Origin of the sequence: Streptomyces crystallinus, from assembly GCF_039521265.1 — a bacterium.
GTDB lineage: Bacteria > Actinomycetota > Actinomycetes > Streptomycetales > Streptomycetaceae > Streptomyces > Streptomyces crystallinus.
Genome location: NZ_BAAACA010000063.1, coordinates 1 through 56026 on the forward strand (window position 1 = coordinate 1; position 56026 = coordinate 56026).

At 72.0% G+C, this 56026-nt stretch carries 54 protein-coding genes (1 of these 54 cut by a window edge); 32 read left to right on the forward strand and 22 right to left on the reverse strand.

The genetic code is table 11. The features are described from left to right. Positions 1-53: 53 nt before the first annotated feature. The 6 genes from ABD236_RS35125 to ABD236_RS32310 all read right to left on the reverse strand — a co-directional run bounded on the left by ABD236_RS35125 (position 54) and on the right by ABD236_RS32310 (position 5082). Positions 54-128: a 50S ribosomal protein bL37 gene (locus ABD236_RS35125; protein WP_371657075.1), complete on the reverse strand. Its 75-nt coding sequence runs from the start codon at positions 126-128 to the stop codon at positions 54-56. Between the two features lie 157 nt (positions 129-285). Beyond that, the gene (locus ABD236_RS32290) at positions 286-960 is read right to left on the reverse strand and encodes a potassium-transporting ATPase subunit C (protein ID WP_344080286.1); all 675 of its coding nucleotides are present in this window, start codon (positions 958-960) and stop codon (positions 286-288) included. 6 nt (positions 961-966) lie between these two features. Continuing rightward, positions 967-3105 carry a potassium-transporting ATPase subunit KdpB gene (gene kdpB, locus ABD236_RS32295; protein WP_344080289.1) on the reverse strand — a complete coding sequence of 713 codons (2139 nt, stop codon included), beginning with the start codon at positions 3103-3105 and terminating at the stop codon, positions 967-969. Beyond that, entirely contained in the window at positions 3102-4766 is a 1665-nt protein-coding gene (gene kdpA, locus ABD236_RS32300; RefSeq protein WP_344080294.1) for a potassium-transporting ATPase subunit KdpA, read from the reverse strand. The genes kdpB and kdpA overlap by 4 nt, the downstream gene beginning before the upstream one ends. Positions 4767-4774: 8 nt before the next feature. Then, a complete protein-coding gene (gene kdpF, locus ABD236_RS32305; protein WP_190123518.1) occupies positions 4775-4864 on the reverse strand; it encodes a K(+)-transporting ATPase subunit F in 90 nt (29 codons plus the stop codon). Next, the gene (locus ABD236_RS32310) at positions 4861-5082 is read right to left on the reverse strand and encodes a hypothetical protein (protein WP_344080302.1); all 222 of its coding nucleotides are present in this window, start codon (positions 5080-5082) and stop codon (positions 4861-4863) included. Before ABD236_RS32310 ends, kdpF begins: the two co-directional genes overlap by 4 nt. Positions 5083-5259: 177 nt before the next feature. On the opposite strand from ABD236_RS32310, the gene ABD236_RS32315 reads away from it, so the two are divergent. The 4 genes from ABD236_RS32315 (at position 5260) to ABD236_RS32330 (ending at position 10060) form a co-directional block, all read left to right on the forward strand. Further along, entirely contained in the window at positions 5260-5715 is a 456-nt protein-coding gene (locus ABD236_RS32315) for a carboxymuconolactone decarboxylase family protein (protein WP_344080305.1), read from the forward strand. Positions 5716-5852: 137 nt separating this feature from the next. Beyond that, the gene (locus ABD236_RS32320; protein ID WP_344080309.1) at positions 5853-7067 is read left to right on the forward strand and encodes an FAD-dependent oxidoreductase; all 1215 of its coding nucleotides are present in this window, start codon (positions 5853-5855) and stop codon (positions 7065-7067) included. A 314-nt stretch (positions 7068-7381) separates the two neighbouring features. Next, positions 7382-7924, forward strand: a complete 543-nt coding sequence (locus ABD236_RS32325) for a cupin domain-containing protein (RefSeq protein WP_344080312.1) — start codon at positions 7382-7384, stop codon at positions 7922-7924. 408 nt (positions 7925-8332) lie between these two features. Further along, complete coding sequence (locus ABD236_RS32330; protein WP_344080315.1) at positions 8333-10060, forward strand: MFS transporter; 1728 nt, start codon at positions 8333-8335, stop codon at positions 10058-10060. A 51-nt stretch (positions 10061-10111) separates the two neighbouring features. Here ABD236_RS32330 and ku read toward each other — a convergent pair whose 3' ends face one another. Beyond that, positions 10112-11176 (reverse strand): non-homologous end joining protein Ku, encoded by a 1065-nt coding sequence (gene ku, locus ABD236_RS32335; protein ID WP_344080318.1) that lies wholly within the window; start codon positions 11174-11176, stop codon positions 10112-10114. 40 nt (positions 11177-11216) lie between these two features. Between ku and ligD the strand changes: the two genes are divergently transcribed. Together ligD and ABD236_RS32345 are read left to right on the forward strand one after the other, a co-directional pair. Continuing rightward, positions 11217-12101, forward strand: coding sequence for a non-homologous end-joining DNA ligase (gene ligD, locus ABD236_RS32340; RefSeq protein ID WP_344080321.1), 885 nt, complete (start codon positions 11217-11219; stop codon positions 12099-12101). Beyond that, the gene (locus tag ABD236_RS32345; protein ID WP_344080324.1) at positions 12098-13009 is read left to right on the forward strand and encodes an ATP-dependent DNA ligase; all 912 of its coding nucleotides are present in this window, start codon (positions 12098-12100) and stop codon (positions 13007-13009) included. Before ligD ends, ABD236_RS32345 begins: the two co-directional genes overlap by 4 nt. Positions 13010-13382: 373 nt before the next feature. Here the strand turns inward: ABD236_RS32345 and ABD236_RS32350 are convergent, their stop codons facing one another. Next, entirely contained in the window at positions 13383-14183 is an 801-nt protein-coding gene (locus tag ABD236_RS32350) for an NERD domain-containing protein (RefSeq protein ID WP_344080327.1), read from the reverse strand. A 121-nt stretch (positions 14184-14304) separates the two neighbouring features. On the opposite strand from ABD236_RS32350, the gene ABD236_RS32355 reads away from it, so the two are divergent. The 5 genes from ABD236_RS32355 to ABD236_RS32375 all read left to right on the forward strand — a co-directional run bounded on the left by ABD236_RS32355 (position 14305) and on the right by ABD236_RS32375 (position 17962). Further along, positions 14305-14643 (forward strand): zinc ribbon domain-containing protein, encoded by a 339-nt coding sequence (locus ABD236_RS32355; protein ID WP_344080330.1) that lies wholly within the window; start codon positions 14305-14307, stop codon positions 14641-14643. Positions 14644-14722: 79 nt separating this feature from the next. Beyond that, on the forward strand, positions 14723-15379 hold the full coding sequence (locus ABD236_RS32360; protein WP_344080333.1) for a class F sortase: 657 nt from the start codon (positions 14723-14725) through the stop codon (positions 15377-15379). Between the two features lie 49 nt (positions 15380-15428). Continuing rightward, positions 15429-16187: a hypothetical protein gene (locus tag ABD236_RS32365; protein ID WP_344080336.1), complete on the forward strand. Its 759-nt coding sequence runs from the start codon at positions 15429-15431 to the stop codon at positions 16185-16187. 65 nt (positions 16188-16252) lie between these two features. After that, positions 16253-17530 (forward strand): ATP-binding protein, encoded by a 1278-nt coding sequence (locus tag ABD236_RS32370; RefSeq protein WP_344080444.1) that lies wholly within the window; start codon positions 16253-16255, stop codon positions 17528-17530. A gap of 90 nt (positions 17531-17620) precedes the next feature. Continuing rightward, positions 17621-17962: an SH3 domain-containing protein gene (locus tag ABD236_RS32375; protein ID WP_344080339.1), complete on the forward strand. Its 342-nt coding sequence runs from the start codon at positions 17621-17623 to the stop codon at positions 17960-17962. Between the two features lie 9 nt (positions 17963-17971). Here the strand turns inward: ABD236_RS32375 and ABD236_RS32380 are convergent, their stop codons facing one another. After that, the gene (locus ABD236_RS32380; protein ID WP_344080342.1) at positions 17972-18331 is read right to left on the reverse strand and encodes an SHOCT domain-containing protein; all 360 of its coding nucleotides are present in this window, start codon (positions 18329-18331) and stop codon (positions 17972-17974) included. 3 nt (positions 18332-18334) lie between these two features. Next, positions 18335-18769 (reverse strand): DUF6325 family protein, encoded by a 435-nt coding sequence (locus ABD236_RS32385; RefSeq protein WP_344080345.1) that lies wholly within the window; start codon positions 18767-18769, stop codon positions 18335-18337. A gap of 96 nt (positions 18770-18865) precedes the next feature. Between ABD236_RS32385 and ABD236_RS32390 the strand changes: the two genes are divergently transcribed. Then, positions 18866-20245 carry an FtsW/RodA/SpoVE family cell cycle protein gene (locus ABD236_RS32390; RefSeq protein WP_344080348.1) on the forward strand — a complete coding sequence of 460 codons (1380 nt, stop codon included), beginning with the start codon at positions 18866-18868 and terminating at the stop codon, positions 20243-20245. Further along, positions 20242-21693: a penicillin-binding transpeptidase domain-containing protein gene (locus ABD236_RS32395; RefSeq protein ID WP_344080351.1), complete on the forward strand. Its 1452-nt coding sequence runs from the start codon at positions 20242-20244 to the stop codon at positions 21691-21693. The genes ABD236_RS32390 and ABD236_RS32395 overlap by 4 nt, the downstream gene beginning before the upstream one ends. Before the next feature lie 31 nt (positions 21694-21724). On the opposite strand, the gene ABD236_RS32400 is transcribed toward ABD236_RS32395, so the two are convergent. Then, entirely contained in the window at positions 21725-22831 is a 1107-nt protein-coding gene (locus tag ABD236_RS32400; protein ID WP_344080354.1) for a ferritin-like domain-containing protein, read from the reverse strand. 190 nt (positions 22832-23021) lie between these two features. Here ABD236_RS32400 and ABD236_RS32405 point away from each other — a divergent pair, with 190 nt between their 5' ends. The 5 genes from ABD236_RS32405 to ABD236_RS32425 all read left to right on the forward strand — a co-directional run bounded on the left by ABD236_RS32405 (position 23022) and on the right by ABD236_RS32425 (position 28663). Then, complete coding sequence (locus ABD236_RS32405) at positions 23022-23951, forward strand: AurF N-oxygenase family protein (RefSeq protein ID WP_344080358.1); 930 nt, start codon at positions 23022-23024, stop codon at positions 23949-23951. Positions 23952-24034: 83 nt separating this feature from the next. Beyond that, on the forward strand, positions 24035-24760 hold the full coding sequence (locus tag ABD236_RS32410) for a TetR/AcrR family transcriptional regulator (protein ID WP_344080361.1): 726 nt from the start codon (positions 24035-24037) through the stop codon (positions 24758-24760). Between the two features lie 38 nt (positions 24761-24798). Further along, a complete protein-coding gene (locus ABD236_RS32415; protein ID WP_344080364.1) occupies positions 24799-25068 on the forward strand; it encodes a hypothetical protein in 270 nt (89 codons plus the stop codon). A 60-nt stretch (positions 25069-25128) separates the two neighbouring features. Next, complete coding sequence (locus ABD236_RS32420) at positions 25129-27411, forward strand: serine/threonine-protein kinase (protein WP_344080367.1); 2283 nt, start codon at positions 25129-25131, stop codon at positions 27409-27411. 130 nt (positions 27412-27541) lie between these two features. Further along, entirely contained in the window at positions 27542-28663 is a 1122-nt protein-coding gene (locus ABD236_RS32425) for a C40 family peptidase (RefSeq protein WP_344080370.1), read from the forward strand. Positions 28664-28991: 328 nt separating this feature from the next. Here ABD236_RS32425 and ABD236_RS32430 read toward each other — a convergent pair whose 3' ends face one another. The 5 genes from ABD236_RS32430 to ABD236_RS32450 form a co-directional block, all read right to left on the reverse strand. Further along, the gene (locus tag ABD236_RS32430; RefSeq protein ID WP_344080373.1) at positions 28992-30242 is read right to left on the reverse strand and encodes a styrene monooxygenase/indole monooxygenase family protein; all 1251 of its coding nucleotides are present in this window, start codon (positions 30240-30242) and stop codon (positions 28992-28994) included. Positions 30243-30328: 86 nt separating this feature from the next. Further along, entirely contained in the window at positions 30329-30958 is a 630-nt protein-coding gene (locus tag ABD236_RS32435) for a GTP-binding protein (protein WP_344080376.1), read from the reverse strand. Next, a complete protein-coding gene (locus tag ABD236_RS32440) occupies positions 30939-31337 on the reverse strand; it encodes a DUF742 domain-containing protein (protein WP_344080379.1) in 399 nt (132 codons plus the stop codon). The genes ABD236_RS32435 and ABD236_RS32440 overlap by 20 nt, the downstream gene beginning before the upstream one ends. Then, the gene (locus tag ABD236_RS32445; RefSeq protein WP_344080382.1) at positions 31334-31819 is read right to left on the reverse strand and encodes a roadblock/LC7 domain-containing protein; all 486 of its coding nucleotides are present in this window, start codon (positions 31817-31819) and stop codon (positions 31334-31336) included. Before ABD236_RS32445 ends, ABD236_RS32440 begins: the two co-directional genes overlap by 4 nt. After that, the gene (locus ABD236_RS32450; protein WP_344080385.1) at positions 31816-34467 is read right to left on the reverse strand and encodes a nitrate- and nitrite sensing domain-containing protein; all 2652 of its coding nucleotides are present in this window, start codon (positions 34465-34467) and stop codon (positions 31816-31818) included. The genes ABD236_RS32445 and ABD236_RS32450 overlap by 4 nt, the downstream gene beginning before the upstream one ends. A gap of 377 nt (positions 34468-34844) precedes the next feature. Between ABD236_RS32450 and ABD236_RS32455 the strand changes: the two genes are divergently transcribed. Beyond that, positions 34845-35636 carry a hypothetical protein gene (locus tag ABD236_RS32455; protein ID WP_344080388.1) on the forward strand — a complete coding sequence of 264 codons (792 nt, stop codon included), beginning with the start codon at positions 34845-34847 and terminating at the stop codon, positions 35634-35636. A 116-nt stretch (positions 35637-35752) separates the two neighbouring features. Here ABD236_RS32455 and ABD236_RS32460 read toward each other — a convergent pair whose 3' ends face one another. Both ABD236_RS32460 and ABD236_RS32465 read right to left on the reverse strand, forming a co-directional pair. Further along, positions 35753-36229, reverse strand: a complete 477-nt coding sequence (locus tag ABD236_RS32460; RefSeq protein ID WP_283141616.1) for a MarR family winged helix-turn-helix transcriptional regulator — start codon at positions 36227-36229, stop codon at positions 35753-35755. A 109-nt stretch (positions 36230-36338) separates the two neighbouring features. After that, a complete protein-coding gene (locus ABD236_RS32465) occupies positions 36339-39122 on the reverse strand; it encodes a M4 family metallopeptidase (RefSeq protein ID WP_344080393.1) in 2784 nt (927 codons plus the stop codon). A gap of 520 nt (positions 39123-39642) precedes the next feature. Between ABD236_RS32465 and ABD236_RS32470 the strand changes: the two genes are divergently transcribed. Further along, positions 39643-40467: a lysozyme gene (locus tag ABD236_RS32470; protein ID WP_344080397.1), complete on the forward strand. Its 825-nt coding sequence runs from the start codon at positions 39643-39645 to the stop codon at positions 40465-40467. An 89-nt stretch (positions 40468-40556) separates the two neighbouring features. Continuing rightward, positions 40557-41348 (forward strand): trypsin-like serine peptidase, encoded by a 792-nt coding sequence (locus ABD236_RS32475; protein WP_344080400.1) that lies wholly within the window; start codon positions 40557-40559, stop codon positions 41346-41348. Positions 41349-41483: 135 nt separating this feature from the next. Here ABD236_RS32475 and lon read toward each other — a convergent pair whose 3' ends face one another. Then, positions 41484-43895, reverse strand: a complete 2412-nt coding sequence (gene lon / locus ABD236_RS32480) for an endopeptidase La (RefSeq protein WP_344080403.1) — start codon at positions 43893-43895, stop codon at positions 41484-41486. A gap of 293 nt (positions 43896-44188) precedes the next feature. Between lon and ABD236_RS32485 the strand changes: the two genes are divergently transcribed. The 5 genes from ABD236_RS32485 to ABD236_RS32505 are packed head-to-tail and all read left to right on the forward strand — an operon-like array spanning position 44189 to position 49596. Then, positions 44189-44854 carry a TnsA-like heteromeric transposase endonuclease subunit gene (locus ABD236_RS32485; RefSeq protein ID WP_344080447.1) on the forward strand — a complete coding sequence of 222 codons (666 nt, stop codon included), beginning with the start codon at positions 44189-44191 and terminating at the stop codon, positions 44852-44854. Further along, positions 44854-46878 (forward strand): Mu transposase C-terminal domain-containing protein, encoded by a 2025-nt coding sequence (locus tag ABD236_RS32490; protein ID WP_344080406.1) that lies wholly within the window; start codon positions 44854-44856, stop codon positions 46876-46878. The genes ABD236_RS32485 and ABD236_RS32490 overlap by 1 nt, the downstream gene beginning before the upstream one ends. Beyond that, the gene (locus tag ABD236_RS32495) at positions 46875-47963 is read left to right on the forward strand and encodes a TniB family NTP-binding protein (protein WP_344080409.1); all 1089 of its coding nucleotides are present in this window, start codon (positions 46875-46877) and stop codon (positions 47961-47963) included. Before ABD236_RS32490 ends, ABD236_RS32495 begins: the two co-directional genes overlap by 4 nt. Then, entirely contained in the window at positions 47963-49120 is a 1158-nt protein-coding gene (locus ABD236_RS32500; RefSeq protein WP_344080412.1) for a hypothetical protein, read from the forward strand. Before ABD236_RS32495 ends, ABD236_RS32500 begins: the two co-directional genes overlap by 1 nt. Continuing rightward, entirely contained in the window at positions 49117-49596 is a 480-nt protein-coding gene (locus tag ABD236_RS32505; RefSeq protein ID WP_344080415.1) for a hypothetical protein, read from the forward strand. The genes ABD236_RS32500 and ABD236_RS32505 overlap by 4 nt, the downstream gene beginning before the upstream one ends. Positions 49597-49673: 77 nt before the next feature. Here ABD236_RS32505 and ABD236_RS32510 read toward each other — a convergent pair whose 3' ends face one another. Further along, positions 49674-50084 (reverse strand): Imm10 family immunity protein, encoded by a 411-nt coding sequence (locus ABD236_RS32510; protein ID WP_344080418.1) that lies wholly within the window; start codon positions 50082-50084, stop codon positions 49674-49676. Between the two features lie 137 nt (positions 50085-50221). Then, positions 50222-50470 carry a DUF3027 domain-containing protein gene (locus ABD236_RS32515; RefSeq protein ID WP_344080421.1) on the reverse strand — a complete coding sequence of 83 codons (249 nt, stop codon included), beginning with the start codon at positions 50468-50470 and terminating at the stop codon, positions 50222-50224. Between the two features lie 234 nt (positions 50471-50704). Here ABD236_RS32515 and ABD236_RS32520 point away from each other — a divergent pair, with 234 nt between their 5' ends. Then, the gene (locus ABD236_RS32520) at positions 50705-51361 is read left to right on the forward strand and encodes a GNAT family N-acetyltransferase (RefSeq protein WP_344080424.1); all 657 of its coding nucleotides are present in this window, start codon (positions 50705-50707) and stop codon (positions 51359-51361) included. Further along, positions 51358-51912 carry a hypothetical protein gene (locus ABD236_RS32525; RefSeq protein ID WP_344080427.1) on the forward strand — a complete coding sequence of 185 codons (555 nt, stop codon included), beginning with the start codon at positions 51358-51360 and terminating at the stop codon, positions 51910-51912. The genes ABD236_RS32520 and ABD236_RS32525 overlap by 4 nt, the downstream gene beginning before the upstream one ends. On the opposite strand, the gene ABD236_RS32530 is transcribed toward ABD236_RS32525, so the two are convergent. Beyond that, positions 51871-52716, reverse strand: a complete 846-nt coding sequence (locus ABD236_RS32530) for a rhomboid-like protein (RefSeq protein ID WP_344080430.1) — start codon at positions 52714-52716, stop codon at positions 51871-51873. The two genes, ABD236_RS32525 and ABD236_RS32530, sit on opposite strands and share 42 nt — an antisense overlap. 214 nt (positions 52717-52930) lie before the next feature. Between ABD236_RS32530 and ABD236_RS32535 the strand changes: the two genes are divergently transcribed. The 4 genes from ABD236_RS32535 to ABD236_RS32550 all read left to right on the forward strand — a co-directional run. Continuing rightward, entirely contained in the window at positions 52931-53617 is a 687-nt protein-coding gene (locus ABD236_RS32535; protein ID WP_344080433.1) for a spermidine synthase family protein, read from the forward strand. 84 nt (positions 53618-53701) lie between these two features. Beyond that, positions 53702-54439, forward strand: a complete 738-nt coding sequence (locus ABD236_RS32540; RefSeq protein WP_067163879.1) for a response regulator transcription factor — start codon at positions 53702-53704, stop codon at positions 54437-54439. Next, positions 54436-55590, forward strand: coding sequence for a sensor histidine kinase (locus ABD236_RS32545; protein WP_344080438.1), 1155 nt, complete (start codon positions 54436-54438; stop codon positions 55588-55590). The genes ABD236_RS32540 and ABD236_RS32545 overlap by 4 nt, the downstream gene beginning before the upstream one ends. A gap of 258 nt (positions 55591-55848) precedes the next feature. Further along, the coding region annotated (locus ABD236_RS32550) for a 2-oxoglutarate dehydrogenase E1 subunit family protein (RefSeq protein ID WP_344080441.1) crosses the window boundary (this coding region is incomplete at its 3' end): on the forward strand, positions 55849-56026 show 178 of its 300 nt. 122 nt of the annotated region lie beyond the right edge of the window.

Here is a 56026-nt window from a genome sequence, read left to right on the forward strand (position 1 = left end):
CCCGCCGCCACGTCGGTGGCGGCGGGCCGGGGCCAGGGGTACGCCCTACGGGCTCAGGTGTTCGGGCGCTTTCCGTGGTTGGCGCTCTTCTTCTTCCGGGCGCGTCGCTTGTTGCCTCGCTTGGACATGGACCGCATCTCCCTTTTCCGTGCTAACAGGGACATATCGCCACGGTCAGTCTATGAGCGGGGTCCTCGCCGCGCATCGCGGCCGCTCGCCCCCGGCCGTTGGCTCCCGGCCGGTGGCTCCCGGCCGGTGGCTCCCGACCGGTGGCTCCCGGCCGCGTCACTTCCCCGCGAGTTCCCTCAGCGCGATGTTCAGCTTCAGGACGTTCACCCGGGGCTCGCCGATGAAGCCGAGGACGCGGCCCCTCGTGTGGTCGGCGACCAGCTTCGCCACCTCGGCCACCGGCAGCCCGTTGACCCGCGCCACCCGGTGGACCTGGAGCTTCGCGTACGCCGGGGAGATATCGGGGTCCAGGCCCGAGCCGGAGGAGGTGACCGCGTCGGCGGGGACGTCCGAGGCCTGCACCGTGAAGTCCGGCGTGGTGTTGTCCCGTACCACCGCCGCCTTCGCGTCCTTCACCTGCTGGATCAGCTTCTCGTTGTCGCCGGAGAGGTTGGTCGCGCCGGACACGATCAACTGGTACTGGGTGTTCAGGGAGTTGACGCCCTGGCCTTTCGAGGGGCGCGGCTGGAACCAGTGCGGGTCCGGGCGGGCGGCCTCGTCCGGGTCGGAGGGGTTCTTCTTGGGGAGGTCGTAGCGCTGGCCGATCAGCTCCGAACCGACCACCCGGCCCTGGGACTTGACCTCGGAGCCGTTCGCCTTGGCGCCGAAGGCCGCCTGGGCGACGCCGGTGACGGCGAGCGGGTAGAGGACGCCGCAGATGACCGTGAGGACGAGCAGGGCGCGCAGGCCCGCGCCGAGCAACCGGGCCGTGGTGGTGAGGGAGTTGTTCATGGCGGATCAACCGATTCCGGGGATGAGGGAGATGACCAGGTCGATGAGCTTGATGCCGACGAAGGGCGCGATCAGGCCGCCGAGGCCGTAGATCCCTAGGTTGCGGCGGAGCAGCTTGTCGGCGCTGGTCGGGCGGTACCGGACGCCCTTGAGGGCGAGCGGTACGAGCGCCACGATGACCAGCGCGTTGAAGACGACCGCCGAGAGGATCGCCGACTGCGGGCTGTGCAGGCCCATGACGTTGAGCTTGTCCAGGCCCGGGTAGACCACCGCGAACATCGCGGGGATGATCGCGAAGTACTTCGCCACGTCGTTGGCGATGGAGAACGTGGTCAGCGCGCCCCGGGTGATCAGGAGCTGCTTGCCGATCTCGACGATCTCGATCAGCTTGGTGGGGTCGGAGTCGAGGTCGACCATGTTGCCGGCCTCCTTGGCGGCCGACGTGCCGGTGTTCATCGCCACGCCCACGTCGGCCTGCGCGAGCGCGGGGGCGTCGTTGGTGCCGTCGCCGGTCATCGCGACCAGCTTGCCGCCCGCCTGCTCGCGCCTGATCAGCGCCATCTTGTCCTCGGGGGTGGCCTCGGCGAGGAAGTCGTCGACGCCCGCCTCCTCGGCGATGGCCTTGGCGGTCAGCGGGTTGTCGCCCGTGATCATGACCGTCCTGATGCCCATCCGGCGCAGCTCCGCGAACCGCTCCCGCATGCCCTCCTTGACCACGTCCTTGAGGTGGACGACACCCAGGACGCGGGCCCCGTCCGTGTCCTCCACAGCCACCAGCAGCGGCGTGCCACCAGCCTGGGAAATCCCGTCCGTGAGCCGCTGGGCGTCCTCGGCGACATGTCCGCCCCGCTCCTTCACCCACGCCACGACCGAACCGGCCGCGCCCTTGCGCACCTTGCGCCCGTCCACGTCCACACCCGACATCCGGGTCTGGGCGGTGAACGCCACCCACTCCGCGCCCGTCAGCTCGCCCTGGTTGCGCTCGCGCAGCCCGTACCGCTCCTTGGCCAGGACCACGACCGAGCGGCCCTCGGGGGTCTCGTCGGCGAGCGAGGAGAGCTGGGCCGCGTCCGCCAGCTCGGCCTCGGTGGTACCGCGTACGGGCACGAACTCCGCGGCCCGGCGGTTGCCCAGGGTGATGGTGCCGGTCTTGTCCAGGAGCAGCGTCGACACATCGCCCGCAGCCTCCACGGCCCGGCCCGACATGGCCAGGACGTTGCGCTGGACCAGGCGGTCCATGCCCGCGATGCCGATCGCGGAGAGCAGCGCGCCGATGGTGGTCGGGATGAGGCAGACCAGCAGGGCCGCGAGCACGATCATGGACTGCTCGGCGCCCGCGTACTGCGCGAAGGGCTGGAGCGTGACCACCGCCAGCAGGAAGACGATGGTGAGGGAGGCCAGCAGGATGTTGAGGGCGATCTCGTTGGGGGTCTTCTGCCGGGCCGCGCCCTCGACCAGGCTGATCATCCGGTCGATGAAGGTCTCGCCCGGCTTGGTCGTGATCTTGATGACGACCCGGTCGGAGAGCACCTTCGTACCGCCGGTGACGGCCGAGCGGTCGCCGCCGGACTCGCGGATCACCGGCGCGGACTCGCCCGTGATCGCGGACTCGTCCACCGAGGCGACGCCCTCGACGACGTCACCGTCGCCCGGGATGGTGTCGCCCGCCTCGCAGACGACCAGGTCGCCGACGCGCAGCTCGGTGCCGGGCACCAGCTCCTCGGCGGAGCCGTTCAGCCGCCGGGCGACCGTGTCGGTCTTGGCCCTGCGCAGGGTGTCGGCCTGCGCCTTGCCCCGGCCCTCCGCGACCGCCTCGGCCAGATTGGCGAAGACCGTCGTGAGCCAGAGCCAGCCCGCGATCGCCCAGCCGAACCAGTCGCCGGGGTCCTTGACCGCCAGGACGGTCGTGAGGACGGAACCGATCTCCACGACGAACATCACCGGGGACTTGACCATCACCCGGGGGTCCAGCTTCCTGACCGCCTCCGGGAAGGACCTGATCAGCTGTTTCGGGTCGAACAGGCCTCCCCCGACCCTCCCCTGGTCCGGATGGCCGGTGGGAACGTCGCCGTGCGGGGCGCGGGTGGGGGCGGCGGTTGCGGTGGGCATGGAGCCGGGCTCCTCGGACTTCAGGTTCGTGGTCATGCCGCCAGCCCCTCGGCGAGCGGCCCCAGCGCGAGCGCGGGGAAGTAGGTCAGACCGGTGACGATCAGGAGGGTGCCGACCAGCAGGCCGGTGAACAGCGGTTTGTCGGTGCGCAGGGTGCCCGCGGTCTCGGGGACGGGCCGCTGCTCGGCGAGCGAGCCCGCCAGCGCCAGCACGAACACCATCGGCAGGAACCGGCCGAGCAGCATCGCCAGGCCCAGGGAGGTGTTGAACCACTCGGTGTTGGCGTTCAGACCCGCGAAGGCCGAGCCGTTGTTGTTGGCGCCCGAGGTGTACGCGTAGAGCACCTCGGAGAAGCCGTGCGCGCCCGAGTTGGTCATCGAGTCGCGGGTCGAGGGCAGTGCCATGGCGATCGCCGTGAAGCCCAGCACCAGCGCGGGCGTGATCAGGATGTAGCAGGCCGCGAACTTGATCTCGCGGGTGCCGATCTTCTTGCCCAGGTACTCCGGCGTACGGCCGACCATCAGGCCCGCCAGGAACACCGCGATGACCGCCATGACCAGCATGCCGTAGAGGCCGGAGCCGGTGCCGCCGGGCGCGATCTCGCCGAGCTGCATGCCCAGCATGGTGATGCCGCCGCCGAAGCCGGTGAGCGAGGAGTGGAAACCGTCCACGGCGCCCGTGGAGGTGAGGGTGGTGGCGACCGCGAAGACCGAGGTGCCGCCGACGCCGAAGCGGGTCTCCTTGCCCTCCATGGCCCCGCCGGCGACGTCGAACGCCGGTCCGTGGTGGGCGAACTCGGTCCACATCATCAGGGCGGTGAACCCCACCCAGATGGCGGCCATCGTCGCCAGGATCGCGTATCCCTGCCGGAGGCTGCCGACCATCCGGCCGAAGGTCCGGGTCAGCGCGAACGGGATGACCAGGATCAGGAAGACCTCGAACAGGTTGGTGAAGCCGTCGGGGTTCTCGAAGGGGTGGGCGGAGTTGGCGTTGAAGTAGCCGCCTCCGTTGGTGCCCAGCTCCTTGATCGCCTCCTGGGAGGCGACCGCGCCGCCGTTCCACTGCTGGCTGCCGCCCATGAACTGGCCGACCTCGTGGATCCCGGCGAAGTTCTGGATGGCGCCGCAGGCGACCAGCACCAGCGCGCCGGCCACCGAGATCGGCAGCAGGATCCGGACGGTGCCGCGCACCAGGTCGGACCAGAAGTTGCCGAGCTCACCGGTACGGGAGCGGGCGAAGCCGCGTACCAGGGCGACGGCGACCGCGATGCCCACCGAGGCGGAGACGAAGTTCTGCACCGCGAGGCCGCCGGTCTGCACGACGTGGCCCATGGACTGCTCGCCCGAGTACGACTGCCAGTTGGTGTTCGCCACGAACGACGCGGCGGTGTTGAACGCCTGGTCCGCCGGGATCGACACGAAGCCGAGCGAGCCCGGCAGATGCCCCTGGAGGCGCTGGAGCAGATAGAGGAAGAGGACGCTCACCGCGGAGAAGGCGAGGACACCGCGCAGATACGCGGGCCAGCGCATCTGCGCGGACGGGTCGGCGCCGATGGCCTTGTAGATCCACTTCTCGACGCGCAGATGCCTGTCGGAGGAGTAGACGCGGGCCATGTAGTCGCCCAGCGGCCGGTACGAGAGGGCCAGGGCCGCCGCGAGCGCGGCGAACTGGAGCACCCCGGAAAGAACAGGAGACATGGCGGAGCTCAGAACCTCTCCGGGTACACAAGGGCGAGGACGAGGTATCCCAGCAGGGCGACGGCCACGATCAGGCCGACGACGTTCTCGGCGGTCACAGCTTCGCCACCCCCTTGGCGATGAGCGCCACCAGCGCGAATACCGCGACCGTGGTGACGACGAAGGCCAGATCGGCCATCGCGAACTCCAGAACTCGAAGAGGCTCGGAATTGAGCGGGAAATGTTCGGACCTGTTGAGCAAACCCGCCCGGGCGGCCCGCGCACGTTTCGTTGACGGGCCCCTTACGGCCACCGGCGCGTCCTTGACGGCTTTCATACGCGGCGCCGCGGCGGGCGGCCGGTGCGGCCCCGTGGCAGGTCCGAGGGGGGCGCGGGCCGACCGGGCGCCCGTGTGCCCGGCGCGCCGCCCCGTCACACTTCCGTGTCCGGCTTCGTCAGTTCCATGACAGTCGGAGCCCAGGCCACACAGCGAGTGGCAGCCAGGAGAACAGTCATGGAAGCACGGATGCCGAGCCCGGCGACGCTCGTCCCGGGGGCGATGGAGGCCGTCCGCGGACTCCAGAAGGCCACCCACAGCGCCGGGGTGCCCGCCACCACGATGCACCTGGTGCATCTGCGCGCCAGCCAGATCAACGGATGCAGCGCCTGTGTGGACTCCGGCACCCGGTACGCGATGAAGGGCGGCGAGAGCGCGGAGCGGCTCTTCGCGGTGGCCGCGTGGCGCGAGATGCCGTACTTCACGGACGCCGAGCGGGCCGCGCTCGCCCTGACCGAGTCCGTCACCCGGCTCAACGACCGGGCGGAGCCGGTGCCCGACGACGTCTGGGCGGAGGCCGCCCGGCACTACGAGGAGAAGCCGCTGGCGGCGCTGGTGCTGTGGATCGGCGTCAGCAACTTCTACAACCGCCTCAACGCGGCCACCCGCCAGCAGGGCGGCCAGACCTGGTGATCTTGTGCAACTCCCCTGGTGAACAAGGGATCTGACGCTCCGTTCGCTCTGTTCGACCTTGGCACCCGCGACCGCGTGGGGCATGCTCGCCGAGATCGACTCGTACGACATCCATGCGCGACGCCGAGGTGGCACGAATGGCAAACGAGACAACCGCCTGCTGCATTGTCGGGGGCGGGCCGGCCGGCGCGATGCTGGGGCTGCTGCTCGCCCGGGCCGGCATCGAGGTCACCGTCCTGGAGAAGCACCAGGACTTCCTGCGGGACTTCCGCGGCGACACGATCCACCCCTCCACCCTGGACGTCCTCGCCGAGCTGGGCCTCGCCGAGCGCTTCTTGGAGCTGCCGCACCGCACCACACCGGGGATCAACATGGTCACCGACACCCGTGACGTGCTCGTCGCCGACCAGCGGCTGCTGTCCGGCACCTATCCGTACATCGCCTTCGTCCCCCAGTGGGACTTCCTCAACCTGCTGGCCGCCGAGGCCGCCAAGTACCCCCACTTCCATCTGAAGATGGGCGCGGAGGTGCACGGTCTGATCCGCGAGGGCGACCGGGCCCGGGGCGTGCGCTACCGGGACGGCGAGGGCGAGCACGAGCTGCGCGCGGAGCTCACCGTGGCCGCCGACGGCCGCGACTCGGTGCTGCGCCGCCCGGCCGGGCTGGTCCCGCAGGGCTTCGGGGCGCCGATGGACGACCTGTGGTTCCGGATCCCGCGCGAGGAGAGCGACCCGCCGGACACCTTCATCCGGATGGGCCGGCAGGGGCTGCTGATCGGCATCTGCCGGGACACGTACTGGCAGTTCGCGTACGTCATCCCCAAGGGCCGGTACGCGGAGCTCCAGGCCGAGGGCATCGAGTCGCTGCGGGCCAGCATCCGGGCGCTGCTGCCGTGGATGGGCGACCGCCCGGACAAGATCGAGTTCTCCGACGCGCGGATGCTGGAGGTACGGGTCGAGCGGCTCAGGCGCTGGTACCGGCCGGGGCTGCTGTTCATCGGCGACGCCGCGCACGCGATGTCGCCGGTCGGCGGGTTCGGCATCAACGTGGCCGTGCAGGACGCGGTGGCCACCGCCAACCTGCTGGCCGAGCCGCTGCGGCGGGGCGCGGTGAGCACCGAGCACCTGGCGGCGCTCCAGCGGCGGCGGCTGCCCCCGGTGATCGCCATCCAGAGTATGCAGATCCTGCTCCAGAACCAGCTGATCGCGCCGACCCTGCACGGCACCCGGGAGTCCAGGCCGCCGCGGTTCCTGGCGGTCGCGGAGCATGTGCGGCCGATGCGGCAGCTGATCGCGCGGATGATCGGGTACGGGCCGCGGCCCGAGCACGTACGGATTCCCGAGCGGGTCTGAGCCGGACGGCCGCCGACGGGCGGGTACGGGCGCGAAGGGCGCCGGTACCCGCCCGTCGGCATTTCCGGAATTTCCCGCGATCCGGCTTCCGTGAACTCCCGGCAATTTCGTTGACCGGACAACCAGCCGCTATCCGCAACTGTCCAACTGCGGAATTCCCGCGGTCGCACACAGCCGTGCTAGAGCTGTTCACCAGGGGCCTGAGTGCCACTGGAGCCGCGCCTGACGGGCAAGTTGAGCGCTGCTTGACCCGCACCCGCCGCCCCGTGCTAAACCCATACGCACTTGATAGAAATCAAGCCAGAGAGGGATTCATGACGACCATCATCTACCCCGAGGACCGTCCTGCCGGGCGCCGCGGGTTTGAAATCGTCCTGCCGAGCGGTGCCACGGATGGCGCCGCCGCCCTCGTGGAAGGCGAGATAGCGGCCGCGACCCCGGGGCCGCCGCTGCACACCCATGCCGAGTCCGACGAGACGTACTTCGTCCTGGAGGGCTCCCTGGTCATGTACATCGACGGCGAGGTGACCACGCTGGGTCCGGGCGGGATGGCGCACATCTCCAAGGGCACCGAGCACACCTGGTCCACCACGGTCGAGGGCGGCTGCCACTTCCTGACGCTGCACCTGCCGGGCGGCTACGAGCTGTACCACCCGACCGCGCTCGCCGCCGAGCACGAGAAGGGCGGCCCGCTGATCCAGTCCGACCTCTTCGAGCTGGCCGCGAAGTTCGACTGGCGGATGGCGGGCAGCGAGCCCAGGCGCCTCACCCCCGACGGCGTCCTCGTCCCGGCGGGCGAGGCCGACGCGAAGGCCCAGCGCCTGCTCGCCGAACACACCAAGCAGCCGGTCGCTTGAGCGGCTTAGTAAGCCGCAGCGACTTAGCCGGGCGCGGCGGGTCGGCCGGGCCGAGTGGCCCGGGCCGTCGGAGCGTGTGAGTGCCTTCCTGAGCGGTGGTGTCGGCCTGTCATGAGCCCGACATCCCGGGCGGGAGGGCGCTTCCCCGCGCCCTTTCGCCCGCAGCGCGGCCCCCGCCCCGTCCGATCGCCCAGGCGATCCGCGGGGCGGCTGTCTGCGCGCCCACCGCACGGCTGTGACCTGCGAAGAGTCACAAGACCAGATCCTGTGTCGTCATCTGAGTGACGCACTTTTTCCTGCCGCTGTGGCAAGGAGATCCGCAAATGGCACTCGTCTCATCACGCTCCATCCGTCACGACCGGGCTCGGACGGCCTCGGTCACCACGATCGGCCAGAGGTAGAAACGCCATGACTCACGACACCCACGCCGGAGCCGACGCGTCCGGCGAAGCGCAGACGCTCGACCCGCGCCGCTGGCTCGCCCTGATCATCGTTCTCGTGGCCGGGTTCATGGACATGCTCGACGTGACGATCGTCAACGTCGTCATCCCGAGCATCCAGAAGGACCTGCACGCCGACTACACCCAGATCGAATGGGTCGTGGCCGGCTATGTGCTGGGCTTCGCGGCCCTGCTGATCACCGGCGGCCGGCTCGGCGACATCTACGGCCGCAAGAAGATGTTCCTGATCGGCGTGGCGGGCTTCACCATCGCCTCGACGCTCTGCGGTGTGGCGAGCGGCCCGGGCATGCTGATCGGCGCGCGCTTCTTCCAGGGCGCCATGGCGGGCCTGATGGTCCCGCAGATCCTGGCGATCATCCATGTCACGTTCCCGTCCGAGGAGCGCGGCAAGGTGCTCGGCATCTGGGGCGGGGTGCTCGGCTCCGCGTCGGTGGCCGGTCTGATCGTCGGCGGTGTGCTGGTCGACGCGAACATCGCGGACCTGGAGTGGCGTCCGATCTTCCTGGTCAACATCCCCGTGGGCGTGGGCGCGTTGATCGCCGCCTGGTTCTTCGTGCGCGACTCCAAGTCGGCGGCCGCGCCCAAGCTGGACCCGATCGGCGTGGTGATCGCGGTGACCGGCATCCTGATGCTGGTCTACCCGCTCGCCGAGGGCCGCGCCCTCGACTGGCCGGCCTGGACGTTCCTCCTGATGGGCAGCTCGGTCGTGGTCTTCGGCGTGCTCGTCGTCTTCGAGCGCCACCGCACCCGGACCGTGGGCTCGCCGCTGGTGGTGCTCAGCCTCTTCAAGGAGCGCGCGTTCACCGCGGGCATGCTGGTGTGGACGCTGTTCTGGATCGCGCTCGGCGGCTTCTTCCTGGTGTGGACGCTCTATATGCAGCTCGGTCTCGGCTGGTCGCCCATGCGCGCCGGTCTGACCGGTGCCGCCTTCGCGGTCGGCGCCGCCGCGGGCTCCGGCCTCGCGGTCGAGGTGTTCACCCCGCGCATAGGCCGCCTCACCCTGATCGGCGGCGCGCTCCTGAACGCGCTGGGCTTCGCCGCGTACATCCTGGTCGCCCACCACTACGGCCCGGGCATCCCGTCCTGGCAGATGATCGCGCCGCTGGTGGTCACCGGCTTCGGCTTCGGTCTGGTGGTGGCGCCGATGATCGACGCGATCCTCACCAAGGTGCCCGCCAAGGACGCGGGCTCCGCCTCCGGTCTGCTCGGCACCACCCAGCAGGTCGGTATGGCGCTCGGTGTCGCCCTGGTCGGCGTGCTCTTCTTCGGCCACCTCGCCAGCGACTCCGACCACGGCGTGGACAAGGTCACTCCGGCGCTGCGCCAGGAGCTGGTGACCGCCGGGGTCCCGGCGGACGGCGTCGACGGCATCGTCAAGGGCTTCCGGGCGTGTGTGCACGACCGGTCGGCCGAGTCGGATCCGACCAAGGTCCCGGCCAGCTGCCGGCCCTCCTCGGTACCGGGCGCCGACAAGGTCCAGCCGATCCTGACCAAGCAGGGCCAGGAGGCCGTCAGCCACAACTTCGTCAAGAGCTTCGACCTCAGCCTCTGGTACGGGGTCGGGATCCTGATCCTGGTGGCGCTCGGCATGTTCGCGCTGCCCCGTGAGGTGCACGCGCGCGACCTGGACGCGGAGCTGGAGGCCCTGGGCGAGCCGGTCGCCCGGGGCGTCTGACCCCGCGCCGCCCTCACGCGCCCCGACTCCCCGCGGGCGTACGCCGGTCGCTCAGGCCGACGCGCGCTTGCGGGGCGTCGTCTTCTTCGCGGCCGTCTTCTTGGCCGTGGTGGCGGTGGACTTCTTGGCGCCGGACGCGGACGCCTTGGGTGAGGCCGCCGACTTCTTGGCGGTCTTCGAGGTCGACTTGGTGGCGGTCTTGGCGGTGGACCTGGCCGTGGTCTTCGTGGCCGCCTTGCTCGTGCTCTTCGCGGTCTTCTTCGCCGGGGCGCTCTTGCGCGCGGCCGTCTTGCGCGGCTTCAGCTCGGTGACCTCGGCCGACCCCTCCGCCTCCTCGCCGCGCGCCTCCTTCGCCGCGCGCACGCTGTTCTCCAGCGCGGCCATCAGGTCGATGACCTTGCCGCCGCGGGGCGACTCCGGTGCCTCGGCCGGGGGCAGCGCGCCGCCCGCCTTGGAGGCGATGAGGGACTCCACGGCCTCCCGGTAGTCGTCGTGCAGGGTCTCGACGTCGACGTCGCCGAGGGTGTCCATCAGGGCGTCCGCCAGATCGAGCTCGGCGTCGCGGACCTTGACGTCACTGTCCGGGGCGACCCCTTCGGGCGTACGGATCTCGTCCGGCCACAGCAGCCCGTGCATGGCGATCACGTCGTCCACGACCCGCAGCATCCCCAGCCGCTCCCGCCCGCGCAGCGCGAACTTGGCGACCGCCACCTTGCGGCTGCGCTTGAGCGCCTCTCTGAGCAGGGTGTACGGCTTGGCCGCCGGGACGCCGCTGGCGCTCAGGTAGTACGCCGTGTCGATCTGGAGCGGGTCGATGGAGTCGGCCGGCACGAAGGCCACGATCTCGATGGTCTTGGCGGTGGGCAGCGGCAGCGCGGCCAGGTCCTCGTCGGTGATCGGCACCAGCGACCCGTCCGCGTCCTCGTACGCCTTGCCGATCTCGGACGCGTCCAGCTCCTCGCCGTCCAGCTCGCACACCTTGCGGTAGCGGACGCGTCCGCCGTCCTCGGTGTGGATCTGGCGGAACGAGATCGAGTGGCTCTCGGTCGCGTTGTAGAGCTTGATCGGGATGCTGACCAGCCCAAATGAGATCGCGCCGTTCCATATGGATCGCACTCTTCATCCTCTTTGCCGGAAATAGTGGGATTCTCATCGTATGACGCCGATCACATGGGTGGAGGGGCGGCGGGTCGCCCTCTCCCGGCTGGAGAAGGTGCTGTACCCGGCGACCGGCACCACCAAGGGCGAGGTGCTGCACTACTACGCGTCCGTCGCGGGTGCGCTCCTCGCCCATCTGCACAACCGGCCGGTGTCGTTCCTGCGCTACCCGGACGGCCCCGGGGGGCAGCTCTTCTTCACCAAGAATCCCCCGCCCGGCACACCCTCCTGGGTGACGACGGTGTCCGTCCCGCGCTCCGAGGACAGCGGCGCGCGCCAGGTGGCGGTCCCGGACCTGTCGACCCTGATGTGGGCGGCCAACCTGGTGGTGGAGTTCCACACCCCGCAGTGGCAGGCGGACGCGCCCGCGCGGGCCGACCGGATGGTCTTCGACCTGGACCCCGGGGCCCCGGCGACGGTGGTGGAGTGCTGCGCGGTGGCGCAGTGGCTGCGCGAGCGTCTGGCGGCGGACGGGCTGCACGCGTACGCGAAGACCTCCGGCTCCAAGGGTCTGCACCTCCTCGTCCCCCTGGAGCCGACCTCCTCCGACCACGTCTCCCGCTACGCCAAGGGCCTCGCCCAGGAGGCGGAGGCAGCCCTCCCCGGCCTGGTCACGCACAAGATGGCCAAGGCCCTGCGCCCCGGCAAGGTGTTCGTCGACCACAGCCAGAACGCGGCGGCGAAGACGACGGCGGCGCCGTACACGCTGCGGGCGAGGGAGCGCCCGACGGTGTCGGCGCCGGTGTCCTGGCAGGAGGTGGAGTCCTGCCGCACGCCGGACGACCTGGTCTTCCTCCTCCAGGACATCGAGCCGCGGCTGGCGGTGGACGGGGATCTGCTGGGCCCCCTGATCAACCTCAACCGGGCGGGGCGGGTGCCGTGAGCGGGCCTCGGCCGCCGGTACGGGTCGCGCTGGCGCGGGCCGTACGGGAGCTGCCGCGTGGGCCGGGCTGGTGGTACGAGCCGAAGTTCGACGGCCATCGGATGGTGGTGTTCCGGGACGCCGACGGGGTGGTGCTCCAGGCCCGGTCGGGCCGGATCGTGACGGCCGCTTTCCCGGATCTGGTGGCGGCGGCGCTGGAGGTGCCGGCGGGGTGTGTGCTCGACGGGGAGGTGGTGGTGTGGAGCGGGGGCCGCACCGACTTCGCGGCGGTGCAGCGCCGGGCGGCGGCGACGCCGGCGCGGGCCGCGCTGCTCGCCGCGCGGCTGCCGGCCTCGTACGCGGCGTTCGACGTCCTCGCCGACGGGGGCGAGGACGTGCGCCGCCTCCCGTACGGCGCGCGCCGGGCCCGGCTGGTGTCCCTGCTCGGCCCCCTGGGCCCCCCGCTCCAGCCGGTCCCGGCGACCGACGACCTCGAAACGGCGCTGACCTGGTACGAGACGCTTCCCGCGAGCGGCATCGAGGGCCTGGTGGCCAAGCGCGCCGACTCCCCGTACCGGGGTGGGACGCGCGCGTGGCGCAAGGTGCGGCACACGGAGACGTGGGAGGGGGTGGTGGTCGGGTACGTCGGCCCGGCGCGGCGGCCGAGCGCGCTGGTGCTGGTGCTGCCGGGCGACGACGAGGTGACCGTGTCGACGCCGCTGTCGTCCGGGCTGCGGGCGGAGGCGGGGCGGGCGGGGTTGCCGAGCGGGCCGGTGACGGGGGTGGCGGTGGCGCCGGGGTGGGGGGAGGTGGGGTATACGGGGGTGGAGGGAGGGGGGTTGTTGGCGGAGGTGTCGCGGGGGTCTGCGCGGCTGGGTGTGACGACGGTGCTGCGCTTGCGTGTTGCCCCCACCCCGCCCCTTCCCTAAACCCTCCGGGGGTGGGGGGTGGTTGGAGGCCCACTTCCCCGGGGCTACGCCCCCGGCCCCATTTCCGTCTGCGACCCAGTGGCGGGCTGGCCGCGCAGTTCCCCGCGCCCCTAAAAACCCCGTTCATCTGCGGACCGTGGTCGGTTGCTCGCGCAGTTCCCCGCGCCCCTGAAGAACGGGGCCTGCGGCCCCTGTTCGGCCCGGGGCGGGCGGGCCCCCTAGGGGCGCGGGGAACTGCGCGACCAGCCCCCACCGGGCCGCGGACAAACGCGCAGCGGTCAGGGGGTGCAGGGGCGCAGCCCCGCCCAGGGGCCGGGGGCTCAGCCCCCTCCCACCCCCGGAGGGTTTAGGGAAGGGGCGGGGTGGGGGCCGCTCACACGCGGAGCCATGTGCGGCGGTCCCGTGCCGTCCAGTACAGCCCCTCCACATCCGCCGGCTTCAACACCCCGCCCCACCGGCCCAGTTCGGGCAGATCCACATCCCGCAGCACCCGCACACCCCCGGGCGGGGCCGCCACGTCGACCCGGGACGGTTCGGACAGGACCAGTGCCGCCCGTACCGGCGCCGCGAGCGCCAGCGACGCCCGTTCCGCGTCCCGCCGGGCCCACCGCAGCAGCGGCGACGGGGCGGAGCGGCCGACCCCCACCAGGGGATCGGCGATCCGCACCCGGCGGCGGTGCGCGGCCACCGTGCGGAAGGTCATGATCCCGGCCGGGCCGATCGCCAGGTGGTCCAGCAGCCCCTCCCCCGGCAGCGGCACCGAGTGCAGCACCCGCCACCCCGCCCCCTCCAGCGCGTCCAGGCCCGCCCCCACCCGCTCCTGCGCCGCGAGCAGCGCCCGGCGCGGGTCCTCCCGCAGCCGGCGGGGCGAGGCGTGGCGTTCGAGCTCGGCGAGGAGCGCCTCGCCGGGGCGGTTCGGCGCCAGGTCGTCGTCGGGGTGGAGGGAGAGACGGGCCAGGTCCGCGGAGGTCGGCGGGGGCGGCGGACCCACCGTCACCTCGCCCACCACGAAGGGCGCGAGCGCGGCCAGGACGGCGTCGCGGCACTCCTCCAGGAGCAGGCTCACCCGCCCGCTGTCCCTGTCGTACCAGGCGGCGCTCCTGCCGTCGGGGAGGCTGACGTACAGCCGTGCCCGTCCGTGCCGGTGCACCGGCGTGACCCGCAGTCCCGACATCCCGCACCACCCCCACGCCCATGGGAACAGCACCGGCCGCACAGGGCAATATCGCGGCTCGTATAGTGCGAGCCGCTACCGCGTGTCACACGCCTCGCTTTACCTCGGGAGGGGAAGTCCGATGCTCATTTGGGGCACCAAGGGATATCTGTATCAGCTCGCCATGATGACGCTCGTCTGCGGGAACTGCGGCAACCCGGCCGCTCACGGCCTGCGCAAGCACGTCACCAAGTTCACGCTGTTCTTCATCCCGCTCTTCCCGGTCTCCACCAAGTACCGCACCCAGTGCACCTTCTGCGGCATGGAGCAGCAGATCGTCAAGGAGCAGGCGGAGCAGCTGCTCGCGATGGCCGCCGGGCCGCAGCCGGGCCAGCAGCCGCAGCAGCCGGGTCAGCAGCCGCAGGCGCAGGCGGGCCAGATGCAGGGCCAGGCCCCCGGGCAGAACCCCTACCAGCAGTAATGCCGCCGTCGCCGCGGTCGTGGAGAGCTGTTACAGAGTCGGGAAGGCTCCGCGACACCTCCGGCCTACCGTGGTGATCATGACCACGTCCACTCCCTCCGGGCCCCGCGCCCGTACCCGCCGCACGGCCCGGCTCGCGGCCACCGCCGCGCTCGTCCTCGCGGTGGGCGGCGGCCTGGCGGCCTGCGGCTCGGGGTCGTCCGGGGCCCAGGCCAAGGCGCCCGACGTCACCGTCCCGAACGCCGCCACCACCCAGGCCGCCCGGCAGCCGGACCCGTTGAGGGCGGCCGAGCCGACCCGGGTGGTCATCGCGTCCGCCGGCGTCGACGCGAGCCCGGTGCTCCGACTCGGTCTCGACGAGAAGCAGGAGCTGGAGGTGCCGCCCGTCGACAAGGCGGAGCTGGCGGGCTGGTACACCGGCAGCGTCACGCCCGGCGAGAAGGGCGCGTCCGTGATCGTGGCGCACTACGACACCGCCGAGGGGCCCGCCCTGCTGCGCGACGTGAAGAAGATGCACGTCGGGGACGCCATCGAGGTGGGCAGGAAGGACGGCTCGACGGCCGTCTTCCGGATCCGCGAGACCCAGCAAGTGGACAAAACAGACTTCCCTACGAATAAGGTCTATGGGAAGACCGACCGTCCGGAACTCCGCCTCATCACCTGCGGCGGCCCGATCAAGAACGGCCACCGCTCGGCCAACATCATCTTCTACGCCGACCTGGTGAAGGTGAAGTAGCCCGGGGGCGGTGCCGCTCCGGTGCCGCCGTCCGTACGACAGGAGCACCTTGACCCGCCACCGCCGCCCCGCCCGCGCAGCGCTCCCGCTGCTCGCCGCCGGTGCCGCAGCCCTGCTGCTGGCCGGCTGCGGCAACGCGGGCAGCCTGGAGGGCGCGGGCGCGACCCCCACGGCGGTCGGCCCGGTCCACCTCTGGCCCGAGCTGCCCAAGCCCACGACGACGCCGCTGGACTTCGGCGAGGGACAGACGGAGCGGGTGCCCGGCATCGAGGTGCGCGGCGGCGACGTCCGCGCCCTGGACCCGGTCGCGGTCGTCCAGGCGGAGGTGCGCGCCCACCCCGACCAGTACACGGGCGCCGACGGGCTCTATGAGGAAACGGTTCGCCAGCTCAACCAGTGCCGCCGGAAGCCGAAGGCCTGCCCGGTGCTGCGCGCGTACTACCGCGATCTGACCGGCGACGGGAAGGACGAGCTGATCCTCGGCATCAAGATGCCGGAGCAGCAGCTGGCCGTGCGCTGCTACATGCCCGACCGCGGCGGCCTCACCCGGATCATGTCCACCTCGGACCAGCTGATCGGCGTGGAGCTGGCCGGGCGGGACGTCATCCTGCACTCGGTCTCGGCGGGCATTCCCGGGTACGAGTACCGCACGGCCTGGTCGTGGGACGGCCACCAGCACGCCATGCTGCCCACCCGCGACGAGATCATCCGGGTGGAGCCGCAGCACTCGCCCAACCCGGTGCCCCACCCCAAGACCCCGAGCCCGTCCGCCGACCGCTCGCCGCGCTCCTCCGCGAGCGCCCGGTGAGAGGGCCCCGGCTGCCCGCCTGGACGGCGACGCTCACCTGGAAGGCCGCGGTCTTCATCACCGTGATGTGCTGTGCGCTCGCGGCGCTGCTCGGTGTGCTCGTCCATGTCTCGGTGACCCGGCAGACCGTCGGCCAGGCCCGCGACAAGGCGCTGGACAAGCTGGAGGAGGTCTCGCGCGCGTACGAGGCGGGCGAGCCGCTGCCGCCGGGCGCGGGGATGGACCCGCAGGACCTGCCCCCCTCGCTGCGCGCGCTCGCGGTCTCCGGCAAGCGCGGCACGGTGGTGGCCGACGACCGGGGCCGCCCGACGATGTGGGCGGCGGGCCCGGCGGACGGCCGGGCGATCGCCGTCTCGATCGACTACAGCCAGAGCGCCCGCACCATCACCGGCCTGGACCAGGCGATCCTCGGCTCCTCCATCCTCGCCATCGGCGCCACGCTGCTGGTCGGCGTCTTCGGCGTCACCCGGGTCACCCGCAGGCTGCACCAGACGGCGACGGTGGCCCGCAGGATCGGCGCGGGCGACCTCGACGCCCGGGTCAACGACCCCCGTACGAAGGACCCCTCGCGGCCCCAGGACGAGGTGGCGACGGTCGCCGGGGCGCTCGACACCATGGCCGGAACGCTCCAGAACAAACTGCTGAGCGAGCAGCGGTTCACCGCGGACGTCGCCCATGAGCTGCGCACCCCGCTGACCGGGCTGCACGCGGCCGCCGAACTGCTGCCCGAGGGACGGCCCGCCGAGCTGGTACGGGACCGGGTGCGGGCGATGCGCTCGCTCACCGAGGACCTCCTGGAGATCTCCCGCCTGGAGGCCGGCAGCGAGCGCGTCGACCTGGACCTGGAGCGGCTGGGGCCGCTGGTGGAACGGGTGGTGCGGGCCTCCGGGACGGACACCGAGCTCGTCGTCGTCCGGGACACCTGTGTGGAGACCGACAAGCGCCGGCTGGAGCGGGTGCTGTCCAATCTGCTGGGCAACGCCCACAAGCACGGCGCGCTGCCGGTCGAGCTGACCGTGGACGGCCCGGTGGTGACGGTACGGGACCACGGGGCCGGGTATCCCCCGTACCTCCTCGACCACGGCCCCCAGCGATTCCGCACCGAGGGCGGCACCAAGGGGCACGGTCTCGGGCTGACCATCGCGGTCGGCCAGGCCGCGGTGCTCGGCGCCGAACTCAGCTTCGGCAACGCGGCGGACGGCGGCGCGCTGGCACGGCTGACCCTGCCGGAGTACGTGGACACCGACGGCGCTCCGGAGGGCCCCGGGCACCCGGACGGGCAGGCCGGGGCGGGTGGCGGGGATCCGGCGCGTCCCCCGTCCGGCGGTCCCCGCACCCCTTAGCGCTTTGCGGGTGGCAAGAAGCGAACCTAACGTGAGCGGGGCGAGCCAAGGGCCGTGGAGCGCGGCCCTCCCCTCCCCCAGGAGGCACCTGTGTCCCCCCGTAACCCGCTTGCCCTGCTCGGTCTGTGCCTAGCCACCTCAGCGGTCGCCGCTCTCGCGGCGGCCGGTCCCGCCGTCGCCGAGGAATCCGCCGAGAACTCCTCCAAGGGCCGGGTGACGGCCCGGTCCGGCCTGATCCTGCGGGACAAGCCGACCCGCAGCAGCAGGATCGTCGGCGTGGCCCCGTACGGGCGGATCGTCCACATCTTCTGCAAGACCGGCGGCGACCCCGTCAACGGCAACGGCGTCTGGTACCTCCTGGAGGACGGCACCTGGGCCTGGGCGTCGGCGTACTACATCCAGAACCTCGGCTCGGCGCCCCGCTGGTGCTGAGCCGTCAGCTCACCGCCCGAGCAGACGTGCCTTCGCGGCCGTGAACTCCTCGGGAGTGAGCACGCCCTGCTGAGCCAGCTCCCCGAGGCGGCTCAGCAGGTCCACCAGGGCGTCGCCGGAGCGAGGGGCCCGGGAGGCGGGGGCTTCGGACTCCGGAGCTTCGGACTTCGGAGCGTCGGACTTCGGAGCGTCGGACTCCGGAGCTTCGGACTTCGGAGCGTCGGACTCCGGAGCTTCGGACTTCGGAGCGTCGGATGGGGGCGCGGCCTTCGCGGGGCGGGGGCCGCCCACCAGGAGCCCGCGCAGCAGCGGGGTTCCGGAGGGGCGCACCACGGGCCGTGCCGCCGCGCGGGTGGGCTTGATGTACATCGCTCAGCCTTCCTCTCGCGCGCCCTGTGCGCGCGCGGCCAATGCCGCCCGGACCTCTTCCAGGCGTTCCGGCGGGATCCGCACCGACCCGGCGACGTGCCCGCCCGCGGCCCGCACCCCCTTCGCCGCCTCCTCCGCCCACAGGTGCTCGATCAGTACGACCAGCGCACAGCTGCCCGGGTCGAGCAGGTCCCCGGCCTCGCGCACGTCCTCCGGCCCGATCAGCCGCTCGACGCCCTCGCCGACCAGCACCCCGGCGAGCTCCTCGAACTCGTCGAGCTCCGCCGAGGACACCTCCCCGGCGGCGGTCCTGGTGACGACCAGCGCGTCGACCATCCGTACGGCACGGGACCGGCGCACTCCCACAAGCGAGTCGACGGCCCGCACCCGCAGCTGCTCCTCGGGGAAGGCGAGGACGATGAACTCCACGGGCCCCATGGCGTACTCCTCCGTGACGGACCGTCAAAACTCCCCCCGCTCGGCACACTATGACATAAGGGGACATAGAGGCCCGGGCTTGCTACGTTGCCCGACATGACCGCACCGACGGCGGCGGACGAGCCCCCGCCCGCCCCGCGCCTCGCCCGACGCCGGGGCGTCGAACTCTCGCTGCTCGTCTGCGCCGTCCTCGTCCCGGTCTTCGGCTACGCGGTCGTGGGCCTCGCCAAGAACGGCGCCGTCCCGCCGGACGCGGCACGCTACGGCGCCGGGCTCGGACTCCTGGCCCTGCTCGCCCATCTCGCGGTCCGCCGCCGCGCCCCGTACGCCGACCCGCTGCTGCTGCCCATCGCGGTGCTGCTCAACGGCCTCGGCCTGGTCCTGATCTACCGCCTCGACCTGGAGACCCCGCGCACCCCGGCCGCCTCCGCCCAGCTCGTCTGGTCGACCGTCGGCGTCGGGCTCTTCACCGCCGCCGTCCTGGTGCTGCGCGACCACCGCGTCCTGACCCGGTACGCCTATCTGTCGGCCGCCTCCGCGCTGTTCCTGATGGTGCTGCCGATCCCGTTCCCGGCCGTCAACGGGGCCAAGATCTGGATCCGGCTCGGCGGACTCTCCTTCCAGCCGGGCGAGTTCGCCAAGATCCTGTTCGCGGTCTTCTTCGCCGGGTACCTGGCCGCCAACCGGCACGCCCTGGCGTACACCGGCCGCCGCGTGTGGCGGCTCCAGCTGCCCACCGGCCGGGTGCTCGGCCCGATCGTGGCGATCTGGCTGCTGAGCGTCGGCGTCCTGGTCCTGGAGCGCGACCTCGGCACCTCGCTGCTCTTCTTCGGCCTCTTCGTGATCATGCTGTACGTGGCGACCGGCCGCACCGGCTGGATCGCGGTGGGGCTGCTGCTGGCGGCGGTCGGCGCGGCGGCCGTCGGCTCGCTGGAGCCGCACGTGCACAGCCGGGTGGAGGACTGGCTGCACCCCTTCGCCTCCATCGAGGCAGGCCAGGGCCCCGGCCAGCTCGCCCAGTCGCTCTTCGCCTTCGCGGCGGGCGGGATGTCCGGTACGGGCCTGGGCGCCGGGCACTCCGTCCTCATCGGGTTCGCCGCGAAGTCCGACTTCATCCTGGCGACGGCGGGCGAGGAGCTGGGGCTCGCCGGGCTGAGCGCCGTCTTCCTGCTGTACGCGCTGCTCGTCGCCCGGGGCTACCGCGCCGCGCTCACCCTGAGCGATCCGTTCGGGCGGCTGCTCGCCGTGGGGCTCGCCTCGATCCTCGCGCTCCAGGTGTTCGTGATCGCGGGCGGGGTCACCGGGCTGATCCCGCTCACCGGCATGGCGATGCCGTTCCTGGCCCAGGGCGGCTCCTCGGTCGTCACCAACTGGGTGATCGTGGCGCTCCTCATCCGCCTCAGCGACAGCGCGCGCACCCCGCGCCCGGCCGTGGAGAGCGACACGCCCACTCCCGTACGGACAGGAGCGCGATGATCCGCTACATCCGCCGGGCCGCCGCCTGCTGTCTGCTCCTGCTGGTGGCGCTGCTGGTCAACGCGGCCCGCGTCCAGGTCTTCCAGGCCGACGCGCTCGACGCCGACCCGGCCAACCGCCGCACCACCCTGGCCCGTTACGGCCAGCCGCGCGGCGACGTACTGGTGGACGGCGACGCGGTCACCGGCTCCAAGGACACCCGCCAGCCGCTGCGCTACGAGCGCACCTACGCCGACGGGCCGCTCTACGCGCCGGTCACCGGCTACTCCTCGCAGGTCTACGGCACCTCGCTGGTGGAGGCCGCCGAGGACCCGGTGCTCTCCGGCACCTCCCCGCTGCTCACCCCGCTGTGGGGCTCCCTCACCCGCAAGCGGCAGCCGGGCGGCGACGCGGTCACCACCATCAGGGCCTCCGTCCAGCGGGCCGCCTTCCGGGGGCTGGCGGGCAGGCGGGGCGCGGTCGCCGCCGTGGAGCCGGCCAGCGGCCGGATCCTGGCGCTGGTCAGCAGCCCCTCGTACGAGCCGGGACGGCTGTCGGGGACCGGGCGGGCGGTCAAGGGCGCCTGGGCCGCGCTGAACGCGGACCCCGACCAGCCGATGCTCAACCGGGCGATCCGGCAGACCTATCCGCCGGGCTCCGCGTTCAAGATCGTGACGGCGGCGGCCGCGCTGGACGCGGGTGCCGTCACCGACGTGGACGCGCCGACGACCACGCCCGACCCCTATGTCCTGCCCGGCACCAGCACCACGCTGCCCAACGAGGCCGACGGCTGCGGCAAGGCCTCGCTCGCGTACGCGGTGGTCGTCTCCTGCAACACGGTGATGGCGCATCTGGGGGTGAAGGTGGGGCTCGCGGGGATGCTGGAGGCGGTGGGACGGTTCGGGTTCAACGACACCCGGCTGCGGATCCCCTCGGCGGTGGCCAAGTCCAACTTCGACAAGAAGATGGGCCCGGACCAGCTGGCGCTCTCCTCCATCGGCCAGTTCGACACCACGGCGACACCCCTGCAGATGGCGATGGTGGCGGCGGCCGTCGCCAACGGCGGGGAGCTCCGCCACCCGTATCTGGTGGAGCGGACGACCACCGCGCGCGGGACGACCGTCGCCCAGTACGGCCCCCGCACCTACCGCCAGGCCATGAACCCGGCCACCGCGACGCGGCTCCAGCAGCTGATGGTGGACGTGGTGGAGAAGGGCACCGGGGCCAACGCGGCGATCCCCGGGGTGAAGGTGGGCGGCAAGACCGGCACCGCGCAGAACGGCGTGGGCAACCGGGGCCTCCCGTACGCCTGGTTCATCTCCTGGGCGCAGGCGGCCGACGCGGTCCAGCCCGGGGTGGCGGTGGCGGTGGTCGTCGAGGACGCCGAGGCCAACCGGGCGGACATCAGCGGCGGGGGCGACGCGGCCCCCATCGCCAAGGCGGTGATGGAGGCGGCGCTGGCCGGGTGAGCGCCGCCTCCCGCAGGCGGGGGCGCGCCGGTCAGCCGGTGGCGCCCTGGGCGATCGTCTCCTCGACCTCCGCGACCCGCGCGGTCTCCTCCTGGGCGAACCGCTCGGCGTCGAGCCGCTCGGCGATCTCCTCGTCCTCGGCCATCAGCAGGTCGAGGTTGGAGTCGCCCATCTCCAGGACGCCCATGTCCACGTACGCCTGCTGGAGGCGCTTGCCCCACAGGCCGATGTCCTTCACGCACGGGACGATCCGGCTGAACAGCAGCTTGCGGAACAGGTGCAGATACTCGTTCTGCTCCGAGAACTGCTCGGCCTCCGCTGTGGGGACGCCGAAGTTCTCCAGGACCTCCACCCCGCGCAGCCGGTCGCGCATCAGATAGCAGCCCTCGATCACGAACTCCTCGCGCTCGCGCAGCTCCGCGTCGCTCAGCTGCCGGTAGTAGTCGCGCAGGGCCATCCGTCCGAACGCCACGTGCCGGGCCTCGTCCTGCATGACGTACGCCAGGATCTGCTTGGGCAGCGGCTTGTCGGTGGTGTCGCGGAGCATGCCGAAGGCGGCGAGCGCGAGGCCCTCGATCAGGACCTGCATACCGAGGTAGGGCATGTCCCAGCGGGAGTCGCGCAGGGTGTCGCCGAGCAGCCCCTGGAGGTTGTCGTTGACCGGGTAGAGCATGCCGATCTTCTCGTGCAGGAACCGGCCGTAGATCTCGGCGTGCCGGGCCTCGTCCATGGTCTGGGTGGCCGAGTAGAACTTGGCGTCCAGGTCCGGCACCGACTCCACGATCCGCGCCGCGCACACCATCGCGCCCTGCTCGCCGTGCAGGAACTGGCTGAACTGCCAGGCGGTGTAGTGCTTGCGCAGCTCGCCCTTGTCCTTGTCGGTCAGCTTGGACCAGTAGCGGGTGCCGTAGAGGGTCATCGCCTCGTCGGGGGTGCCCAGCGGGTCGTACGGGTCGACCTCCAGGTCCCAGTCGATGCGCTTGGCGCCGTCCCACTGCTTGTCCTTGCCCTTCTGGTACAGGGCGAGGAGGCGCTCACGTCCGTCGTCGTAGTCCCAGCTGAAGCGCGCCGCGCCGGAGGCGGGGACTTCCCAGAGCGGGTCCTGCGGGCCGTTCACATACAGGTCGTGCGTCGACACGTGCGGCTCCTTCGCGTCGCGGAATTCCCTGACTGACCGTTACACGCGGGTTCCCTGGCAGGCTCACACGTTGGTAGACGCGCGGTCAACAAGTCGGTCCCAAGGGATTGACGGGCTTGCTGACAAGCAGTCTCATAAGAGTCGACCGCCGGTAACCCCTTCGAACACCGACTCACCGAGGTGCCCCGTCATGACGACCGTGACCGACAGCGAAGTGCTCCGCGACGCGCTCGGACTGCTCCGGGACCGCGAGGAGGTCGCCGAGCGGCTGCTCGCGTCGTCCGCCAAGCACTCCTTCGACCCCGACAAGGAACTCGACTGGAGTGCTCCGTTCGAGGACGGCAAGTGGTTCTGGCCGCCGGAGCTGCTCTCCCTCTACGACACCCCGATGTGGCGCAAGATGTCCGAGGACCAGCGTCTGGAGCTGTCCCGCCACGAGGCCGCCTCGCTCGGCTCGCTCGGCATCTGGTTCGAGATCATCCTGATGCAGCTGCTGGTGCGGCACATCTACGACAAGCCGGTGACCAGCAACCACGTCCGCTACGCGCTCACCGAGATAGCCGACGAGTGCCGGCACTCCATGATGTTCGCCCGCATGATCCAGAAGAGCGGCTCGCCCACCTACCCGGTCCCCCGGCTCTACCACAACCTCGCGCGCGTCCTGAAGACCGTCTCCACCACCCCCGGCTCCTTCGCGGCCACCCTGCTCGGCGAGGAGATCCTCGACTGGATGCAGCGGCTGACCTTCCCGGACGACCGGGTGCAGACCCTGATGCGCGGGGTGACCCGCATCCACGTGGTGGAGGAGGCCCGCCATGTGCGCTACGCCCGCGAGGAGTTGCGGCGCCAGATGGTCACCGCACCCGCCTGGGAGCGGGAGCTGACCCGGGTCAGCTGCGGCGAGGCGGCCCGCGTCTTCTCCACCTGCTTCGTCAACCCCCAGGTGTACGAGAACGTCGGCCTGGACCGCCGCGAGGCCGTCGCCCAGGTGAAGGCGAGCGGCCACCGGCGCGAGGTCATGCAGAACGGCGCCAGGCGGCTCACCGACTTCCTCGACGACATCGGTGTGCTGCGCGGGGTCGGCCGCAGGCTGTGGCAGAGCTCGGGCCTGCTGGCCTGAGCGCGCTCCCGGTGCCCTTCACTCCCGGCCAACCGCACGCGCGCACCCGCGTCGTACGCCCATCCGGGGATTACGCTGCCCGTATGACCTCACCGGCCGCCACCCCCGCGTACCGCAGGCTCAGCGTCGAGGAGCGCCGCACCCAGCTCCTCGACGCCGCGCTGTCGCTCTTCGCGCACCGGGCCCCGGAGGACGTCTCGCTCGACGACGTCGCCGAGACCGCCGGGGTCTCGCGCCCGCTGGTCTACCGCTACTTCCCCGGCGGCAAGCAGCAGCTGTACGAGGCCGCGCTGCGCTCGGCCGCCGACGAGCTCGAACTCTGCTTCGCCCAGCCCCAGAGCGGCCCGCTCACCCAGCGCCTCAGCCACGCCCTGGACCGCTACCTCGCCTTCGTCGACGAGCACGACGCCGGGTTCTCCGCCCTGCTCCAGGGCGGCAGCGTCGCCGAGACCTCGCGGACCACCGCGATAGTCGACGAGGTGCGCCGGGCCGCCGCCGAGCAGATCCTGCTCCACCTGGAGGTGGAGAACCCGGGTGCACGGCTGCGGATGATGGTGCGCACCTGGATCGCGGCCGTCGAGGCCGCCTCGCTGATCTGGCTCGACGAGGAGAAGCAGCCTCCGCTGCCCGAGCTGCGCGACTGGCTGGTCGACCACCTGGTGGCGCTGCTCACCGCGACCGCCGCCACCGACCCGCAGGCCGCCGCCGTGGTGCGGGCGGCCCTCGCCCTGGAGCCGGGCGACGGCCCGGCCGGTCTGCTGGCCCGCCGGGTGATCCCGGTCCTCGCCGAGGCCGCCCACCTGCTCTGAGGTCTTCGCTCGGGCCGCACCGGTGTGACACTTGGGGCGTGCAGAGCGAGAACACCCTCTTTGTGGGCGGGCCCCTCGACGGGCGCGTCCTGCCCGTCCTGGTCGGCCCCACGGGCAAGCCGCCCCAGTGGTACGAGATCCCGGTCCCGGACGCCGACGGCGGCGCCCCGGCCGTCCACGCGTACCGCCTCGAACCCGCCGGGCACAGCAAGCGGCTCGGGCTGCCGCGCGGCTGGAAGTACACCTATGTGCCCGAAGGGCGCGAGCCGCGCCGCTGGCCGTGGAGCAAGCCGAGGCCTACGGCCTGAGGTGCCCCTGGGGCGCGATAGGCTCGCTGGTCCACGCCGTGCCGCAGGGGGAGTTGAACCATGGAGGCGCTGACCGCCGAGGAACCGCGCGAGCTCGGTCCGTACCGGATGCGGGCCAGGCTGCGCGAGACCGGCACCGCCCGGGTCTACCTCGCCCACGGGGCGGACGGGCGCGGGGTCTCGGTCACCGCCGCCCGCCCCGACCTGGCCGCGCTGCCCGCGTTCCGCACCCGCTTCCGCGCCGAGGCGGTGGCCGCCGAGCGGCTCGCCGGGCCCTGGGTGCCGCCGGTCCTGGCCACCGGCCCCGAGGAGTGGCTGCCGTGGCTGGCCACCCCGTTCACGGCCGCGCTCACCCTCGCCGAGGCGGTGGCGCTCGCCGGACCGCTGCCCGAGGACGCCGTGCGCACCCTGGGCGCGGCGCTCGCCGCCACCCTGGAGCGGGCACACGCGGTGACCGGCGAGGCCTTCCAGGGCCTGGGCCCCGACGTCGTCCTGCTCACCGCCGAGGGACCGCTGGTCACCGCCTTCGGCGTGCTCGGCGGCGCCAGCGCGGCGAGCGCGGGCGAGGGCGGGCGCCTGGGGGTGACCGTCGGCTATCTGACGCCCGAGCAGGTCGCGGGCGAACAGCCCGGACCCGCCGCCGACGTCTTCATGCTGGGCATGCTCCTCGCGTACGCGGCCGGGGGCGCGGGCCCCTTCGACTCCGGGCCGGCCGACGCGGCCGCCCACCGCATCGCGCACTCCGTCCCGGACCTGACCCCGGTCCCGGCCGCCCTGCGCCCGCTGCTCGGGCGCTGTCTGGCCAAGGCGCCCGGGGCGCGTCCGACCCCGGCCGAGGTGGCCGCCGAGCTGATCCCGGGCGGGGCCGCCCCGGCGCCCGGTGCGGGGTGGCTGCCGCCGAAGGTGACGGCCGCGATCGCCGAACGGGCCGCGCGGGCGCAGGAGTTGCCCGGGGCCGTGGTGGCGGACCGGGTGCCGGAGCCCGCCGCCGCGCCGCCGCCCGCACCCGACGGCCACCCCGCCGCTCCCCCGCAACCCGCCTGGTCGGCGCCGCAGCCGCTGCCCGTACCGCCGCGACAGACCCCGGCCCCGCCCGCGGCGGGCACCCTCTCCCGGCTCGCCGCCGACCGGCGCTCGCTGCTGACCGCCGGGCTCGCGGCGGTGGCCGGGCTCGCGGTCGGCGCGGCCGGGGTGCTGGCGTTCGACGGGGACGGCGACGACGGCAGAGCGCCTGCCGCCGACAGCAAGCCCGCCGCCCCGCCGCGCCCCGTGCCGGGCACGCCCCCGGCCGCCCGCTGGGGCTACGCGGTCCCGGGCGGCAAGCTCCTGGGCACCCCGCTGGTCCAGGGCGCGGTCCTGGTCGTGCCCGGCGCCGCGCTCACCGGCGTCGACCTGCGCACCGGCCGCCAGCTGTGGAACCGCCCCGAGCTGGCCGGGCTCGCCCAGCTCCAGCCGGCCGGCCCGGACCCGGCGGTGGCGTTCGGGGTCGGTCCCACCGAGTTCACCTGGTTCGCGGTGGCGGACGGCGCGGTCCGCCAGAAGGTGGCGTACACCCAGATCGTGCCCGGTATGGGCACCCCCGAGGTGCGCGCGCACGACGGTACGACGGTGTGGTTCACGGCCACGGCCGGCAAGGACACCGCGCTGTACGCGTACGACATCGCGAGCCGCACCACGCTGTGGCGGCGCCCGCTGGGCCGGGGCGAGACGTTCGAGTGGGCGAGCGCCGTCGGCGGCCGGCTGATCGCGCGGCGCCCGGCGGCGAGCCCGCCCAAGGGCGCCAAGCAGGTGCTCGCGGAGTTCTTCGCGGTCGACCCGAAGACGGGCAAGGACCTGTGGGCGAAGTCGTACGGGGCGGTGCTGCCCACCGACGGGGCGGTGCTGTCGCCGGACGGCGTGCTGCTGACCACGGCGGGCGGCGGCCTCCAGGCGTTCGACCTGGAGACCGGCCGACAGCGCTGGCAGCGCGGCAAGGGCGCCTCCGCGTATGGAACTCCCCTGCTCAGCAAGGGCGTTGTGTACGCCCCCGACAACGGGACGAAGCTGGCGGCGGTCGCGGCGGCGGACGGCCGGGAGGTGTGGGTGGGCTCGACGGACCTGGCACCGGCCGGCCCGGTGGAGACCCGCGCGGTGGCGAGCGCGTCCGGCCGTACGGTGCTGGCGCTCGACCGCTTCCAGGTGACGGCGCTGGACGCGGCGAGCGGCGAGCGGCTGTGGAAGTTCCAGGACGCGGGCACCAAGGAGCAGTCGGCGGACCGGGGCACGTACCGGGCGGTGGCGGCGGGCACGGACACGGCGGTGGTGTGGCACGGCGCGACGCTGTACGCGCTGCCGGTGCGGTAGCGGCCGCAGGCCCGCCGGGCAAGCGCCCGCACCGGGATACGGCCGTACGAGGGAGGGATTCGCACCGTTCACCCGGCTCGGCGCGCCCCGCCCCGGATCACCGTGCCACCATCCGACCGGAGGTGACCACGTGTCAGAAAGATCCCTGCGTACGGTGTGCACGGCGGCGGCCGTCGCGGCGGCGCTCGTGTCGGCGGTCCCCACGGCGCAGGCCGCACCCACTCCGCCGGAGAGTTCGGTGACCGGTCTGCTGACGCAGTTGCAGACGCTGTACCGGCAGGCCGAGGAGGCGTCCGAGGCGTACAACGCGGCCGAGGAGCAGCTCAAGCTGCGCAAGGCGGACGAGAAGAAGGTGGCGGCCGGGCTGAGCCGGGCGCGGGTCGCGCTGGCCCGCAGCCGCCAGGAGGCGGGGCGGCTGGCCCGGGAGCAGTACCAGGGCCGCACCGAACTCTCCACGTATATGCAGCTGCTGCTGGCGCGGGACCCGCAGGGGGCGCTCGACCAGGGGCATCTGATGCGGCGCGCCTCGGACGGCCGCCGGGCGTCGCTGGCGCGGCTCGCGCGCGGCGAGAAGCAGGCGGACGCGCTGGCGCGGGCGGCGCGCAAGGCGCTCGACGAGCAGAGGCTGCTGGCCGAGCGCCGGCGGCGGGCGCGGGACGAGGTGCGGGCCCGGCTCAAGGACGTGGAGGGCCTGCTCGCGTCCCTGAGCGAGGACCAGCTCCTGGAGCTGTCCCGCCTGGAGCGGGACGGCACGGCCAAGGCGCAGCGGGATCTGCTGGCGACGGGGGCGCTGGACGGGGTGCGGGCGCCGTCGCCGGAGGGGGAGTCGGCGCTGCGGTATGCGGTGGGACAGGTGGGAAAGCCTTACGTCTGGGGGGCGGAGGGACCGTCCTCGTACGACTGCTCCGGCCTCACCTCGTCGGCGTGGGCGCACGCGGGTCGGGAGATTCCGCGCACGTCGCAGGAGCAGTGGGCGTCGCTGCGGCGGGTGCCGTTGCGGGCCCTTCGGCCGGGGGATCTGGTGGTGTACTACCCCGGGGCGACGCATGTGGCGCTGTACGTGGGGGACGGGCTGGTGGTGCAGGCGCCGCGGCCGGGGGCGCGGGTGAAGATCTCGCCGATCGCGGCCAATCCGCTGCTCGGGGCGGTTCGGCCGGACCCTGCGGCTTCGCCGGTGCGGTCGTACCGGCCGGTGCGGTTGCCGGTGGGGGCGGGACCGGACGAGGCGGCGGCCCCGGAGCCGGAGGATTAGCCCCCGTCCCCCTGAGCTGTTCGTCTGCGGACCGTGGCCGGCTGGTCGCGCAGTTCCCCGCGCCCCTAAAAACCTGTGGCTGAGCCAAGTACTCCGACAGCCGGGGCCTACCTAAGGGGCGCGGGGAACTGCGCGAGAAGCGGCCACGACCCGCAGCCGACGAACCACCCATGGGCGCGGGGAACTGCGCGACCAGCCCACCACTCACCCGCTGACGAAGACCGGGCACAAGAAGGGGCGCGGGGAACTGCGCGACCAGCCCACCACTCACCCGCAGACAAAGGCCGGGCCCCGCCGGGCGCAGCCCCCGGCCCCCCGCCAGAGGGGTTTAGGGGAGGGGCGGGGTGGGGGCTCCCACCTCGGCCAAGTACGCCGCCGCCTTCTCCTCCTCGAAGAAGAACCCCTCGAAGTCCGAGGGGTCATCGAACCCGTTCGCGAACCGATCCGCCACCGGCTGAAGCGCGGACGCCGCACCGATCAGCTGAAGCACATGCTCCGGCGGCGCCCCCAACATCGCGTTGGTCCACTTCACCACCGGCCCCGCAGTGGCCCAGTACCGCTCGAACGCCCCCCGCATCCACTCCTCGTCGAACGCCTCCTCCCCCCGCTCCACGATGGACGCGAGGTAGGAAGCCGCGCACTTGGACGCCGAGTTGGAGCCCTGGCCCGTGATGGGGTCGTTGGCGACGACCACGTCCGCCACGCCCAGGACCAGGCCGCCGCCGGGCAGCCTGCCGACGGGGTTGCGGACCGTCGGCGCGTACCGCCCCGCCAGCGTGCCCCCGGCATCCGTCAGCTCGACCTTCGTGGCCCGCGCGTACTCCCACGGAGTGAAGCGCTCCATCAGCTCAAGCGTCAGCGACAGGTGCTCGCCCGGGTCCGTGACGCCCTGGAACACGTCCAGCGGGCCACCGGGGATTCCCTCCCAGAAGAGGATGTCCGCCCGGCCCGACGTGGTCAGCGTCGGCATCACGAAGAGCTCGCCCACCCCGGGCACCAGGTTGCAGCGCACCGCGTCGAAGTCCGGGTGCTCGGGGCGCGGCCCGAGCCCGTGCACGTACGACACCGCCAGCGCCCGCTGCGGCTCGGTGTACGGCGAGCGCGAGGCGTCGCGGCCGAACATGGACACCAGCTCGCCCTTGCCCGCCGCCACCATCACCAGGTCATAGGTACGGGCGAAGAAGTCCAGGTCGGAGACGGCCGCGCCATGGATCACCAGCTGGCCGCCGCGCTGGGCGAACGTCTCCATCCAGCCCGCCATCTTGACCCGCTGGTCGACGGACTGCGCGAAGCCGTCCAGCCGGCCGACCCAGTCGACCGGCCGGGAGGCGTCGGGGCCGGCCACCGAGACGCCCACGCCCTCGATGCGGGGGGCCTGGGACTCCCAGAAGTTCAGGCCCAGATCCCGCTCGTGCTGGAGGGCCGTGTGGAACATGCACTGCGTCGACATGACCCGCCCGGAGCGGATCTCGTCGGCCGTGCGGTTGGACATCAGGGTGACCTCGTACCCCTTCGACTGGAGTCCGAGGGCCAGCTGGAGCCCGGACTGACCGGCCCCGACTATCAGGATTCTCCGCATGCGAGTGCTCTCCGATACGTCAGCAGATACGACAGATATGACAGATACGAAAAAGGGCGAACCAAGAAAACGGAGCCGCCGACCCGCTACTCCGGCAGCTCGTCCAGCGCGTGACCCACCAGCCCCAGCAGTGACTCCACCACCGAGATCCGGTCCCGCGCGTCCATGATCACGACCGGGATGTGCGGCGGCACCGTCAGCGCCTCGCGGACGTCCTCCGGCGCGAACGACTCCGTGCCCTCGAAGTGGTTGACCGCCACGATGTACGGCAGGCCGCAGCTCTCGAAGTAGTCGAGCGCCGGGAAGCAGTCGGTCAGCCGGCGGGTGTCGGCCATCACCACCGCGCCGATCGCCCCGCGCACGATGTCGTCCCACATGAACCAGAACCGCTGCTGGCCGGGCGTGCCGAACACGTACAGGACGAGGTCGTCGTCGAGCGTGACGCGGCCGAAGTCCATGGCCACCGTCGTGGTGGTCTTCTCCGGCGTGGACGACAGATCGTCGGTGGCCTCGCTCGCCCGGGTCATCACCGCTTCCGTCTGGAGCGGGGTGATCTCCGAGACGGACGACACGAACGTCGTCTTGCCCACGCCGAAGCCGCCCGCCACGACCACCTTCGTCGCGATGGGGGCCCTGGTGCGGTCCTGCTGCCAGGGCCGCAGCTCCTCCTCGGCGGGCTCGGGCGGCGCCAGGAGTTCAGAGGCGGCGGAGTCCACTCATGACCCTTTCGAGCAGTGCGCGGTCGGGCCGCCCGGGGCCGTGCCCGGTCCCGTACACCCGGATTCTTCCCTGGTCGGCCAGGTCGCTGAGCAGCACCCGGACGACGCCCAGCGGCATGCGCAGCAGCGCGGAGATCTCCGCGACCGTACGCATGGCCCGGCAGATCTCCACGATCGCCCGCATCTCCGGCATCATCCGCAGCGGCGACCCGCCCAGCGCCCGGCGCTCCTCGGGCGCCTCGATGGCGGCCACGAACGTCTCCACGAGCAGGACGTGGCCGAAGCGGGTGCGACCGCCGGTCAGGCTGTACGGGCGGACCCGCGCGGGTTTGCGGCCGGCGCCTCGTATCGGCAGCTTGGGGGCGGACGGGCTCACTGGACGGCCTCCATCGACTGGCGCAGCTCGCTGCGGAGTTCGGGGGTCAGCACATGTCCGGCGCGGCCGACGAAGAGGGCCATGTGGTACGCGACGACGCTCACATCGCAGTCCGGCGTGGCGTGCACGCCGAGCAGCGAGCCGTCGCTGATCGCCATGACGAAGACGTTGCCCTCCTCCATCGCGACCACGGTCTGCTTCACCCCGCCGCCGTCCATCAGCCGCGCGGCGCCGTGGGTGAGGCTGCCGATGCCGGAGACGATGGTGGCGAGGTCGGCGCTGGAGCCGCGCGGCCCCTCGGGGCCGGGCCCCGTGCGGGCGGGCCGCTGGTCCGGGTCGGACGAGAGCAGCAGCAGGCCGTCCGAGGAGACCACCGCGACCGAGAGGAGGCCGGGCACCTCCTCGACCAGGTTCCGCAACAGCCAGTGCAGATTGCGGGCTTCGCTGCTCAGTCCGAACGTGCCGGTGCCGGTCGCAGTCAACTGCGTGCCTCCTCGACTGTCTCCCCCGTCTGTGGCCTCTGTGGCTTCTTCTCTTCGCTCTGTGCTTCCTGGATCTCGGTCTCGGCGTGCCTGCGGCCCTCCAGGGCGCCCTGCTGGAACCCGCCGAGCCGCCGTCGAAGGGCGTCGGCCACCTCGGCACCGCCCTTGCGCGGGGCGGGGGCGGCGGGGCCCGACTTCACCACCTTCGGGGTGCGCTTGGGCAGGCCCTTGTCGGTGACGCGCTGGGCGGGGACGGTGGGCGCGGGCTGCTGTTCGGGTGCCGTCTCCCCGGCGGGCTCCGGCCCCGGTGCCGTCTCCCTGACGGGCTCCGTCGGCAGCCGCATCTCGAACGTCGGCTCGTCGACCCGCTCGTGCGTGTCCGCCTCCGCCGGGGCGGGCGCCGGCGCCTGGGCCTGGGGCTGGGGCCGGGGCTGGGGCTGGGCGGGGAGCGGGATCTCCGCCGTGCGCTCCGCCCGTTCGGGCAGCAGGTTGGAGTTGGCCTCCGCCAGCGCGCCCGGCAGCGTGAAGCGCGGCGCGTCGCCCTGCGCCGGTACCACCTGCGGCGGAGCGGCCGGGGGCGTCTTCGGCAGGATCGGCTCGGGCAGCACGACCACGGCCGCGAGCCCGCCCTGCTTCTGCTCGCGCAGCTCGATCCGCACCCCGTGGCGCCGGGCCAGCAGCGCGGCGACGTGCAGTCCCAGACCGCCGGTCTCGGTGCCGGGCTCCCCCGGCTCGTACGTGGACGGGTCCGCGAGCCGCATATTGAGCTCGGTGCGGCGCGCCGGGCTCATCCCGATGCCCTCGTCCTGGACCGAGAGCATGACCTCGCCGCTCTCCAGCTGCCAGCCGGAGAGCTGGACCTGGGCGTCCGGCGGCGAGAACGAGGTGGCGTTCTCCAGCAGCTCGGCGACGAGATGGCTGAGGTCGTCGGCGGCGAACCCGGCCACCTGGGCGTGCGGCGGCAGGGCCTGGATGACGACCCTCTCGTACCGCTCGATCTCGCTGACGGCGGCCCGCAGCACATCGACCAGCGGGACCGGGCCCGGGTGGTTGTGGTGGTGTTCGGCGCCCGCGAGGACCAGCAGGTTCTCGCCGTGCCGGCGGATGACCGTGGCCATGTGGTCCAGCTTGAAGAGCGTGGCGAGCTGGTCCGGGTCCTGCTCGCGCTCCTCCAGTCCCTCGATGATGCCGAGCTGGCGCTCGACCAGGCCGAGGCTGCGCAGGCCGAGGTTGACGAAGGTGTGCTGCACGGTCCCGCGCGCCCGCTCCAGCTGCGCGGTCAGCTCCCGTACGGACTCGGCGAGTTCCGCCCGTTCGGCGGCCAGGGCGGTCTGCTGCTCGCGTGCCTCGTGCAGCTGCGCGCCGAGGGTGTCGGCGCGGCCCGCGTGTTCGCGCAGCCGGTCGTGGAGCGCGTTGAGGGACCGTACGGTCTGGGCGTACTCGTCGCTGCGGCCGGTGAAGCGGACCGGCTCCTCCGTCTCGGGGGCGGCCGCCAGCCGGGCCGCGCCGCGCCGCAGCGCCGCGAGCGGCCGGGTCATGCTGCGGGCGCTCGCGGCGCAGACGCCGACGGCGAGCAGCAGCAGCGCGCCGACGAGGGCGATGCGCAGTTCGAGGCCGGTCACGTCGTCGTCGCGCAGCGACGCGAAACGCTTCGCCTCGGCGGTGGCGAGCGCCGACTCGGTGCCGCGCATCCGGTCGATCCGCGCGGTGAGCGCGGCGGCCACCTTGTCCGCACCCAACTTACGGTCGGAAGTGCTGAGTTGGGGCTGGTCGGTGAGGCGGGCGAGATAGCGCTCGGCGGCGTCCACGTCCGGGCCGGTCACCGTGGTGGAGAGCTTCTCGCGCGCGGTGGCGGAGGCGGACTGGTCGAAGTCGGCGAGCGCGGACTGCTCGCGCACCCGCGCCTGCTGCCCGGCGGCGCTCAACGCGTCCCGGGTGCGCGCCTCTTCGCCGTCGGCCGCGTCCTTCTGCACATAGCGGCCGGTGATCGGGTCGTAGACCGTGGTGGCGGGCTTCTGCGGCACCGAGAGCGCGGCGACCAGCAGACCCCGGGCGGCGGAGGCCTGTTCGACGGCGCGGCCGAGGTCGGCCGGGGCGCGGGTGGCCTCGGCGGCGCGCGGCGGCGTCTTCGCGGCCAGCTCGTCGGCGAGGCCGAGCAGCTTGGCGATCACGTCCGAGTACGTGCGGTGCGCCTCCAGGGCGGTGCCCTTGCCGGTGAGGGCGGTGCGGCGCAGCGAGGGCACGGTGGCCAGGTCGCGGCCGAGGGCGGCCGGGGCGGTGGCGCGGATCTCGTCGATGCGCCGGTCGACCCGGGTGGCGCGGTCCTTGAGGGCGGCGTCCTTGCGCGGGTCGCGGCCGCCCGCGATGTACGCGGTGACGTCGTCGCGTTCGTCGGCCAGCGCGTGGGCCAGGGTGACGGCCTGCTGGTCGAGCTCGGCGAGGGTGACCAGGCGCTGGGACTCGTTGAGGTCGGAGGAGGCGGTGAGCAGCGTGGGGGCGCCCGCGCCCAGGACGGTCAGGGAGACCACGGCGACGGAGGTGACCAGCCGGGTCCGTACGCGCACGGTGCGCGTGGCGGGTTCCGTGGGGGCGTGCACGGCGCCCTCGACGGTCTCGCCGTCCTTGCCCCGAGGCCGCTTGTTCTGCACCGGTGCTCTCAATCTTGACTCGTCCACCCATGAAGCCGAGGTGACGACCGGTCATGCGTCTCTTGCGCCGTTGCGACGCGTTCCCACCCCTGCACGGCTTCCGACCATTCCAGTGGTTTTGGGAAGGAGGCATGCAACATCCACTCCGCCACCCGAACGAGTGAACAACACTCGGGAGTTGGCCTTCAACTCCCGCGGAATGGCTGCCGCCGCTCGTGTGCGAGGCCGGTTGGAACTTCCGCGCGGCCTTTGGCAGGATGCCCGCCCACAGCTTCCGGAGGGCTTTCTTCCAGGGCCGCGAGCCCCGCTCCGGCCCAGTGGTCCAGGCCAATTGGCCGCTCTGGGGGCCGGGTGAAGGTGTCGTGCAGACTGGCGCCATGCGCATCGAACTCGCCACGGCCCCCGGTGACCCCGCACGCCCCAACGAGGACTGGGCCGCCACCGCGCTGCCCGCCGCCGGGCGGGGCGGGGTGCTGGTGGTGCTCGACGGGGTGACCCCGCCACCGGGGAACGGCGACTGTGTGCACGACGTGCCCTGGTACACGGCTCGGCTCGGCGGCGCGCTGACCGAACTGTCCGGTTCGCGGCGTGACATGCCGCTCACCGAGATCCTCGCCGAGTCCATCCGGCGCACCGCCGACGCCCATCGCGGCACCTGTGACCTTTCTCACCCCCGTACGCCACAGGCGACCGTGGTCCTGGCGCGGTGGGACGAGGAGGCGGTGGAGCATCTGGTGCTCTCGGACTCCGCGCTGCTCCTGGAGTCGCCGGACGGGGTGGTCCGGGCGGTCCTGGACGACCGGCTCGACCGGGTGCCGCGGTCCGTGCTGGTGTCGGACGACGTGGCCGACGCGGTGGCCCGTAACCGGGAAGGGGGGTTCTTCACCGCTGCGGCGGATCCCTCGGTGGCCGAGGTTGCGGTCTCGGGCCGTACGCCGCGGGGGGCTGTGCGTTCGCTTGCGGCGCTGACGGACGGTGCGACCCGGTGGGTCGAGATGTTTCGCGAGGGCGACTGGGGCGGGTGTCTTGCGCTCTTGGCCAAGGCGGGGCCGCAGGGGGTTATCGACCGGGTGCGGGAGCTTGAGCGGGCGGATGTCGACGCCGGTCGTACGTTTCTGCGGGGCAGTAAGACGCATGACGACGCCACCGCCGTATATGTGGAGCTTTGAGCGCGGCTACCGGTTGTCCTGGGCTGGTCGCGCCCGCGCGGCGGAGCCGCACATGTCACCGCCCCGCGCCCCTAAAAGCAGGGGGCCGTGGCGCGGCGGGATCCTCCCCGCGCCCCCTAACGGGGCGCTGCCCCCGGTTCCTGCATGTCCGCCCTCGCGTTCAGCTGGTGCAGCAGTCTGGCCAGCTCGGCGATCTCCTTGCGGTCCCAGTCCGCCAGCTTGGTGACGTACTGGGCGCGGCGGGCGTCACGGACGCGGCGGAAGCGGGCCAGGCCCTCCTCGGTGAGGCGGACCAGCGAGGCGCGGCCGTCGGCCGGGTCCGGCTCGCGGGCGACCAGGCCCAGGTCCTCCAGGGCGCGCAGCTGGCGGCTCATGGTCGCCTTGCCCACGCCGAAGTACGCGGCGAGCTCGGTGGCCCGCTGCGGGCCGCCCTCCTCCAGGCGCACGAACAGCCCGTAGGCCGCGGCCTCCAGCTCGGGATGGACCGCGCGGGCCATCTCGCCGGAGGACGCCCGGGCACGCCTCAGGAACACCGCCAGCTCGCGTTCGAGTGCGAGAAACTCCTGGTCCGGACCGTGCACATCAGCTCCCATCCCACGCTGCCTAGACGGGACAGTATTTCCCAGTCCCCCGCGGGCAGGGCCCCCGGCGGAGTGCGCCGGGGGCCCTTTGGCTCAATTCCGTGTCCTCCCGGGAGCGCGTTCAGCAGGTGCCGGCCGGCCGTTCCCGGGTGACCAGGTCCGTCCAGCCGGTGGTGCCGTCCAGCCACACGACCTGACGGCCGCCCGCGGCGGACGGGTACAGCTGTTCGCCGCGGTTGCAGGAGAGGCGCTCCTTGCGGGTGCCGTCGGCGCTGAGCTGCCACAGCTTGGGCAGGGTCTCATTGCGGTACTGGGTGTCCGGCAGCAGGGTGTTCACGGTGACCGCGTCGTCCGCCGCCGTCAGGTCGAACGGGATCAGCGCGCCCGGTCCCGACTCGGCGCTGATGTCCACCGCCCCGGTGCCGTCGAGCGCGGCGCGGCGCACCGCCAGCTGCCCCTGGTCGGCGAGGTTCTCGTCGACCAGCCAGAACACGTTCTTGCCGGTGATGCCGGTCTGGCCGACGGCCTGCGGCTCACCCAGCTGCTGGGCCAGCTTGGTGGCGCCGGTGGCGAGGTCGTACGTCTCGACACCGATCCGGTAGTCGCTCTCGCCCGGGTAGAGCTTGGCGTACGCGATCTTCCCGTTCTTCAGCGAGGGCAGCGCGGTGCCGAGCTCGTACCGCCCGCCGTCCACCCAGGTGGGCTCGCGGTCGCCGGGCTTGAGGAAGCCGACGTGCCGCCCGCCGAACGGGTCGAAGGACTCGAAGACCACCGTGCCGTTCTCGACGTGCAGGTTCTGGACGTTGGTGGACGAGGTGTAGAGCGTCTTGGTCGGGCCGCCGGCGATCGGCCGGGAGAGGATGTCGACGCTGGAGGTGCCGAACGCGGCCCACACCACCGTCTTGCCGTCGGTGGCCGGATAGACGTGGAAGCGCCCGTCATTGGGGCTGATCAGCTTGGGCGTGCCCCGGCCGTCGACGCGCCCGGCGTAGACCGAGTAGGCCTCGGTGCCGTCGTCGTTCGACTTGGACGTGGCCCACCAGCCGCCGCCCGCGGCCGTGCCCGTACCGGTGATGTTCAACTTGCCGAAGAGGCGGTCGGAGTCGACGCCGATGGCGTTCTCCCAGCCGGGCACGATGCCGTGGGCGTTGAACGACCGCTTGACGGTGTTCTGCTGCCGGGCCGTGAGCCCCATGTCCTTGGCGGCCGCGAGGACCGCGTTGCGGGCCTCGGTGTAGCCGTCCAGCGGGGTCATGTACGTGGAGAGCGCCTTGTAGACCAGCCGGTCCGCGAGGAAGGGGTCCTTCGGGTCGAGGTCCTGGCGGATGTCCCACAGGGCGCCGGAGAAGATCGTCGAGTTGAGGTGGACGCCGCCGTTGTCGGTGCCGAAGGTGACGCCCAGGTAGTCCTTGGCCGTGGTGCGGCCGTCGTTGAGGTCCCGGAAGGCGCAGGCGCGGGGCTTGCCGGAGCGGCACAGGTCCTCGCCGATGAGCCCGGCGTCCGGGTCGTCCATCTTCGCGCCGCCGGCGGTGACGTCGATGGCGTTGCCGAAGTAGTCGGCGAGCGCCTCGTTGAGGGCGCCGGACTGGCCCGCGTAGACGAGGTTCGCGGTGTTCTCGACCACGCCGTGGGTCATCTCGTGGCCGACCACGTCGAGGTCGGCGGAGAGCGTCTTGTACTGCTCGTCGCCCGCGCCGTACACCATCTTCTGGCCGTCCCAGAAGGCGTTGACGAACGGGCCGCCCGCGTAGGTGACGCCCACCAGCGAGTTGATGGCCATGCCGCGCCCGTCGAGGCTGTCGCGGCCGTGCACCTTCTTGTAGTAGTCGTAGACCTGCCCGGCCGCCCAGTGGGCGTCGACCGCACCCGCCTCGGTGGCGTCGCCGCTGTAGTCGGGGGCGGCGCTGGTGAACTCCTTGAGCCCGGCCGGCCAGCGGCCCGAGGCGTCGTCGACGTCGACCGCCCGGGCGTCCCAGGTGTGCAGGGTGTTCTTGCTGGTGGACGCCATGCGCGCGTAGTCGACCAGGCTGTACTGCCGGGCCGTCTCGTCGTAGTAGATGTCCAGCGGGACCTGGTCGCCGTTGTACTTGACGCCGGTGCCGCTGGTGCCCGGGTCGCCCTTGGCCGCAGGTGCCTGGCGGGCCTGGGGCGCGACCGTCCTCCCCGTCGCGGGCCGGTCCGCGGTGAGCGTCTTGATCAGGCTGTACTGGAGCACCGGGAAGCCCGCGCGCGCGTCCACGTACACGTCCTGGAGGACCGGCCTGCCGGTGGCGGTGTCGGTGCCGCGCACGGTGACCCGGTAGGTGAGGACGCCGGCGCCCTGGGGGACGACGACCAGGCCGCCCGCGCGCCCGGTGAGCGCGGCGGCGGCCCTGGTCTTGGCGTCCTTGGCGCTCTGGACGTCCTTCTTGCCGAGGGTGGCGCCGCCGAGACGGGCGGCGACCGAGGTGACGGCCCGGCGCACGGCGACGTCCTGGGAGACCGTGGCCTCGGTCGACGCGGTCAGCCCGGTGAAGTACTTGCCGGAGGTGCCGGTGACGACGCGCTTGCCGTCCTTCTTCTCCATCCGCACCACGTACTGGCCGCCGAGCACCTCGACCCCGTGGTGCTTCTGCTGGAGCCGCACGGTCTCGTCCGCGCCCTGCTTCAGGGTCTGTACGGGGGTGAGGTCGCGGCCGGGGTCGGCTATCCGGTAGCGGCTCTCCTTGGCGGCGAGGTGGCTGCGGGCCGCGTCGGCGGGTGCCGCCTTGGCGTCGGCGCTCTCGTGGAGGCCGTCGACGAGGGCGGGTGTCGCGGTGCCGGTGCCGGGGACGACGTCGGCGGCCGGCGCCTGCGCCGAGGGCGCGGCGTGGGCCGCCGGTACCGCGGTGGCGAGGAGCGCCGCCGCCCCGAGGAGCGCGGCCACGGACGCGCCCCGGGCCGGTGAGCCGGCCGTCCTGCTCCCCCGGGTGCTGCCTGCTCCGGCTCTGCCTGCTCTGGGCTTGTGCAAGGTCTTTCCTCCACGGGCCGTTGCGAGGTGCCCTCCGCGGGCGGCGTCGGCCGCGCGGAAGGCGGTGGCGCCGGTGGCGCCGACTGGTCATGGCCATGCAAGCCTGTGGGGGACGAACTCCTCAATGGGGCCTGTGTGTTGACATGGGGACTTTGGCGCGAACGCGACCCGGAGGACCGGGCGGGGACGCGGACGGGACACCGGGACCGGCCGATCGGCCCCCAACCGCCCACGGCTGAAAGTTACTTGCGGCCGCGCGCGGTCGGCGCAGCTGGCACCGGCCGCCGCCGCGCCGCCAGAGGCCTGGGCCAATGACAGTTCCAGAACCTCTTTCGCGTCACGGTCTACGTGCGTAGCTTTTTCCGTATGACATGTCCACAACGACATGTCGATTCCCCCCGCACGTCCCCCCACCCACGCCTTTCGGAGGCACGCAATGCCCGTGCACAGACCCGGAACGGCCCGTCGCGGCCCCCTCGCCGCGGCCGGAATCCTCCTCACGGCCCTCGCCCTCCTGCTCACCGCCCCCGGTGTCTCGGGCGCGGCCCAGACCCCCGCCCGTGGCTCCGCCACCATGGGCATGGGTGTGGCCGCCCACGACGGCACCGGCGGGCTCCCGCGCTCCACCCGAGTCGCCCAGGTAGAGGGCGTCGACACCAGCAGCCACAACGGCAACGTCGCCTGGACCACCTTGTGGAACAGCGGGGTGCGGTGGGCCTACGTCAAGGCCACCGAGGGCACGTACTACACCAACCCGTACTTCGCCCAGCAGTACAACGGCTCGTACAACGTCGGCATGATCCGGGGCGCTTACCACTTCGCCACCCCCGACACCACGAGCGGCGCGGCCCAGGCCGACTACTTCGTCGACCACGGCGGCGGCTGGTCGCGCGACGGCCGTACGCTGCCGGGCGCGCTCGACATCGAGTGGAACCCGTACGGCGCCGCCTGCTACGGCAAGTCGGCGGCCGGGATGGTCAGCTGGATCCGCGACTTCGTCAACCAGTACAAGGCCCGCACCGGCCGGGACGCGGTCATCTACACCGCCACCAGCTGGTGGACCCAGTGCACCGGCAACTCCGTCGCCTTCGGCTCCACCAACCCGCTGTGGATAGCCCGCTACAACACCGACCCGGGCGCCCTCCCGGCCGGCTGGGGCTACTACACGATGTGGCAGTACACCTCCTCCGGCCCCACGGTCGGCGACCACTCCAAGTTCAACGGGGCGTACGACCGGCTCCAGGCGCTGGCCAACGGCTAGCGGGCGAGCGGCAGGGAAGGCCCCCGGTGCGCCGACGCGCGCCGGGGGCCTCACCGTCGCCGGTCGCGTCATACGACAGGATGGTCGCCATGCGCGTGCTGCGAACGGTGGGGCGGCTGTCCGCCGCTGGGATGCTGGCCCTGGTCACGGGGTGCGGCGGGTCGGCCGCGTCGGCGCCCCAGCAGGACCGGCCCGATGAGGTGCCACCGGCGCCCGCCCCGCAGTCCTCGGCCACCGCCACCTCGGGAATTCCCTCCGTGGGCGTGCTGGTCGACGGCGACCGGCACTGGTGCACCGCCAGCGTCGTCGCCAGCCCCAAGGGCAATGTCGTGGCCACCGCCGCGCACTGCGCGGACGCCGGGTCGGCGGGCTCGATGGAGTTCGCGCCCGGCTACTCCGGCGCGGTCAAGGGCGCCACCCCGTACGGGACCTGGAAGGTCAGGGCCGTGCAGGCCGACGAGCGCTGGTCCGGGAACGGCGACGACTCCTTCGACTACGCCTTCCTGACCCTGGAGCCGGACGCCAGGGGCCGCAGTGTGCAGAGCGTGGTGGGCGCCGCCCAGCCCGACTGGGGCTCGGCGCCGCGCCGCCGGGTCACCGTCTTCGGCTACCCGGACGAGGACCACAACCCGGAGAACCGGCCCATCGCCTGCACCACCGACACCCGCCCGGACCCCGATCTGGAGAGCGACGTACGGATCGACTGCGCCGGGTTCTGGACCGGCACCAGCGGCAGCCCCTGGCTGGCGGACTACCGGGGGCCGGACCACCTGGGCCATCTCATCGGCGTGCTGAGCGGCGGCGACACGGACGTCGCCTCCACGGCGGTGCTCTTCGACGCACGGGCGCGACGGCTGTACGAACGCGCTGCGCGAGCATAGGGGTGCTTCGCCTGCGGGCCGTGGTGGGTTGCTCGCGCAGTTCCCCGCGCCCCTGACCACCTAGGGGCGCGGGGAACTGCGCGCTCAGCCCACCACGGCCCGCAGACAGACACCGAGCAAAAGGGGCACAGAGCCTTACACGGCCACCGGCACCCGCACCGCCGCCGGGGACAGCGCGATCTCCAGGACCTGGCGGACGTCGCTGACCGGGTGGACCTCCAGCTTCTCCAGGACCTCCGCGGGCACGTCGTCCAGGTCCGGCTCATTGCGCTTGGGGATCACCACCGTGGTGATGCCCGCCCGGTGCGCGGCGAGCAGCTTCTGCTTGAGGCCGCCGATCGGCAGCACCCGGCCGGTGAGCGAGACCTCGCCGGTCATCGCCACATCGGTGCGCACCAGCCGGCCGCTGAGCAGCGAGGAGAGCGCGGTGACCAGCGTGATGCCCGCGCTCGGGCCGTCCTTGGGGACCGCGCCCGCCGGAAAGTGGACGTGCACGCCCCGGTCCTTCAGGTCCGCCACCGGCAGCTCCAGCTCGGCGCCGTGCGAGCGCAGGAAGCTCAGCGCGATCTGCGCCGACTCCTTCATCACGTCGCCCAGCTGGCCGGTGAGGGTCAGACCCGCCGCGCCCGTCTCCGGGTCGGCCAGCGACGCCTCGACGAACAGGACGTCACCGCCCGCCCCGGTCACCGCGAGGCCGGTGGCCACACCGGGCACCGAGGTACGCCGCTCCGCCGGGTCCTGGGCGGACTCGGGGACGTGGTGCGGCCGGCCGATGAGCGCGCGCAGGTCGTCGGGGCCGAGGGTGGCGGGCAGTTCGCGCTCACCGGTCTCGGACTGGGCCGCGACCTTGCGCAGCAGCCGGGCGAGCGAGCGCTCCAGATTGCGCACGCCCGCCTCGCGGGTGTACTCCCCCGCCAGCTTGCGCAGGGCGCCCTCCTCCAGGACCACCTCGCCGCCGTCCAGCCCGGCCCGCTCCAGCTGGCGCGGGAGCAGGTGGTCGCGGGCGATGACGACCTTCTCGTCCTCGGTGTAGCCGTCGAGGCGCACCAGCTCCATCCGGTCGAGCAAGGCCTCCGGGATGGCCTCCAGGACGTTGGCCGTGGCCAGGAAGACGACGTCGCTCAGATCGAGCTCGACCTCCAGGTAGTGGTCGCGGAAGGTGTGGTTCTGCGCCGGGTCGAGGACTTCGAGCAGGGCCGCGGCGGGGTCGCCGCGGAAGTCGGAGCCGATCTTGTCGATCTCGTCGAGCAGCACCACCGGGTTCATCGACCCGGCCTCCTTGACCGCCCGTACGATCCGGCCGGGCAGCGCGCCCACGTACGTACGCCGGTGGCCGCGGATCTCGGCCTCGTCGCGGACGCCGCCGAGGGCGACGCGGACGAACTTGCGGCCCATGGCGTGCGCCACGCTCTCGGCGACGCTGGTCTTGCCCACGCCGGGCGGGCCGACGAGCGCGAGCACCGCGCCCCCGCGCCGCCCGCCGACCACGCCCAGGCCCCGGTCGGCCCGGCGCTTGCGGACCGCCAGGTACTCGGTGATGCGCTCCTTCACGTCCTCCAGGCCCGCGTGCTCGGCGTCGAGGACCGCCCGGGCGCCCGTGATGTCGTAGACGTCCTCCGTGCGCTCCTGCCACGGCAGTTCCAGGACGGTGTCGAGCCAGGTGCGGATCCAGGAGCCCTCCGGGGACTGGTCGCTGGAGCGCTCCAGCTTCTCGACCTCCTTGAGGGCGGCCTCGCGGACCTTCTCGGGCAGGTCGGCGGCCTCCACCCGGGCCCGGTAGTCGTCGGACTCGTCGCCCTCCGACTCGCCGTTGAGCTCCCGCAGCTCCTTGCGGACGGCGTCGAGCTGGCGGCGCAGCAGGAACTCGCGCTGCTGCTTGTCCACGCCCTCCTGGACGTCCTTGGCGATGGACTCGGCCACGTCCTGCTCGGCGAGGTGCTCGCGCAGCTGCTCGGTGGCGAGCTTGAGCCGGGCGACCGGGTCGGCGGTCTCCAGGAGCTCGACCTTCTGGGCGGTGGTGAGGAAGGGCGAGTAGCCCGAGTTGTCGGCGAGGGCCGAGACGCCCTCGATCTGCTGGACGCGGTCCACGACCTGCCAGGCGCCGCGCTTCTTGAGCCACTCGGTGGCGAGCGCCTTGTACTCCTTGACCAGTTCGGTGACCTGGCCGGGCAGGGGTGAGGGGACGGTCTCCTCGACCTGGGTGCCCTCGACCCACAGGGCGCCGCCCGGGCCGGTGGTCCCGGCGCCGATGCGGACCCGGGTGACACCGCGGATGAGCGCGCCGGGGTCGCCGTCGGAGAGCCGGCCGACCTGCTCCACGGTGCCGAGCACGCCGGTCGCGGCGTAGGCCCCGTCGATGCGCGGGACGAGCAGCACCCGGGGCTTGCCGGCCGAGGAGCCCTCGGACCGGGCGGCCGCCTGGGCGGCTTCCACCGCGGCCCGCACCTCGGTGTCGGACAGATCCAGCGGTACGACCATCCCGGGCAGCACGACCTCGTCGTCGAGCGGCAGCACAGGCAGGGTGAGCGGTGCGGACGAGTGAGCCATGATCTCCCCTTCGGCAGTCAAGTTGAGCTATGCCGACTCAATGGTTGTGAGCGCAGGAATGTTCCCCGCGAGGTGTTCGCTCTGAGCGATCACCCCTTGTATGTCCTGTAGCGGTGAACCTTGCGAGGTCCGGTTCAACGTTGCGAGGGATCTTGCGGCGTCCGGGGTGACCTTGCGAGATAGGTGCCGTTAGCTCGGCGTGGACCAGGGATTGCACGCTGTACCCGGCGGAGTGGCCGGGGCCTCCTGCCGAGGGCTTTGAGGTCGCGTACGTCGATCCGGATGGATCGGAGATCCGACGCCCGCTGTCGGACGCGTGGGCAGTGCGGTTCGAGTCCGTGCTGCCCGTACGCGGGTTCCAGTCGTACAAGGGGCAGCGGCATCTGCCGGGGCTGTGGTGGTCCTCGACGGTCGGCGGGCACATCGGGTACGAATCGTGGCTGGAGCGCGATCATGTGATGCTGCTCGACTTCGATCCGTCGGTGACCGGTCTGTCGTCCCAGCCGTTCTGGCTGTTCTGGGCCGCAGAGAACGGCAAGGGCATCTCACACGCCCCCGACTACTTCGCCCGCCGCCAGGACGGTTCGGCGATCGTGGTCGACTGCCGCCCGGCGGACCGGCGCAAGCCGCGAGATTGGGTGAAGTTCGATGCGGCTCGGAGGGCCTGTGACCTCCTGGGGTGGGACTTCCGGCTGGTCGGGACACCTGATCCGATCGTGGTCGGAAATGTGCGGTGGCTGGCGGGCTACCGGCACCCGCGGCATCGCCTGGAGCCTGTCGTCTCCACCCTGCGGGACGTGTTTGCCGAGCCTCGCCTGCTGATGGACGGCGCCGGCCTCGCGGGAGATCCGATCGCCGTGCTGCCCGTGCTGTTCCACCTGCTCTGGCAGCACGAGCTGGCGGTGGATCTGTCGGTTCCTATGCACGCCGCGTCAGTCGTCTCGCCGGAGGTGGGCTGATGCCGCTGCGAGGCGACGCCTTCGTGCTGCGAACCGGTGACTGGGTCAGCTTCGACGACACTGATCATCAGGTGGTGGCTCTGTCCGGGACCTCGGTACGACTCCGCTCCTCGGACGGCTCGGAAACCGTGGTGCTGGCCTCCTACCTGATGGCCTCCCCAGACTTCGCGGTCACCGGCGCGGACCCGCTGCCCGAACTGGAGCCGTCGGGGCTGCTGAGCACGGTTCCAGCATCCGTACTGGCCGCCGCACAGGAGTGGGAACGCCATGTGGTGGAGGTGGAGACGGGCCTGCCCTCGGACGCGGCACCCGGGTCGACCCCCCGGCCCGAATACGAGCCAGCCACCCGCTCCCTCGCCGAGCGCGACGCAGCCAAGGCGGCAGAGCTCGGTGTCGGGATCCGCACCGTCCAGGGGCGGCGTTACGCCTATGCCCGGCAAGGTCTGTGGGGATTGGTGGACCAGCGCACGACCCGGCTCGCGAACACGACGGGACGGGCCGATGCCCGGCTGGTCACGGTCATCGAGGAGGCCGTCGCCGCAGAGACTCCAGCGTCCACCGGCACCCGTTCACGGTTGATCCGCCGCGTGATCAAACAGATCGAGGAGACGCACGGTCCGGGTGTGGTGCCGATTCCGAGCCGCAGCACCCTCTACAAGCTCGTGGACCGGCTCTCCACCGGACGGCACACCTTCGGCTCGGCCGTCACCCGCCGGCAGACCGCAAACCGGCCACAGAAGCCGTTCACGCCGACCTTCGCTGCCCGACCCGGCGAACAGGTGCAGATCGATTCCACGCCGCTGGACGTGATGGTCGTGCTCGACTCCGGGCTGACGGCCCGCGCGGACCTGACGATCGCGGTCGATGTCGCCACGCGCACCATCTGCGCCGCTGTGTTGCGACCGGTGGGCACCAAGGCGGTGGATGCCTCCCTGTTGCTGGCCAAGATGCTGGTGCCCGAGCCGATGCGCCCGGGCTGGGCCGCGTCCTTGCGGATGGCGGCGTCCCGGATGCCGCACAAGCGACTGCTGGACGTGGACGCGCGCATGCAACAAGCCGCCGCGAAACCAGTGATCGTGCCGGACACGATCGTCATCGACGGGGGGAAGGTGTTCTTGTCCGACACCTTCACAAGGGCCTGCAACCGACTGGGCATCTCCGTCCAGCGCGCCCGACCCCGCACGCCCACCGACAAGGCGATCGTGGAGGCGACATTCTCCGCGATCAACACGCTGTTCTGTCAGCACCTCGCCGGCTACACAGGCCCGAACGTCTCCCGCCGCGGCGAGCGCGTCGAGGACCAGGCGGCCTGGACCATCCCCGAACTCCAGGACCTGCTGGACGAGTGGGTGCTGGCCGGATGGCAGGCCCGCCCCCACGACAGCCTGCGCGACCCCTACCGACCCAAGAAGGCGATCTCACCGAACGACGAGTACGCCTCACTGGTCGCGGCCTGCGGCTACCTGCCGCTGGTCCTGCGCGGCGAGGACTATCTGGAACTGCTGCCGGTGTCCTGGCGGGCGATCAACGACTACGGCATCCGGATCGGCTACCGGACCTACGACACCCCGGACTTGGGCCCCTTCCGACGCCAGCACTCCGGCCACACCACCAAGCGCGGGCTCTGGGAAGTGCACTACGACCCCTACGACCTCTCCCAGGTATTCGTACGCACCCCCCGAGGCTGGGTCACCGTCCCTTGGGTGCATCTCCCTCTGGTCAGCGCTCGCTTCGCTGATTTCACCTGGCAGCACGCACGGCGCCTCGCCACCGAGACGGGCCTGGACAACACCAACGAGGCTGCGGTGGCTCGGGTCCTGGACACACTTCTGCCCCGCGCCGAGCACGGCCCCGACACCCGCACCGCAAAGGTGGCCGGCCGCACACGCGCCGGAGCCGCCTCGCACCGGCCGCCCGCCCCGCGAGCCCCGGAGCCAGCACCATCCGACCGCACCACCGAACCGGCCGAGGTGATCCCGTTCGGTGTCTTCGACGCCCACGCAGAAGCCGAAAGGTGGCTATGACCAGGTCCTCCCGCGCCTCCTTCATCCCCCAGCAGGCGAGGGGGCAGGAGCCACCGCCAGACAGCCCGCTGACCACGAAGGAGGGGTGGCGCCGCTTCGTCGAGCACGAAGCGGCCCCGCCTGCGCTGCTGACCGCAGCCCAGCGGGCCGCACTGTCCCGGCAGGAGAAGCTGCACGACGACGAACGGCGCCGGAACTACCACGCCGACCTGCCGCTGGTGAACACGCCGACCATCCAAAAGGTCGTCGCCACCTCGCGGCTCCTGGTCCAGCTCAATCGGCAGCAGATCTCGGCCCGCCGGGGCGTGATCATCAGTGGCGCCTCAGGCACGGGGAAGACCACCGCGCTGTCCCAGCTCGGGCGGGCTCATGAGATCGCCGTCCGCAGGCGCCACCCGCACGACCGCTCCCGGCTCCCGGTCGTCTACGTCACCGTCCCGCCGGCCGCCACGCCGAAGATGCTCGCCATGGAGTTCGTCCGGTTCTTCGGCCTGGACTTCCCCGCCCGCTTCAACATCGCCGACGTGGTCAACGCGGTCTGCGCCACCGCCGCACACGTCCACGTCGATCTCGTCCTGGTCGACGAACTGCACAACCTGAACCTGGCCACCCGCACCGGCGCCGAAGCCTCCGACCAGCTGAAGTACTTCGCCGAAAGGCTGCCCGCCACCTTCGCCTACGCGGGCATCGACGTCGAGGCCCAGGGCCTGTTCGCAGGCACCCGCGGCCGCCAGATCGCCGGGCGGTTCACCGTCATCCCCGCCATCCCGTTCTCCTACGCCCCCGGCACGGACCGGAACGCATGGCGGTCCCTGGTCGGCACGCTGGAATCCATGCTGGGGCTCCACGACCACCAGCCGGGAAGCCTCACGGGCCTGAGCGAGTACCTCTACCACCGCTCCGGCGGCATGATCGGCAGCCTGTCACAGCTCATCCGAGGGGCCGCCGTGCTGGCCATCGAAGACGGCAGCGAGCGCATCACCGAAGACCTTCTGGAGACAGTGCCCGTCGACTTCGCCGCCGAACGCTCCGAGGCTCTCACCGCCCCCGAACGGCCCCGCTCGCGCCGGAGGCGCGTCGCCTGATGCTCACCCGCCTGCCCGACCCCGTCCCACCCGCACAGCACGAAATCGCCGCCTCCTACATCGGCCGCCTGGCTACCATCCACGGCCTCGACATCAACGCCCTCTGGCGTCGCGTCACCGAACGCGAAGCCTCCGGCGGTATGCGCCGTGTCGTCGTTCCCGAACGGCTCGCCGCCGTCACCGGCCGGACAGTTCACGCCCTCGCCGGCGCCCTGCCCGAACTGCGGACCCCACAACCCGACTGGGCCATGTTCCGCCACCAGCCACAACCCGGCTGCCACCACTGCGACAGCAAACACCCCGGCGGCAGAGTCACCAGACTCCTGCCGCACCACCGCTACGTCTGCACCCGCCACAGCGTCTGGATCGGTCCGCCCGATGCCGACCAGACCTCCGTCAGCCTGGCTGGCCTGCCAGAAATCGTCGGCGCCCAGCGCAAGCACCTGCGCATCCTGCGCCAGCACGGCTGGGCCGCCACCTACGACGCGCTGCTGACCGCCTTCACCTTCTGCGGGCATATCTGGACGGGCAAGGAACCTCCCGAAAACCCGCACCACGTCTGGCACACCTGGGACGAACGCGCCCACGTCCTCATCCCGCCCGAAACGGTCAAGAAGTCGTACAGCACCTCCCGCCTCTTCGCCGCCGTCTATCCCGAAGCCGTCAGGGTTGCCGCCCTCCTTGCCTCACCCCAGTGGAGACGCTTGGCAAGCGGCACAGCCGCCGAACGCGAAGGCTTCTACGGCGAAATCAGCAAGCGCATCGACTACCCCTACAGGAACAGCCACGACCACAGCGACGCCATCGCTCACTGGGCCGACACGGACGCATGGCGACCGCCGTCGAACCCCCTCGTCACCTTCAGACCCGGCCGCACGCAAGGCCGACTCCCCGAACGCCACCGCGGCCACGAACAGCGCCAGGAAAAGAGCGCTCTGTGGTTCAGTCGCACTCGTCGCAACGCGGGACGGAACCTGTTATTCCACAACCACCTCAAACCCGTGCTCACCCGTGCTTGGACCCCCGCCTACGAGAAGTTCGAAGGCGTGATCTGGCACAGCGCCCGCGTCGACGAACTGATGCAGACCACAACGGCACGAGAGCGCCAAAAGCTCAATCCAGCCCCGAGAGTCGCCCGTGGCACCATGCAGCCATGAACTTCGAGCTCGCTCCTCCCACCGGAGTCGGACCGCTGCACATAGGCATGCCGCGTCGGGAAGCCGACAGCGCACTCCAGTCGATGCGCGAGCCCACAGTTGTCTCGCCGTCCGACCGCCCGGGGCAGCACATCTTCCGACCGAGCGGCCTGATGATCAGCATTGGATGCATGCGCGACCGCCTGGAATCGGTGGAGTTCGGACGCCCGGCCAACTCGTCGGACGCCGTCCTCTTCCGCGGCATCGACGTCTTCGGCCTACCGGCCCGCGAAGTCGTGAGGCGCATGGCCGCGCTGACGACGATCGCTGCCGATCCAGAGGACCCCGCGTCATTCGTCGCGCCGGATCTGCTGCTGAGTTTTTGGCGCCCGTTCGAAGCCGACGACGAACCCCATGAAGAGCAGGGCTACTACTTCACTACGGTCCTCCTGGCCCGGCCCGGCTACTACGACGGCCCGGGCCAGACCGACGCCTGAGAAGCCCTCCAGCCGACATACCTGGGTCCCGATCTTGCGTCGGGGAGGAACCGATTGAGCTGACCCCACCCCTCTCATCAGACCGATAGCAGCGTGGGTATGGCGTCCACTCGCCCATAGGTGAGCACCTGCGCGAGGACCTCCCGGAACCGCGCGACGTCTTCGCCCGGCGCCTCGATGACGGCCTCGATCTCGCCCTCGTTCAACCGAAGACTCTCCAGCGCTTCGGGATCCAGCGAAATGCGGAGCACGTTGCCGTCCAGGACGGCTTCACGAACACAGCCGTAGGCGGTCCCCTGGTCAGCAGTGACCAGGCAGTGCGTGTCCATTCCCAGCTCGACTTCTTGGTCGTCGGACTCTTCCTCACCTGCCATGAACATCAGGATGAAGCCGCTGCCATCCTCGTGCTCCGAAAGGCCTGCCTCGGTGAAGTAGCCGTCAGGATCGATCTCCGTGCTGGCGACACGAGCAGTGAATCGGTACGTCATGACGAGGTTGTATCAGCGTGGTCAGACACGGCTCGCAGGAGGGGCGTCGACGTCATCGACCACTCCAAACCGTTGCTCAGTCAGGGTCAGACGAAGCCGTTACAGCGGGCTACGAAGAGGCCGTCCTAGCCACGCGTTCAGCCGAACGTTCCATCCTCGCGAACGGCGAAGCGCTCGCAACCGTCGTGCTCGAAGCGCACCCGTCCGTCGAACGGCGAGTCGACACGAGTGCAGACCCCCCAGTCCAGGCCCAACTCTCCCCGCAGCGCGATCCAGAACCTGCACCCGCCGCACTGCTCGTCGAACCATTCATCCCGATATCCGGCCTCTCCAGTGGAGCGATTCAGCAGCCGCAACCAGCGCCCATGGACCTCGCCGTCATCCATCCCCACGCCACCTGCTTGATGCCCGCCGGAAGCCATCGGTTCCCCACCCTCTCGCCGGATTCGCAAGGTCAATCTGCACGGAACCTGGGTCTCGCCGCTAACTGTTTCCTGCGAGCCCCAGGCCATCGAGTCGTGATGTCGCACACATCACTTGCAAAGGATATTGTAATAGTCACTGACTGCGAAAGACTATTACTCGCATTACTCGTATCGTCACTGCGCAAGGGGGCAGCCATGGAGTCGGTAGCGGAGCTCGTCGAGGCCTGGACCAAGGGGTGGGTGGTGTCGCGCGGCGCGGCGGCGCCGGTCGCCGAGCCCTGGGGGTGGACCGTCGACGTCGGCCAGGTCAAGCAGGTCTGCCGGCATGTGCTCCCGGAGCCCGACGAGGCGTCCGTGCGCAAGCTGGTCGAGGCGACGACCGCCCCGCACACCTGGCTGAAGCTCTTCGCGGACGACGAGACGGTACGGCCGTGGGTGGGGCCCGGCTGGGAGTTCGACCAGCCCGGCTTCCTGATGACGGTGCCGCTCGCCCCGCAGGAGGTGGCGGTCCCGGCCGGGTACACGCTGACCCGTTGGACCACCGGGGGCGTCCTGCGCGTCCTGGTGCGCACCGAGGCCGGGCACTTCGCCGCGCGCGGCCAGATCGCCCCCACCGGCACCACCGCCGTGGCCGACCAGATCGAGACGTCGCCCGAGCACCGCCGCCGCGGCCTGGGCGGCGTCGTCATGCGCACGCTCCAGAGCGGCGCCCACGCGGCGGGCGCCACCACCGGGGTCCTGGTCGCCACCCCCGAGGGCCGGGCGCTGTACGGATCGCTGGGCTGGACGACGCACGCGCCCATGGCGAGCCTGTACTTCGCTCCCACCGATCCGGCATCCTCGGCTCCATGAGCCTCACGGGCAGGACCACGACCACCGGAGCACTTCTGCTCGTCACGCTGCTCGCGGCGACGGCCTGCGACTCGGACAGCTCGTCCGCGGACGGCGCCTCCAAGCCGCCCACCGCGGCGCCGAGCACGAGTCTGAGCGCGCAGCCCTCGCCGCCCGCCACCTCGCCGCCCGCCACCGCGCCGGGCACCTCCCCGACGGACACGCCCCCGCCGCCCGCCCGGCACGGGCAGCTGATGGCGCTCGTGGTGAGCGGCGGGTTCGCGGGGCTGCACAACGAGCTGGTGGTGAAGGAGGACGGCTCGTACACCTCGACCCGCCGGGACGGCCGACAGACCACCGGGAAGCTGGCGCCCGACGCCCTGACGAAGCTCCGGGCCGCCCTGGAGCGCGCGGACTTCGCGCATCTGCCGCCGCGCCCCACCGGCAGGCCGGTGGCCGACGCGCTGATGTACCAGTTCACGTACGACGGGCACGTCGTCCTGACCGACGACGGGCACCAGGGCCAGGCGCTACGGGACGTACGAGCCCAGCTGCCCGTCGGCTACCGCTGACGGCTCCCTCTCGCGCCGGGCGGCCCCGCGCCGGTCTGCCCGGCGCAGCACCGGCCAGCAGAGGACACCGACGAGCAGGGCGGTCGGATGGCCCCAACTGGCCAGCGGATCCGCCATGTCCAGCAGGTCCTGGACGAGCAGCACGGCCATCACACCCAGCAGCGGCCACCGCAGCAGCGGGCGCAGCAGCCCGGCGAGCGCGCCGACGCTCGCCATCAGACCGAAGCTGATGCCGTAGTCGAGGCGGTGCAGCGAGGAGTCCGGCAGCTGTCCCGCCATCACCGAGACGCCCACCGGCACCTCGGTGGCCAGCGTCGCCACCACATGGCCGAGCAGGAACACCCCGGCCGTGCGCAGCCCGCCGACGCGGCGCTCCAGCGCGGTGAGGATGAAGACGAAGCCGACGGCCCACGGCGAGGAGATGCCGCCCGCGATCCAGAGCGCGCTGGCGATCATCACCAGCACGGGCGTGCGGCTGAGGTGCTGCACATCGGTGCTGGAGCCTTCGAGCAGCGTGCGGACCGTGTCCGGGTCGCCGAACTCGGCGTAGAGCGAGGTGGCGAAGAGCAGCAGGGTGTACGCGAAGGTGAAGGGCGTGCCGGTGGGAGTGGGCAGCAACTGGACGGCGCGGCGCCCCCAGGCGCGCGCCCCCGGCCCGGCGGGCACCTCGGCCGGCGCGGCGCTTCTGGCGATGTCCCCGCCCTCCGACGTCTCGTCCGCCGTCTTCTCCCGGACGGCCGTCGGCCGCTGGCTCGGGATGCCGTCGAGCAGCCGCGCCTGCTCACGCGTTCGTTCAGGGTGCACCGGTGAGGCCCCTTCCACCGGGCGCCGCACACTCGCACCCGGAACCACAAGCCACGCCGGTGATCGTCCGGCCTTGCTGCCTACGCTTGTACAACGCTCACCCTCTGCGAACGCTCCCGTCCGCGTCTATGACTTGTGCCACATTGGACAACCTTCGGCGCAGGCCGCGCGTCAGCCCCCGAGCCGTTCGCTCCGCTTCTGAGGAGGTCCTTCGATGCCCATCGCCGACCCGATCACCGAGCCGGTCGTCCTCGACCGCCGCGAGGGACCGTACGGGGAGGTGGTCCTGAGACGGCGCGGCCCGCACTTCGAGATCATCGCCAACGGCACCTTCCTGATGGACACCTCCGACGGGCGCTCCGAGAGGCTGCTGGTGGACGCCGCGTACGAGGCGCTGCCGGCCGGCCGCCACCGGCCCTCGGTGCTCATCGGCGGGCTCGGCGTCGGCTTCTCCCTCGCACACGCCGCCGCCGACCCGCGGTGGGGCCGGATCACCGTGGTGGAACGCGAGTTGGCGGTCATCGACTGGCACCGCTCGGGGCCGCTGGCGGCGCTCTCCGAGGCGGCCCTGGCCGACCCCCGCACCGAGGTGCTGCACACCGATCTGGTCGCCCATGTGACGGGTGGTCGGGATACCTACGACGCGCTCTGCCTGGACATCGACAACGGGCCCGACTGGACCGTGACCGAGAGCAACGACAGCCTCTACTCCCCCGCCGGCCTCGCCGCCTGCCGGGACCGGCTCACGCCCGGCGGAGTGCTCGCCGTCTGGTCGGCGCGGCCGTCGCCCGCCTTCGAGGAAGCTCTCCGTAATGCCGGATTCCACGGGGTTAGGACCGAAGAGATCACAGTTGCCCGGGGCGTCCCTGACGTGGTCCATCTCGCCGTTCGCCCTGCGTAGCCGGGACGCGGCCGGTGCCTCTAGTCTCTGACCGACACAGGGGATCACCCCACGGATCCCCGGAAGCAATATCAGGGCGGGGCGATGGAGCAGGCACACACCACCCACAACGGCGTAGCGGCCACCCCCGGCGCCCAGCGCCGGGTGCTGGTCGTCGAGGACGACACGACGATCGTCGACGCCATCGCGGCACGGCTGAGGGCCGAGGGCTTCCAGGTCCAGACCGCCCTCGACGGCCCCGCGGCCGTCGACACGGCCGAGGCGTGGCAGCCGGACCTGATGGTCCTGGACATCATGCTGCCGGGCTTCGACGGCCTGGAGGTATGCCGCCGGGTGCAGGCCCGCCGGCCGGTCCCGGTGCTGATGCTGACGGCCCGCGACGACGAGACGGACATGCTGGTCGGCCTGGGCGTCGGCGCGGACGACTACATGACCAAGCCGTTCTCCATGCGGGAGCTGGCGGCCCGGGTGCACGTACTGCTGCGCCGGGTCGAGCGGGCCACGCTGGCGGCGGCCACCCCGCGCACCGGCATCCTGCGCCTGGGCGAGCTGGAGATCGACCACGCGCAGCGCCGGGTGCGGGTGCGCGGCGAGGACGTCCACCTGACGCCCACCGAGTTCGACCTGCTGAGCTGTCTGGCGAACACCCCGCGCGCGGTGCTCTCGCGCGAGCAGCTGCTCGCGGAGGTCTGGGACTGGGCGGACGCCTCGGGCACCCGGACCGTGGACAGCCACATCAAGGCGCTGCGCCGGAAGATCGGGGCCGAGCGCATCCGCACGGTCCATGGCGTCGGGTACGCGCTGGAGACCCCGGCGCCATGAGCCGGGCGGCGGCCGGGGCGGTGAGCGGGCGGGTCCGGCGGAGCGGGGCCCGGCTGCGCGACCGGGTGCGCGAAGGGCTGCGGGGCGGGCTGAGGGAGGTCTCCATCTCCATCAAGACGAAGCTCGGCTCGCTCGTCGTGGTCTCGGTCTTCATCACCACCGGGCTGCTGATGGTGGCCGTGCAGACCCGCACCGAGCTGCGGTTCATCACCGTCTTCTCGGTGATAGCCACCCTGCTGATCACCCAGTTCGTGGCGCACGGCCTGACCGCGCCGCTGGACGAGATGAACACCGTCGCCCGGGCGATCTCGCACGGCGACTACACCCGCCGGGTGCGCGGCGCCGACCGGCGCGACGAGCTCGGCGACCTCGCCTCCACCATCAACCGCATGGCGGACGACCTGGAGGCGGTGGACCGCCACCGCAAGGAGCTGGTGGCGAACGTCTCACATGAGCTGCGTACGCCGATCGCGGCGCTGCGGGCGGTCCTGGAGAACGTGGTGGACGGCGTCTCGGCCGCCGACCCCGAGACCATGCGCACCGCCCTGAAGCAGACCGAGCGGCTCGGGCGCCTGGTGGAGACCCTGCTGGACCTCTCCCGCCTGGACAACGGTGTCGTCCCGCTGCGGGCGCACCGCTTCGAGGTGTGGCCGTATCTGTCCGGGGTGCTCAAGGAGGCCAACCTCGCCGCCTCCCGGCGCGGGCTCTCCTCCGGCTCCGGCAACCACACCCGTACCGACGTCCATCTGCACCTGGACGTCTCGCCGCCGGAGCTGACCGCGTACGCGGACCGGGAGCGGCTGCACCAGGTGGTGGCCAACCTCATCGACAACGCGGTCAAGCACTCGCCGCCGCACGGCCGCGTCACCGTACGGGCCCGGCGCGGCCCGCAGCCCGAGTCGCTGGACCTGGAGGTCCTGGACGAGGGCCCGGGCATCCCCAAGTCCGAGTGGCACCGGGTCTTCGAGCGGTTCAACCGGGGCGACGCCTCGGCGCCGCACGGGCCGGGCAGCGACGGCGGCACCGGCCTGGGGCTGGCGATCGCCCGCTGGGCGGTGGATCTGCACGGCGGCCACATCGGCGTGGCCGAATCGACGCGCGGATGCCGTATCCAGGTCACCCTTCCGGGGGCACCCCGGACAGCGAATTGACGTAGGCTCGAACCGGAAGCGCACGTTCTGCGTGTGGGTAGTCAGGGGATGTGGTTCTCAGGGGCCGCAACCGCGCTGTGGCGTACCCGCGCACGAGCAGAACCTGATCTGTTTCCCGCCAAATCCTGCCCCGAAACTCGCTTTCCGGTGTGACTTACGCGACTGTGGCACGCCCGGTCTGCACCTCCACGCCAGGGAGGCGTAGCCTTGATTCCCGCTGTCCATCACCTTGTGAAGCGGAAGAGGGCGGTTGCCGCCGTGTCGTCTCAGTCCCCCAGTAATTCGAGCGTCTCGACCGACCAAGACGGGCAGGGCAAGAACCCTGCAGCCGGCTTCGGTGCCAATGAGTGGCTCGTCGACGAGATCTACCAGCAGTACCTCCAGGACCCCAATTCGGTCGACCGTGCCTGGTGGGACTTCTTCGCCGACTACAAGC

Coding starts and splice junctions, on each gene's coding strand:
- ABD236_RS32455 (WP_344080388.1), top strand. CDS start 34,845: ATGCGCATCGAACTCGCCACGGCCCCCGGTGACCCCGCACGCCCCAAC.
- ABD236_RS32385 (WP_344080345.1), bottom strand. CDS start 18,769: ATGGGGCCCGTGGAGTTCATCGTCCTCGCCTTCCCCGAGGAGCAGCTG.
- ABD236_RS32355 (WP_344080330.1), top strand. CDS start 14,305: ATGCTCATTTGGGGCACCAAGGGATATCTGTATCAGCTCGCCATGATG.
- kdpA (WP_344080294.1), bottom strand. CDS start 4,766: ATGTCTCCTGTTCTTTCCGGGGTGCTCCAGTTCGCCGCGCTCGCGGCG.
- ABD236_RS32395 (WP_344080351.1), top strand. CDS start 20,242: ATGATCCGCTACATCCGCCGGGCCGCCGCCTGCTGTCTGCTCCTGCTG.
- ligD (WP_344080321.1), top strand. CDS start 11,217: ATGACGCCGATCACATGGGTGGAGGGGCGGCGGGTCGCCCTCTCCCGG.
- ABD236_RS32320 (WP_344080309.1), top strand. CDS start 5,853: ATGGCAAACGAGACAACCGCCTGCTGCATTGTCGGGGGCGGGCCGGCC.
- ABD236_RS32540 (WP_067163879.1), top strand. CDS start 53,702: ATGGAGCAGGCACACACCACCCACAACGGCGTAGCGGCCACCCCCGGC.
- ABD236_RS32315 (WP_344080305.1), top strand. CDS start 5,260: ATGGAAGCACGGATGCCGAGCCCGGCGACGCTCGTCCCGGGGGCGATG.
- ABD236_RS32460 (WP_283141616.1), bottom strand. CDS start 36,229: ATGGGAGCTGATGTGCACGGTCCGGACCAGGAGTTTCTCGCACTCGAA.
- ABD236_RS32515 (WP_344080421.1), bottom strand. CDS start 50,470: ATGGATGACGGCGAGGTCCATGGGCGCTGGTTGCGGCTGCTGAATCGC.
- kdpB (WP_344080289.1), bottom strand. CDS start 3,105: ATGACCACGAACCTGAAGTCCGAGGAGCCCGGCTCCATGCCCACCGCA.
- ABD236_RS32510 (WP_344080418.1), bottom strand. CDS start 50,084: ATGACGTACCGATTCACTGCTCGTGTCGCCAGCACGGAGATCGATCCT.
- ABD236_RS32520 (WP_344080424.1), top strand. CDS start 50,705: ATGGAGTCGGTAGCGGAGCTCGTCGAGGCCTGGACCAAGGGGTGGGTG.
- ABD236_RS32350 (WP_344080327.1), bottom strand. CDS start 14,183: ATGTCGGGACTGCGGGTCACGCCGGTGCACCGGCACGGACGGGCACGG.
- ABD236_RS32495 (WP_344080409.1), top strand. CDS start 46,875: ATGACCAGGTCCTCCCGCGCCTCCTTCATCCCCCAGCAGGCGAGGGGG.
- ABD236_RS32505 (WP_344080415.1), top strand. CDS start 49,117: ATGAACTTCGAGCTCGCTCCTCCCACCGGAGTCGGACCGCTGCACATA.
- ABD236_RS32490 (WP_344080406.1), top strand. CDS start 44,854: ATGCCGCTGCGAGGCGACGCCTTCGTGCTGCGAACCGGTGACTGGGTC.
- ABD236_RS32430 (WP_344080373.1), bottom strand. CDS start 30,242: ATGCGGAGAATCCTGATAGTCGGGGCCGGTCAGTCCGGGCTCCAGCTG.
- ABD236_RS32390 (WP_344080348.1), top strand. CDS start 18,866: ATGACCGCACCGACGGCGGCGGACGAGCCCCCGCCCGCCCCGCGCCTC.
- lon (WP_344080403.1), bottom strand. CDS start 43,895: ATGGCTCACTCGTCCGCACCGCTCACCCTGCCTGTGCTGCCGCTCGAC.
- ABD236_RS32310 (WP_344080302.1), bottom strand. CDS start 5,082: ATGAAAGCCGTCAAGGACGCGCCGGTGGCCGTAAGGGGCCCGTCAACG.
- ABD236_RS32525 (WP_344080427.1), top strand. CDS start 51,358: ATGAGCCTCACGGGCAGGACCACGACCACCGGAGCACTTCTGCTCGTC.
- ABD236_RS32380 (WP_344080342.1), bottom strand. CDS start 18,331: ATGTACATCAAGCCCACCCGCGCGGCGGCACGGCCCGTGGTGCGCCCC.
- ABD236_RS32420 (WP_344080367.1), top strand. CDS start 25,129: ATGGAGGCGCTGACCGCCGAGGAACCGCGCGAGCTCGGTCCGTACCGG.
- ABD236_RS32500 (WP_344080412.1), top strand. CDS start 47,963: ATGCTCACCCGCCTGCCCGACCCCGTCCCACCCGCACAGCACGAAATC.
- ABD236_RS32535 (WP_344080433.1), top strand. CDS start 52,931: ATGCCCATCGCCGACCCGATCACCGAGCCGGTCGTCCTCGACCGCCGC.
- ABD236_RS32360 (WP_344080333.1), top strand. CDS start 14,723: ATGACCACGTCCACTCCCTCCGGGCCCCGCGCCCGTACCCGCCGCACG.
- ABD236_RS32290 (WP_344080286.1), bottom strand. CDS start 960: ATGAACAACTCCCTCACCACCACGGCCCGGTTGCTCGGCGCGGGCCTG.
- ABD236_RS32475 (WP_344080400.1), top strand. CDS start 40,557: ATGCGCGTGCTGCGAACGGTGGGGCGGCTGTCCGCCGCTGGGATGCTG.
- ABD236_RS32470 (WP_344080397.1), top strand. CDS start 39,643: ATGCCCGTGCACAGACCCGGAACGGCCCGTCGCGGCCCCCTCGCCGCG.
- ABD236_RS32325 (WP_344080312.1), top strand. CDS start 7,382: ATGACGACCATCATCTACCCCGAGGACCGTCCTGCCGGGCGCCGCGGG.
- ABD236_RS32330 (WP_344080315.1), top strand. CDS start 8,333: ATGACTCACGACACCCACGCCGGAGCCGACGCGTCCGGCGAAGCGCAG.
- ABD236_RS32410 (WP_344080361.1), top strand. CDS start 24,035: ATGACCTCACCGGCCGCCACCCCCGCGTACCGCAGGCTCAGCGTCGAG.
- ABD236_RS32370 (WP_344080444.1), top strand. CDS start 16,253: ATGTGCTGTGCGCTCGCGGCGCTGCTCGGTGTGCTCGTCCATGTCTCG.
- ABD236_RS32545 (WP_344080438.1), top strand. CDS start 54,436: ATGAGCCGGGCGGCGGCCGGGGCGGTGAGCGGGCGGGTCCGGCGGAGC.
- ABD236_RS32405 (WP_344080358.1), top strand. CDS start 23,022: ATGACGACCGTGACCGACAGCGAAGTGCTCCGCGACGCGCTCGGACTG.